The sequence below is a fragment of the Actinomycetospora rhizophila genome, from assembly GCF_042657905.1.
Taxonomy (GTDB): domain Bacteria; phylum Actinomycetota; class Actinomycetes; order Mycobacteriales; family Pseudonocardiaceae; genus Actinomycetospora; species Actinomycetospora rhizophila.
Map to the genome: position 1 here is coordinate 54321 of NZ_JBHSKG010000023.1, position 50375 is coordinate 104695.

Annotated in this window: 52 protein-coding genes and 3 tRNA genes (1 of these 55 only partly in view); 20 read left to right on the forward strand and 35 right to left on the reverse strand. The window is 71.9% G+C overall.

The window, feature by feature from the left end; all coding sequences use genetic code 11:
• The 3 genes from ACFPK1_RS29430 to ACFPK1_RS29440 form a co-directional block, all read right to left on the reverse strand.
• On the reverse strand, nucleotides 1-462 hold the beginning of the coding sequence (locus tag ACFPK1_RS29430; RefSeq protein ID WP_378024505.1) for an NAD(P)/FAD-dependent oxidoreductase. Its footprint begins 1203 nt before the window's first position; only the first 462 of its 1665 coding nucleotides appear in the window; its start codon is at nucleotides 460-462; the stop codon falls past the left edge of the window.
• A gap of 61 nt (nucleotides 463-523) precedes the next feature.
• Entirely contained in the window at nucleotides 524-1438 is a 915-nt protein-coding gene (locus tag ACFPK1_RS29435; protein WP_378024506.1) for a hypothetical protein, read from the reverse strand.
• Entirely contained in the window at nucleotides 1435-2385 is a 951-nt protein-coding gene (locus ACFPK1_RS29440) for a hypothetical protein (RefSeq protein WP_378024507.1), read from the reverse strand. Before ACFPK1_RS29440 ends, ACFPK1_RS29435 begins: the two co-directional genes overlap by 4 nt.
• Nucleotides 2386-2606: 221 nt before the next feature.
• Here ACFPK1_RS29440 and mycP point away from each other — a divergent pair, with 221 nt between their 5' ends.
• Together mycP and ACFPK1_RS29450 are read left to right on the forward strand one after the other, a co-directional pair.
• Nucleotides 2607-3965, forward strand: coding sequence for a type VII secretion-associated serine protease mycosin (gene mycP, locus ACFPK1_RS29445; protein ID WP_378024508.1), 1359 nt, complete (start codon nucleotides 2607-2609; stop codon nucleotides 3963-3965).
• Between the two features lie 55 nt (nucleotides 3966-4020).
• On the forward strand, nucleotides 4021-4878 hold the full coding sequence (locus ACFPK1_RS29450; RefSeq protein WP_274280188.1) for a nitrilase-related carbon-nitrogen hydrolase: 858 nt from the start codon (nucleotides 4021-4023) through the stop codon (nucleotides 4876-4878).
• On the opposite strand, the gene ACFPK1_RS29455 is transcribed toward ACFPK1_RS29450, so the two are convergent.
• Entirely contained in the window at nucleotides 4875-5627 is a 753-nt protein-coding gene (locus tag ACFPK1_RS29455; RefSeq protein ID WP_378024509.1) for an E3 ubiquitin ligase family protein, read from the reverse strand. The two genes, ACFPK1_RS29450 and ACFPK1_RS29455, sit on opposite strands and share 4 nt — an antisense overlap.
• A 98-nt stretch (nucleotides 5628-5725) precedes the next feature.
• The gene (locus ACFPK1_RS29460) at nucleotides 5726-6556 is read right to left on the reverse strand and encodes a PhzF family phenazine biosynthesis protein (RefSeq protein ID WP_378024510.1); all 831 of its coding nucleotides are present in this window, start codon (nucleotides 6554-6556) and stop codon (nucleotides 5726-5728) included.
• A gap of 226 nt (nucleotides 6557-6782) precedes the next feature.
• Here ACFPK1_RS29460 and ACFPK1_RS29465 point away from each other — a divergent pair, with 226 nt between their 5' ends.
• The 3 genes from ACFPK1_RS29465 (at nucleotide 6783) to ACFPK1_RS29475 (ending at nucleotide 9488) form a co-directional block, all read left to right on the forward strand.
• The gene (locus ACFPK1_RS29465) at nucleotides 6783-7799 is read left to right on the forward strand and encodes an NAD-dependent epimerase/dehydratase family protein (protein WP_378024511.1); all 1017 of its coding nucleotides are present in this window, start codon (nucleotides 6783-6785) and stop codon (nucleotides 7797-7799) included.
• A 29-nt stretch (nucleotides 7800-7828) separates the two neighbouring features.
• Nucleotides 7829-8602, forward strand: a complete 774-nt coding sequence (locus ACFPK1_RS29470; RefSeq protein WP_378024512.1) for a coniferyl-alcohol dehydrogenase — start codon at nucleotides 7829-7831, stop codon at nucleotides 8600-8602.
• Nucleotides 8603-8681: 79 nt separating this feature from the next.
• On the forward strand, nucleotides 8682-9488 hold the full coding sequence (locus ACFPK1_RS29475) for a serine protease (protein WP_378024513.1): 807 nt from the start codon (nucleotides 8682-8684) through the stop codon (nucleotides 9486-9488).
• 3 nt (nucleotides 9489-9491) lie between these two features.
• On the opposite strand, the gene ACFPK1_RS29480 is transcribed toward ACFPK1_RS29475, so the two are convergent.
• From ACFPK1_RS29480 to ACFPK1_RS29500, 5 genes are all read right to left on the reverse strand, one after another.
• Complete coding sequence (locus ACFPK1_RS29480) at nucleotides 9492-9671, reverse strand: hypothetical protein (RefSeq protein WP_378024514.1); 180 nt, start codon at nucleotides 9669-9671, stop codon at nucleotides 9492-9494.
• 148 nt (nucleotides 9672-9819) lie between these two features.
• Nucleotides 9820-10182, reverse strand: coding sequence for a hypothetical protein (locus ACFPK1_RS29485; protein ID WP_378024515.1), 363 nt, complete (start codon nucleotides 10180-10182; stop codon nucleotides 9820-9822).
• A gap of 83 nt (nucleotides 10183-10265) precedes the next feature.
• Nucleotides 10266-10454, reverse strand: coding sequence for an ANTAR domain-containing protein (locus ACFPK1_RS29490; protein ID WP_378024516.1), 189 nt, complete (start codon nucleotides 10452-10454; stop codon nucleotides 10266-10268).
• A 180-nt stretch (nucleotides 10455-10634) separates the two neighbouring features.
• Nucleotides 10635-11009, reverse strand: a complete 375-nt coding sequence (locus tag ACFPK1_RS29495; RefSeq protein ID WP_378024517.1) for a hypothetical protein — start codon at nucleotides 11007-11009, stop codon at nucleotides 10635-10637.
• Between the two features lie 493 nt (nucleotides 11010-11502).
• A complete protein-coding gene (locus ACFPK1_RS29500) occupies nucleotides 11503-11826 on the reverse strand; it encodes a hypothetical protein (RefSeq protein WP_378024518.1) in 324 nt (107 codons plus the stop codon).
• An 899-nt stretch (nucleotides 11827-12725) separates the two neighbouring features.
• Here ACFPK1_RS29500 and ACFPK1_RS29505 point away from each other — a divergent pair.
• Complete coding sequence (locus tag ACFPK1_RS29505; RefSeq protein ID WP_378024519.1) at nucleotides 12726-13841, forward strand: rolling circle replication-associated protein; 1116 nt, start codon at nucleotides 12726-12728, stop codon at nucleotides 13839-13841.
• Between the two features lie 17 nt (nucleotides 13842-13858).
• On the opposite strand, the gene ACFPK1_RS29510 is transcribed toward ACFPK1_RS29505, so the two are convergent.
• The 5 genes from ACFPK1_RS29510 to ACFPK1_RS29530 form a co-directional block, all read right to left on the reverse strand.
• Nucleotides 13859-14131: a hypothetical protein gene (locus ACFPK1_RS29510; RefSeq protein WP_378024520.1), complete on the reverse strand. Its 273-nt coding sequence runs from the start codon at nucleotides 14129-14131 to the stop codon at nucleotides 13859-13861.
• An 803-nt stretch (nucleotides 14132-14934) separates the two neighbouring features.
• Entirely contained in the window at nucleotides 14935-19713 is a 4779-nt protein-coding gene (locus tag ACFPK1_RS29515; RefSeq protein WP_378024521.1) for a DEAD/DEAH box helicase, read from the reverse strand.
• Nucleotides 19714-19886: 173 nt separating this feature from the next.
• Nucleotides 19887-20318, reverse strand: a complete 432-nt coding sequence (locus ACFPK1_RS29520) for an NUDIX hydrolase (RefSeq protein ID WP_378024522.1) — start codon at nucleotides 20316-20318, stop codon at nucleotides 19887-19889.
• Entirely contained in the window at nucleotides 20315-21118 is an 804-nt protein-coding gene (locus ACFPK1_RS29525) for a PP2C family serine/threonine-protein phosphatase (RefSeq protein ID WP_378024523.1), read from the reverse strand. The genes ACFPK1_RS29520 and ACFPK1_RS29525 overlap by 4 nt, the downstream gene beginning before the upstream one ends.
• Complete coding sequence (locus ACFPK1_RS29530) at nucleotides 21115-21912, reverse strand: GntR family transcriptional regulator (protein WP_378024524.1); 798 nt, start codon at nucleotides 21910-21912, stop codon at nucleotides 21115-21117. Before ACFPK1_RS29530 ends, ACFPK1_RS29525 begins: the two co-directional genes overlap by 4 nt.
• 160 nt (nucleotides 21913-22072) lie before the next feature.
• Between ACFPK1_RS29530 and ACFPK1_RS29535 the strand changes: the two genes are divergently transcribed.
• Genes ACFPK1_RS29535 through ACFPK1_RS29570 form a run of 8 tightly spaced genes read left to right on the forward strand, consistent with a single transcriptional unit; the run spans nucleotide 22073 to nucleotide 26380 of the window.
• Nucleotides 22073-22486 (forward strand): hypothetical protein, encoded by a 414-nt coding sequence (locus tag ACFPK1_RS29535; RefSeq protein ID WP_378024525.1) that lies wholly within the window; start codon nucleotides 22073-22075, stop codon nucleotides 22484-22486.
• 18 nt (nucleotides 22487-22504) lie between these two features.
• Nucleotides 22505-22918: a hypothetical protein gene (locus ACFPK1_RS29540; RefSeq protein WP_378024526.1), complete on the forward strand. Its 414-nt coding sequence runs from the start codon at nucleotides 22505-22507 to the stop codon at nucleotides 22916-22918.
• The gene (locus ACFPK1_RS29545; RefSeq protein ID WP_378024527.1) at nucleotides 22915-23277 is read left to right on the forward strand and encodes a WhiB family transcriptional regulator; all 363 of its coding nucleotides are present in this window, start codon (nucleotides 22915-22917) and stop codon (nucleotides 23275-23277) included. Before ACFPK1_RS29540 ends, ACFPK1_RS29545 begins: the two co-directional genes overlap by 4 nt.
• The gene (locus ACFPK1_RS29550) at nucleotides 23274-24530 is read left to right on the forward strand and encodes a hypothetical protein (protein WP_378024528.1); all 1257 of its coding nucleotides are present in this window, start codon (nucleotides 23274-23276) and stop codon (nucleotides 24528-24530) included. Before ACFPK1_RS29545 ends, ACFPK1_RS29550 begins: the two co-directional genes overlap by 4 nt.
• Nucleotides 24527-24757 (forward strand): hypothetical protein, encoded by a 231-nt coding sequence (locus ACFPK1_RS29555; protein ID WP_378024529.1) that lies wholly within the window; start codon nucleotides 24527-24529, stop codon nucleotides 24755-24757. Before ACFPK1_RS29550 ends, ACFPK1_RS29555 begins: the two co-directional genes overlap by 4 nt.
• Entirely contained in the window at nucleotides 24754-24957 is a 204-nt protein-coding gene (locus ACFPK1_RS29560; protein WP_378024530.1) for a hypothetical protein, read from the forward strand. The genes ACFPK1_RS29555 and ACFPK1_RS29560 overlap by 4 nt, the downstream gene beginning before the upstream one ends.
• A gap of 5 nt (nucleotides 24958-24962) precedes the next feature.
• A complete protein-coding gene (locus ACFPK1_RS29565; protein WP_345410713.1) occupies nucleotides 24963-25148 on the forward strand; it encodes a helix-turn-helix domain-containing protein in 186 nt (61 codons plus the stop codon).
• Nucleotides 25148-26380 (forward strand): tyrosine-type recombinase/integrase, encoded by a 1233-nt coding sequence (locus ACFPK1_RS29570; RefSeq protein ID WP_378024531.1) that lies wholly within the window; start codon nucleotides 25148-25150, stop codon nucleotides 26378-26380. Before ACFPK1_RS29565 ends, ACFPK1_RS29570 begins: the two co-directional genes overlap by 1 nt.
• Before the next feature lie 76 nt (nucleotides 26381-26456).
• Here ACFPK1_RS29570 and ACFPK1_RS29575 read toward each other — a convergent pair.
• The 9 genes from ACFPK1_RS29575 to ACFPK1_RS29615 all read right to left on the reverse strand — a co-directional run bounded on the left by ACFPK1_RS29575 (nucleotide 26457) and on the right by ACFPK1_RS29615 (nucleotide 32544).
• A tRNA-Phe gene (locus tag ACFPK1_RS29575) sits at nucleotides 26457-26533 on the reverse strand.
• 31 nt (nucleotides 26534-26564) lie between these two features.
• Nucleotides 26565-26638, reverse strand: a tRNA-Asp gene (locus tag ACFPK1_RS29580).
• Between the two features lie 21 nt (nucleotides 26639-26659).
• Nucleotides 26660-26732: transfer RNA gene (locus ACFPK1_RS29585), tRNA-Glu, on the reverse strand.
• A 106-nt stretch (nucleotides 26733-26838) separates the two neighbouring features.
• Complete coding sequence (locus tag ACFPK1_RS29590) at nucleotides 26839-27543, reverse strand: TetR family transcriptional regulator (protein ID WP_378024532.1); 705 nt, start codon at nucleotides 27541-27543, stop codon at nucleotides 26839-26841.
• A gap of 108 nt (nucleotides 27544-27651) precedes the next feature.
• On the reverse strand, nucleotides 27652-27897 hold the full coding sequence (locus ACFPK1_RS29595; protein ID WP_378024533.1) for a hypothetical protein: 246 nt from the start codon (nucleotides 27895-27897) through the stop codon (nucleotides 27652-27654).
• Nucleotides 27898-28198: 301 nt separating this feature from the next.
• Complete coding sequence (locus tag ACFPK1_RS29600; protein ID WP_378024534.1) at nucleotides 28199-29443, reverse strand: serine hydrolase domain-containing protein; 1245 nt, start codon at nucleotides 29441-29443, stop codon at nucleotides 28199-28201.
• Nucleotides 29444-29451: 8 nt separating this feature from the next.
• Nucleotides 29452-30318: an alpha/beta fold hydrolase gene (locus ACFPK1_RS29605; protein ID WP_378024535.1), complete on the reverse strand. Its 867-nt coding sequence runs from the start codon at nucleotides 30316-30318 to the stop codon at nucleotides 29452-29454.
• Between the two features lie 33 nt (nucleotides 30319-30351).
• On the reverse strand, nucleotides 30352-31620 hold the full coding sequence (locus ACFPK1_RS29610) for an FAD-dependent monooxygenase (protein WP_378024536.1): 1269 nt from the start codon (nucleotides 31618-31620) through the stop codon (nucleotides 30352-30354).
• 111 nt (nucleotides 31621-31731) lie between these two features.
• Entirely contained in the window at nucleotides 31732-32544 is an 813-nt protein-coding gene (locus tag ACFPK1_RS29615; RefSeq protein WP_378024537.1) for a phosphatase PAP2 family protein, read from the reverse strand.
• 96 nt (nucleotides 32545-32640) lie between these two features.
• Here ACFPK1_RS29615 and ACFPK1_RS29620 point away from each other — a divergent pair, with 96 nt between their 5' ends.
• A complete protein-coding gene (locus ACFPK1_RS29620; protein WP_378024538.1) occupies nucleotides 32641-33501 on the forward strand; it encodes a hypothetical protein in 861 nt (286 codons plus the stop codon).
• Between the two features lie 45 nt (nucleotides 33502-33546).
• On the opposite strand, the gene ACFPK1_RS29625 is transcribed toward ACFPK1_RS29620, so the two are convergent.
• Together ACFPK1_RS29625 and ACFPK1_RS29630 are read right to left on the reverse strand one after the other, a co-directional pair.
• Nucleotides 33547-33720: a CsbD family protein gene (locus ACFPK1_RS29625; RefSeq protein WP_378024539.1), complete on the reverse strand. Its 174-nt coding sequence runs from the start codon at nucleotides 33718-33720 to the stop codon at nucleotides 33547-33549.
• A gap of 69 nt (nucleotides 33721-33789) precedes the next feature.
• Nucleotides 33790-35529 carry an MFS transporter gene (locus tag ACFPK1_RS29630; RefSeq protein ID WP_378024540.1) on the reverse strand — a complete coding sequence of 580 codons (1740 nt, stop codon included), beginning with the start codon at nucleotides 35527-35529 and terminating at the stop codon, nucleotides 33790-33792.
• A gap of 59 nt (nucleotides 35530-35588) precedes the next feature.
• On the opposite strand from ACFPK1_RS29630, the gene ACFPK1_RS29635 reads away from it, so the two are divergent.
• The gene (locus tag ACFPK1_RS29635) at nucleotides 35589-35963 is read left to right on the forward strand and encodes a VOC family protein (protein ID WP_378024541.1); all 375 of its coding nucleotides are present in this window, start codon (nucleotides 35589-35591) and stop codon (nucleotides 35961-35963) included.
• A 28-nt stretch (nucleotides 35964-35991) separates the two neighbouring features.
• Here ACFPK1_RS29635 and ACFPK1_RS29640 read toward each other — a convergent pair whose 3' ends face one another.
• A complete protein-coding gene (locus ACFPK1_RS29640) occupies nucleotides 35992-36885 on the reverse strand; it encodes an LLM class F420-dependent oxidoreductase (protein WP_378024542.1) in 894 nt (297 codons plus the stop codon).
• Between the two features lie 11 nt (nucleotides 36886-36896).
• On the reverse strand, nucleotides 36897-37559 hold the full coding sequence (locus tag ACFPK1_RS29645; RefSeq protein WP_378024543.1) for a MerR family transcriptional regulator: 663 nt from the start codon (nucleotides 37557-37559) through the stop codon (nucleotides 36897-36899).
• A 71-nt stretch (nucleotides 37560-37630) separates the two neighbouring features.
• Between ACFPK1_RS29645 and ACFPK1_RS29650 the strand changes: the two genes are divergently transcribed.
• Entirely contained in the window at nucleotides 37631-38584 is a 954-nt protein-coding gene (locus ACFPK1_RS29650) for a hypothetical protein (RefSeq protein ID WP_378024544.1), read from the forward strand.
• Nucleotides 38581-38931 carry a DUF2834 domain-containing protein gene (locus ACFPK1_RS29655; RefSeq protein WP_378024545.1) on the forward strand — a complete coding sequence of 117 codons (351 nt, stop codon included), beginning with the start codon at nucleotides 38581-38583 and terminating at the stop codon, nucleotides 38929-38931. The genes ACFPK1_RS29650 and ACFPK1_RS29655 overlap by 4 nt, the downstream gene beginning before the upstream one ends.
• Nucleotides 38932-38943: 12 nt before the next feature.
• Here the strand turns inward: ACFPK1_RS29655 and ACFPK1_RS29660 are convergent, their stop codons facing one another.
• Genes ACFPK1_RS29660 through ACFPK1_RS29670 form a run of 3 tightly spaced genes read right to left on the reverse strand, consistent with a single transcriptional unit; the run spans nucleotide 38944 to nucleotide 43654 of the window.
• Nucleotides 38944-40092: an acyl-CoA dehydrogenase family protein gene (locus ACFPK1_RS29660; protein WP_378024546.1), complete on the reverse strand. Its 1149-nt coding sequence runs from the start codon at nucleotides 40090-40092 to the stop codon at nucleotides 38944-38946.
• Complete coding sequence (locus tag ACFPK1_RS29665) at nucleotides 40089-42083, reverse strand: acetyl/propionyl/methylcrotonyl-CoA carboxylase subunit alpha (RefSeq protein ID WP_378024547.1); 1995 nt, start codon at nucleotides 42081-42083, stop codon at nucleotides 40089-40091. Before ACFPK1_RS29665 ends, ACFPK1_RS29660 begins: the two co-directional genes overlap by 4 nt.
• 8 nt (nucleotides 42084-42091) lie before the next feature.
• The gene (locus ACFPK1_RS29670) at nucleotides 42092-43654 is read right to left on the reverse strand and encodes an acyl-CoA carboxylase subunit beta (protein WP_378024548.1); all 1563 of its coding nucleotides are present in this window, start codon (nucleotides 43652-43654) and stop codon (nucleotides 42092-42094) included.
• Between the two features lie 52 nt (nucleotides 43655-43706).
• Here ACFPK1_RS29670 and ACFPK1_RS29675 point away from each other — a divergent pair, with 52 nt between their 5' ends.
• Together ACFPK1_RS29675 and ACFPK1_RS29680 are read left to right on the forward strand one after the other, a co-directional pair.
• Nucleotides 43707-44276, forward strand: a complete 570-nt coding sequence (locus ACFPK1_RS29675) for an SACE_7040 family transcriptional regulator (protein WP_378024549.1) — start codon at nucleotides 43707-43709, stop codon at nucleotides 44274-44276.
• Between the two features lie 53 nt (nucleotides 44277-44329).
• A complete protein-coding gene (locus tag ACFPK1_RS29680; RefSeq protein WP_274280145.1) occupies nucleotides 44330-44722 on the forward strand; it encodes a YbjQ family protein in 393 nt (130 codons plus the stop codon).
• A 24-nt stretch (nucleotides 44723-44746) separates the two neighbouring features.
• Here the strand turns inward: ACFPK1_RS29680 and ACFPK1_RS29685 are convergent, their stop codons facing one another.
• The 4 genes from ACFPK1_RS29685 to gdhA all read right to left on the reverse strand — a co-directional run bounded on the left by ACFPK1_RS29685 (nucleotide 44747) and on the right by gdhA (nucleotide 50191).
• Nucleotides 44747-45175: a hypothetical protein gene (locus ACFPK1_RS29685; protein WP_378024550.1), complete on the reverse strand. Its 429-nt coding sequence runs from the start codon at nucleotides 45173-45175 to the stop codon at nucleotides 44747-44749.
• 73 nt (nucleotides 45176-45248) lie between these two features.
• A complete protein-coding gene (locus tag ACFPK1_RS29690) occupies nucleotides 45249-47195 on the reverse strand; it encodes a S9 family peptidase (protein ID WP_378024551.1) in 1947 nt (648 codons plus the stop codon).
• 66 nt (nucleotides 47196-47261) lie between these two features.
• Nucleotides 47262-48812 carry an acyl--CoA ligase family protein gene (locus ACFPK1_RS29695; RefSeq protein WP_378024552.1) on the reverse strand — a complete coding sequence of 517 codons (1551 nt, stop codon included), beginning with the start codon at nucleotides 48810-48812 and terminating at the stop codon, nucleotides 47262-47264.
• Between the two features lie 23 nt (nucleotides 48813-48835).
• A complete protein-coding gene (gdhA, locus tag ACFPK1_RS29700) occupies nucleotides 48836-50191 on the reverse strand; it encodes an NADP-specific glutamate dehydrogenase (RefSeq protein ID WP_378024553.1) in 1356 nt (451 codons plus the stop codon).
• Between the last annotated feature and the right edge of the window lie 184 nt (nucleotides 50192-50375).

The window sequence follows — 50375 nt, forward strand, 5'->3', positions numbered from 1 at the left end:
GCGCGACGACCAGCGGTTGCCGATGATGCGGATGGTCGCCGAGGGGCGGTCCGCGGACTCCCGCCACGCGGCGAGCAGGGCGTCGACCACCGGGTAGAGCTTCTCCTCCGGCGGGTCCCACGGTTTGAGCAGGTAGTGGTCGAGGTCGACGACGTTGATCGCGGTGATCGCCGCCTCGGTGTCGGCGTAGGCCGTGAGCAGCACCCGGCGGGCGCGGGGGAACAGGTCCATGGCCTGCTCGAGGAACTCGACGCCCGACATCCGAGGCATGCGCTGGTCGGCGAGGAGCACCGCGACCTGCTCGCCGCGCAGCGCGATCTCGCGCAGGGCGTCGAGGGCCGCGGGCCCCGACTCCGCGCGCACGATGCGGTGGTGCTCGCCGTACTCGCGCCGCAGGTCGCGGGCGACGGCGCGGGACACCGCGGGGTCGTCGTCGACGGTCAGGATCACCGGGCGGGCCACACCGTCCAGCCTAGGCCGTCCCGGGGCGCTTCTCGATCGATTGAGCGGACGGTGAACGTCCTCAGTCACCGCTGCTGCCGCCGCCGTCGCCGCCGCTGTCGCCGCCCGACTCCGAGGAGCTGTTGTCCCACCACGACGAGTCACCGGAGTCCGCGGCGGCGCCGCCCGTCAGGGGCGCGTCCCGGGCGGCCCGGATCTTCGCGTCGAGCTCGGCGACGAACCAGACGACGAACGCCGCGGCGGCCGGCGAGAGCCGCTCGGGCACGCGCCCCCGGGGCCGCACCCGCCCGCGCCGGGCCCGGCCGACCTCGACGAGCCAGGCCGTCCCGTCGTCGTCGACGAACGTGCGCCGCGGCACCGGGAACGAGCCGCGCACCTCGCACCGCAGCCGCAGCCCCTCGACCGCGATCTCCCAGCGCCGCTGCCCCGCGGGGCCGAACCGGCGCGCCACGAACACGGGGCCGTCGGGGCCGCTCGCGGTCATCTGCCCGGAGCGGGCGCGCAGGCGCAGGCGGCGCGCCCCGTCGTCGAGGAACGCGCCGGGGCCGCCGCGCTCGCGGCGGTCGCGGACGGCCACGGCGCCGGGCACGTGGTCGACCTCGACGAGGTAGCGAACCCGGTCCGCCTCGTCGCCCGGCTCCGTGTCGGCCGGTCGCACGGAGACGGGCTGGCCGACCCCGTACTCGCGGACGTCGTCGCGCACGCGGCGGCGCACGGCCGAGACGACCTGGTGGATCAGGCCCCAGAGCAGGAACGGCGCGAGGATGATCACCGCGGTCAGCACGTTGACGGCGCCGTCGTCGGCGATGCCCGGCTCCGGCGAGGGGTCGGAGGTGATTGCGATCGCCGCGGCGACGCCCGCGAGCACGAGGGCGCCGAGCCACCACAGGTAGCGCTGGTGGCCCAGCCGGCGCGGTGACCACCGGGACGCGGGGCCACCGTGGGCGGGGCGCGCGGGGTCGAGCGTCGCGGTCACGGGCGGGCCTCCTGCATCGGGGTCGCGGTCGTGTCGTGGCCGGTCCACGCGTCGGCGACCGGTTCGGGGGTGGCGGCGCCGTACTCGCGGCCGTAGCTGCGGACCCGGTCCTGGTGGGTCTCGAGCTCGCAGAACAGCCAGAGGCAGAACGCGACGGCGTCCGGCGCGAGGTCCTCGGGGAGCCGGCCGTGCGGGCGCAGGCGCGCCGCGCGCCCGCCGCGGAGCTGGTCGAGCAGCGAGGGCGTGCCCATCTGCACGAGCCACGCCGTGCCGTCGGGCTCGAGCAGGGTGCGCCGGGGCACCGGCTGCAGGCCGTGGACCTCGAAGGCCAGGTGGCGCCCGTCCAGCTCGAGGTCCCAGCGGGCCCGGTGGTGGCCGGGCCTGGCGCGGCGCGTGGCGCGGTGCCGGACGAGGCCGTCGGGGCCGGTGGCGAGAAGGGTGCCGCGCCCGCTGCGCAGCCGGAGGTCCTCGCGGCCGGTCTCGATCCAGCGGTGCCGGCCGTGGGGCACGGCGCGCTCGACGACCCGGGCGGCGTCGGCGACGTGGTCGACGTCGACGTGCAGGAGGACCTCCTCGGCCGGGCGCGGCCAGGGGCGCTCGCCGGGCACGGCGGCGGGCGCGGCGCCGCGGGCGGCCTGCCCGGTGCCGTAGTCCCGCACGTCGTCGCGCACGCGGCGGCGCACGGCGGTGACGAGCTCGAGGCCGGTCATCCACACGAGCACCGGGGCGAGCAGGCAGACGGCGACGAGCACGGCCAACGCGCCACCGTCGGTGAGGCCGGGGCCGGGCGAGGTGTCGAGCCCGATCGCGATGCCCACGGCGACGGCGGCGAGCACGAGCGCCCCGGCCCACCACAGGTAGCGGTGGTGCCCGAGCCGGCGCGGCGACCAGCGCGGCGCCGGGCCACCGCCCGGCGGCCGGTCGTCACACGTCGTCGTCGCGGTCATCGTCCCTCCCCTGATCAGCGTGGATGCTACGGAGAGAGACGACAAGACGGAGAACTAGACCATCAGGGTGAATGAACGGGTGCGCGTGCGTCCCTGGCGAGCACTTTCCGGTGCCAGGGCGCGCGACGCTCGGGGTCGGCGACGGTGAGGGAGCGCTCCCCGGCACCGGGACCTCCGGAAGCGCCCACCGACGGGCCGCGCACCTCCTACTCTCTCGAGACGTGCGGGAGATCCTCGGGCGGGCGCTCGTCGCGGTGATCGCCGCCGTGCTGGTCCTCGCGACGCCCGGTGTGGCCGCCGCCGACGCGCCCGTCCCGCCCCCGCCCGACCCCGCCGCGCTCGCCCGCCTCGACCCCGACCCGCGCCCGCTGCCGGGGGTCCGGTCGCGCGTGCCGTGCGTGCGCTCCGACGGCGGCGGGGCGATCGCGGGCGCGCCCTGGACCCAGCAGCGCCTGCGCTTCACCGACGCCTGGCGCTTCACCCGCGGCGCCGGCCAGACCGTCGCCGTGATCGACACCGGGGTGAGCGCCCACCCTCGCCTCGCCGGGCGCCTCGTCGACGGCGGCGACTTCGTCGGCGCCCAGGGTGGCCTGCTCGACTGCGACGGCCACGGCACGCTCGTCGCCGGGATCATCGCCGCCGCGCCCGACCCGGACACCGGGTTCGTCGGCGTCGCCCCCGATGCGCGCGTGCTGTCGATCCGCCAGTCCAGCGCCACCGTCGCCACCACCGCGCCGGACGGCTCGAGCACCGACGGCGGCGGCAACGTCGACACCCTCGCCGAGGCGGTCCTGCGCGCCACGCGCCTCGGGGCCACGGTCATCAACATCTCGGAGGCCGCCTGCGTCCCCGCCGCGGACGCGGGCCGGGGCCTCGCCGCCCTGCGCGCGGCGGTGCGCGCCGCGGTGGACGCGAACGTGGTCGTCGTGGCCGCGGCGGGCAACGCCGGGTCGGGCGCCTGCGTGCAGTCGCAGGACGGCCAGAGCCCGGGGCAGGTGGTGGCGCCGGCGTGGTTCGGCGACGACGTGCTCTCGGTGGGCTACACGCGCCGCGACGGGCTGCCCGCGCCCCAGAGCATCCGGGGCCCGTGGGTGTCGCTCGCCGCGCCCGGCTCGGAGATCGTGTCCCTGGACCCCGCCGGGCCCGGGCTCGTCGACACGATCACGCCCATCGGGGCCGGGCGCCCGATCGCCATCGAGGGCACGAGCTTCGCCGCGCCCTACGTCAGCGGGGTGGTCGCGCTCGTCCGCGCCCGCTACCCGGGTCTCGACGCGCGCCAGGTGATGGCGCGCGTGACCTCGTCGGCCGACCGCCCCGCGAGCGGGCGCGACGACGCGGTCGGCGCGGGCACCGTCGACCCGGTGGCCGCCGTCGCCGACGTCCGTCCGGACGAGTTCACCGGCCCCGGACCGGCGTCGGTCTCCCCCGCCGGGGCGGGGCGGGTCGACCTGACCGACGGCCGGGATGCACACTCCGGATCGCGCACCGTGGCGCTGGTCGGGTCGGCCGCAGCGATGGCGCTGCTGGGCGGGGCCGGCCTCATCGTCCTCGTCGCGCGACGGGCACGCCGGTCGCGCTGAGGCGGCCGGGGTGGCCCGGAGTCGTCCCGTCCCCTCGACCCCGAGGAGCCCCCGAGTGCGCATCACCCTCGCCCAGACCGACGCCGCGCTCGGCGACCTCGACGGCAACCTCAAGCGCGCGGAGCGGGTCGTGAGCGAGGCCGTCGACGCCGAGTCCGACCTCGTCGTGTTCCCCGAGCTGTCCCTGTCCGGCTACCAGATCGGCGAGGTGCCCCAGGACCTCTCGCTCGCGCCCGACGACCCGCGCCTGCTGAAGATCTCGGAGCGGGCCGGCGACGCCGGCGTGCTGCTCGGGTTCCCGGAGGCCGGCGGCCACGGGCTGCACACCTACAACAGCGCCGGCTACTACGAGGGCGGGCGCCTCGTCCACACCCACCGCAAGCTCTACCTGCCGACGTACTCGACGTTCGAGGAGCGCAAGCACTTCCTGCCCGGCCAGCACTCGCGGGCCTACGGCGTGCGGGGCGGCCGGCACCGCGCCGCGACCCTGATCTGCAACGACGCCTGGCAGCCGCAGGTGGCCTTCCTGTCGGTCCAGGACGGCGCGCACCTGCTGCTCGTGCCGGCGAACTCGGCGCAGTCGATGTCGCCGGAGCGCTACGACTCCAAGGAGTACTGGCGCAACATCACCACGTTCTACGGGCGGCTCTACCAGCTGTTCGTGGTGTTCGTGAACCGCGTCGGCGTGGAGGGCGGGCTGACGTTCTGGGGCGGCAGCCACGTCGTCGACCCGTGGGGCGAGGTCGTCGGCGAGTGCGGCGAGGGCGCGGAGGCCGAGGAGACCTGCACGATCGACATCGACCTCGCCGACGTCCGCCGGCGCCGCCGCGACATCCCGCTCGTGCGCGAGGCCCGCCTGGGCCTGCTGCGCCGGGAGATCGACCGGCTGCTCGACGAGGGCGGGGATCTCTAGACCAGCGCCACCACGACCAGCACGAGCCCCAGCACGGCGAGGCCGGTGCCGCCCCAGGCGAACCAGCGCTGGGACCCCGCGGCGGCGTCGCGCAGCTCCTGCTCGGAGCGGGTCGAGACGATGAAGGGGTCCGACGACGACTCCGGCTTGCCGATCACCAGCGGCCCGATCCGGTCGTGGACCTCGCCGAGGACGTAGAGCCGCTGGCCGGGGCGGATGACCCACTCGGTGTAGGTCATGCCCAGCGACTCGCTGCCGCGGTTCCAGAACCCGCCGCCGCCACCGCCGCCCGGCTCGAACCGCTCGTGGATCTTCTCGGGGCGGTCGGGCGCGGTCCCGTTCGGGTCGACGCCGATGATCCCGGAGTCGTCGACGAGGGCGTAGCCCTGTCGTGAGGTGTCGTCGAGCACCGTGTCGTTGCGCTCGCGCCGGTGCCAGTCGCCGTCGGAGTCGCGGTACGACTCGCTGATCTTGTGGACGACGGTCTGCCGGTACCAGACGCACTCGACGCCGCTCTGGGGCGCGCGCAGCGGGCCGTCGGGGTGCGGGTGCGCCGCGCCGACGACCTCGCAGACCTTGCGGAAGCCGCCGGTCGTCCCGAGGTCGGCCAGCGTGCGCCGGTGCTCCTCGAGCTCGGCGATCGGCAGGGTCTCCGCGGCGATCATGGCGTGGTGCCTCTTGCGGCGGTTGTGGGCGGCGACGTACCCCGCCACCCCGACCGCGATCAGCACGAGGCCGACGATCCACATGACTGGTGACTCCCGGTGTCGACCGACGAACTGACGCTACGGAGAGTAGGTGGAAATGGGACGGAACACCAGTCGATGGTCCGAACGGGTGGGTCGTTCTAGAGGCGGGTGGCCGCCGCGACGAGCTCCCCGCGACTGACGGTCACCGCGTCACCCCGCAGGTACACGCGGTCGCCGGCGAGCTCGACGCCGACCTCGCCGCCCCGCGGCGAGAGCTGGGCGCCGACGAGGCGCTCGCGCCCGAGACGCTTGGCCCAGTAGGGCGCGAGGCAGCAGTGCGCCGAGCCCGTCACCGGGTCCTCGTCGATGCCGACGGCGGGGGCGAAGAACCGCGACACGAAGTCCGGCGCGCCGGGACCGGCGTTGTCCGCCGCCCGCGCGGTGACGATCACGCCGCGCCCGCTGGCCGCCCGGAGCACCGACAGGTCCGGCTCGAGGTCGCGCACCTCCTCGGCGGAGGGGATCTCGACGAGGATGTCGTAGCGGCAGCGGGCGAGCTCGACCACCGCGGCGCCCAGGGCGTCGGCGAACTCGTCGGCCATGTGTCCGTCGGGCAGCGCCGAGACCGGCTCGTCGACCGGGAAGTCGAGCTGGATGCCGCCGCCGGGCAGCGCCTCGGCGAGCAGCACGCCGGAGGCCGTGCGGAAGGCGATCGGCGAGGTCGCGAGGCCCTGCTCGAACAGCACGTGCGCGCTCGCCAGCGTCGCGTGCCCGCAGATCTCCACCTCGACCGTCGGGGTGAACCAGCGCAGGCCCACCTCGCCCGTCACCGCGAGCGTCGAGAGGTCGACGAACGCCGTCTCGGAGACGTTGACCTCGGCCGCGACGGCCTGCATCCAGGCGGCGTCGTCGGCGTCGGTCAGACACACACCGGCCGGGTTGCCGGTGAAGGGCGAGGACGTGAAGGCGTCGACGAGGTGGAGCTGCACGACCCCATCGTGCCGTGTGCGCCATCGCGAGGGGAGCCGATGGGCCGCCCCGGGGCGCGGGCCTCACCCCACCACGCCCCGGGAGCGGGTTCCGGCCGGAATCGCTCTTGAGCACAGACGGTCACATCTTTCGCCTGCGTCAGCCAAGTATCGCCACCCCGACGGCCGAAGATCGCTACCCGCGGCCACGCAGGTGTCACGGTACGCGGGCGGGGTAGCCGCCCCGATGCGGCTCCTGGTGCTCGGTGGTGGCGGCTTCCTCGGCTTCCACGTGGCGGCCGAGGCGCAGCGCGCCGGCCACGACGTGACGGTCGCGAGCCGCTCGGGCTCCGCGCCGCTGCCCGGCGTCGAGGCCCTCGCCGTCGACCGCCACGGCGACCTCTCCGCCCTCGACGGGCGGACCTTCGACGCCGCGCTCGACACCTTCTCCGACCCGGACGCCGTACGGGTCGCGGCCGACCGGCTCCGCGGTGCCGTGGGCGCGCTGGGCTACGTGTCGGGCATGAGCGTCTACCACCCGCAGGGCCCGGCGGTGCCCGACGAGGAGGCGCCGGTGCGCCGGCCCGGCGAGGCCCCGCCGGACGATCCGCTGCAGGAGCGCTCGCTGGCCAAGCTCGCCGCCGAGGACGCCGTGCGCAGCGCCTTCGACGGGCCGCTGACCGTGCTGCGCGTCGGCGTCATGGTCGGCCCCCGCGACCCGTCCGACCGCTTCACGTGGTGGCCGGTGCGCCTCGCGCGCGCGCTGGCGGGCGAGGCGTCGCGCACGGTGCTCGCGCCCGGCGACCCGCGGCGCGCCGTGCAGTACAGCGACGCCCGTGACATCGCGGCCTTCGCGGTCCGGGCCCTCGCCGAGGGGCGCGCGGGGACGTTCGACACGGTCGGCCCGCTGCGCGCGCAACCCCTCGCCGCGGTGCTCGACGCCTGTCTCGAGGCAGCCGGCGGGCGCCCCGGCGACGTCACCTGGTCCTGGGCCGGGGAGGACGCGCTGCGCGCCGAGCTCAGCGATGTCGAGGAGGAGCAGCGGCCGCTGTGGTTCCCCGAGGACCAGATCCCGCAGGACGCGATCGACTCCTCGGCCGCGCTCGCCGCGGGACTGCGGTTCCGGCCCGCCGTCGACACCGCCCGCGACGTCCTCGCCCGGCACCGCGATCAGGGGCGCCCTGCGCTGGCCGCCGGATTCGACCCCGCGCAGGAGGCGGAGCTGGTGCGTCGCTGCGCGCGGGGGACTGCGCCGACGGGGTGACGTGGGGGCCTCGCTACTGTGGCCTCGCCATGAGCACGGTCTTCCTGGTCAGCGGAGCCTCCTCCGGGGTGGGGCGCGCGCTCGCACAGTTCCTCACACGCCACGGCGTGTCCGTCGTCGGGCTCGACCGGCGCGAGCCGCCCGACCGCGAGATCGCGCACGTCCCGTGCGACCTCGCCGACCCGGGCTCCATCGACGCCGCCGTCGACCGTCTCGACGGCCAGGTCGACGCGCTGGCCAACGTGGCGGGCGTGCCGGGCACGGCGCCGGTCGAGACCGTCCTGGCGGTCAACTTCCTCGGCATGCGCCACCTCACCGAGAGCCTCGTCGGCCGCATCCGCCGGGGCGGATCGGTGGTCAACGTGTCGTCGTCCGAGGGGCGGCACTGGGTGGCCCACCTCGCCGAGCTCCGGCCGCTGCTCGCCACGCGCACGTTCGCCGAGGGCATGCGCTGGTGCCGCGAGCAGCGCCCCGACCGCTCCGTCTACGACGTGTCGAAGGAGGCCGTCCTCGCGTACACGACGGCGTCGTCGACGCTGACCTGGGGCGACGGGGTCCGGATGAACGCGGTCGCCCCCGGCACGGTGCGGACGCCCTCGTTGCCCGAGGTCGAGCGCTCCACCGACCCGCGCCGCCTTGCCCGCCAGCGCAGTGCGGCGGGCCGCGACGCCGAGGCCTCGGAGATCGCGTCGGTGGTGGCGTTCCTCATGTCGAACGAGAGCCGCTGGGTCAACGGCCAGACCCTCGTGGCCGACGGCGGTGTCGCCGCGGCGACCACCTGGGCCGCGCTGCAGTCCCGCTGATCGCGCCGGGCCCGTCACCCGATCGTGACCTGTCCGTTGAACGAGTCGGATGTGCCCCTCGGCTCGTGGGAGTTCAGGTATGGGAGCAGGACGCACGCTGGCCGCCCTCACGACGGGCGCGGCCCTCGCGGCCGCCGCGTGGCTGGGCGGCGCGCCGGCGCTCGCCGCACCGGGCGACCCCGGTCCGACGCCGACCGCGCCCGGCGTGCACCCCGGTGTCCAGACCCGCACCGAGGGCGCGCAGTGCACCGCGAACTTCCTGTTCCGTGACGGCGAGGACGTCTTCATCGGCCAGGCCGCCCACTGCTCGGGCACCGGCGCGGCGACCGAGACCGACGGCTGCGACTCCGCGTCGCTGCCGCTGGGCACCGAGGTCGAGGTCGGCGGCGCCCGCGAGCCCGGCGAGCTCGTCTACAACTCCTGGCTCGCGATGCAGGAGGCCGGCGAGACCGACCCCGACGCCTGCGCCCACAACGACTTCGCGCTGGTGCGCCTCGCCCCGCAGGACGCGGCGGCCGCCTCGGGCACCGTCCCGTTCTTCGGCGGGCCGACCGGTGTCGACACCGACGGCGCCCGCGTCGGCGAGGTCGTGCGCAGCTACGGCAACTCGGAGCTGCGCGGCGGCGTGACGCTGCTCAGCCCGAAGATCGGGACGGTCGCCGGGGAGACCGGCAACGGCTGGAACCACGACGTCCTCACCGTCACGCCGGGCATCCCCGGCGACTCGGGCAGCGCGTTCCTCTCCGCGGACGGCCGCGCGCTCGGCGTGCTCTCGACGCTGCAGTTCGCGCCGCTGCCGGCGAGCAACGGGATCAGCGACCTCAGCCGCATGCTCGAGTACGCCCGCGACCACGGTGCCGGTGACGTCGAGCTGGTCACCGGCTGACGGTCAGGGCTGCAGGACCCGGCGCGGTCGGCCGCCGGTGGCGGTCGAGGGGTGGGCGGACGACGCCCGGCGCCGGGCCTCCGCGGCCCGGCGGTCGGCCCGGCCGGACCAGGACCTCATCGCCAGGTACAGCGGCACCCCGATCACCACGACCGAGACCACCGCGAACACCACCAACGCCACGACCCACTCCACGCCGAACCCCCAGCGTCGTGCCGACTCCTCGCGGGAAGGTCGCTCGATCGGGTGACGCCGTTACGTGCCCGGCGCCGGGTGTGACGGGTTCGCGCCGGTCGGCACGCCGGGCGGGTCCAGCGGTCGGGATCCCGCGCTATGCGGGGCTGTGGGCCGGCGCGGTCCAATCGAGCACCTGCTCGGGCGGCGGCCCCGCCGGCGGCTGCGCCAGGTCGAGCCCGAGCGTGTGCAGGAGGAAGCCGCGGAACTCGACGTCGAACGGCTCCTCCGACGTGGCGATCATCTCCAGCGCGCGGGCCGGGTCGTCGGCCTCCATCACCATGATCTCCATCGGCCCGTCCGAGGTGTGCTCGACGAACACGTCCTGCCGCGTGATGCCCTGCCGTGTCCGCGCCGCGGTGTACTCCGCCCGCCGCGGACCGCCGAACGCCTCGAGCCCCGCCCGCCAGTCCTCGTACTTCTCGGGTGGGATCAGCCTGGTCAGCACCATCATCGGCATCGGACGCTCCCGTCGTCGCGTGTCGGGACGACCGAGTGTGACAGCGGTCACGACATACCTGACCCGCTCGTCACCCGATGCGCCTAGCAGCTGCCCCAGGGGTCGAGCACGTGATGCGACCAGGCCCCGGTGAGCACCTCGCGGGCGATCTCCACCATCGTCATCGCGCGCGCCGCCGCCTCGCGGCGCAGCATCTCCGCGGCGGCCTCGAGGTCGATGGAGAGCCGCTCGGCCAGGACGCCCTCGGCGCGGTAGACGTCGGCGGGGACCATCGATCGCTCGTTCTCGGTCGGCGGCATCATGACGGCGCCTCCGGGGTCCTCGTCGAGACCTCGCTGCGGCCGTCGGGTCGACCACCGGCAGAGGTGTAGCAAGGAGTACCCGTCCGGCCACGGACTGTCCATCGGCCCGATGGCCGTACGACCTACGCCGATCCACACGAGGTCTCCGTGTCAAGCGACCCGCTGATCGGTCTGGGCGCGTGGACGCCGCGGACCGAGCTCGCCGCGGACGAGCACGATGGCGACGATCGCGAGGACGAGGAACACCGCCGACACCACGTGGGCCCCGATCGAGATGCCGGGCGCGAAGAACGAGGCGAGCGCGGCGAGCGCCGTGATGCCGATGAGCACCACCGCCACCCACATCGCGATCCGGGGCACGCGCCCCGAGGCCCACAGGCCCAGCGCGGCGAGTGTCCCCAGCCCCACGACGAGCCCGAACACCCTCTGGTCGCCCGGCACGTCGGCCAGGAACGCGTAGGCGAGCTCGAAGAGCGCGAGCACGGCGAGCAGGACCACGCCGACGGTGACGGTGCGAGCGGCCACGACAGGACCTCGATCCCTGGACATCGGGCGGGTGGTGTGCCCGGCAGCGGATCGCCCAGTGTCACGCTCGGACAGCATCCGAGCCATCGCGTTCACTCAGGAGGCCTAGTACTCGGCCCCGAGACGACGAAAGGCCCACCGCACGTGCGCGCTGGTGGGCCGGCGTGGCCAGGGGCGGGGTCGAACCGCCGACCTATCGCTTTTCAGGTGCCCGGGACGGCCTTCAGCTCGTCTCGACCAGTCGCCTGAGCAGGGGAAACGTCACCCGCGGACTCCGGCAGACGGCCTCGAATCCAAGCCCGCTGCTGAAGTACTGCTGAAGTACCCCGGAGCGCTCCGGCCCTCAGCTCCAGCCGCGTGCGACGGCCCAAAGGGAGAGCCCGCGGCCCTCACGACGGAGGGCGCGCCACGTCCTGATCGTCCGCATGGCCGCCGAGGCTGCCCGGCGCGCCTCCCCCTGTCCATCGAACAGGGGTTCGACGGCAGAGCCGATTCAGCAGACGGGCTCGCATCCGTTGCCGCCGCCGTTGTTGCCGCCTCCGTGGTGTTCGCGGGCCCGCTCGATCGCCCGTTCGATCGCCCGCTTGAGCTGCTGCTTGAACTTCTTGATCTTTTCGTACCTGGCGCTGTGACTGTTGCCGGGTCCATCGCAGAAGTTCGGGTTGGTACAGCTACCGCTGCCACCGCGACCGGCGTTGACGTGCTGACTCGATGCCGCCTCAGTAGGGGCGGATGCCATGGCAACCGGCGCCCCGCCGGCGAGGAAGACGCCGACAGCGAGGACGACCGCAGCGGTCGAACGTGCGAGCTTATTCATGATCGTTTCCCCCCAGGGATGCCGAATGGTGCAGAGGGACCCCAACCCGCCTGCACAGAAATATCCGCCAGAATCCGCACGGCGTTACCTCTCCTGCCGCGGCTCAGCTTCGGGGTCTCTCCCTCGGCGGCGCGGGGTCGCCTCGGACAGGGCGGTCGTGCCGGGGCAAGGGCCGCTTCCTCCGCACGACCGCCGGCTGTCCTGCTGACTGTGGCCCTTGCGGCGGTGCGAGCGGGCTGTCAGACCCCGGAAGCGCCGACGAGGGCGAGACCCCGTCCCGACCACCACCGCACTCCCGACCCGCTCGCCACTCGGACCCCCTCTCCTGAGGTCGGTGCCCTGGTCCAGAGCGGAGCGCCTGGTCGCCGAAGGCTCCTGCTCCCCTATCCGCTGATCCCGTTCGTCGCCGTCTCGCCGCTCTGACCCTCAGGGCCGCGAGACGGCCCTCTGACGCGCCCACCGCAGACCCCGTCGGGTCCTGTGGCGATGACGCGCGTCTGCATCCGGTCACACGCCGCGGGACGGCCTCTTCGAGAGGCCTCGCCGTGTCCCCCTCCCCCACCTCGAGCACCCGGGCCCACACGTCCTCGGCGTCGTCGTCGGCTCGGTCGTCGCGGCGCTCGCTGCCCGCCCTGCCTGATCCCTGGCGCACGTACACGCCGGCGCCCGCCTCCTCGCTGTCGTCGTGGGCGGCCGGGGCAGGAGTGGCCGGCACGCCGCAGCGGGTCGAAGACAGGAGCGACCGGCGTAAGCCGGTCGCGACGGACCCGGCCGCCGCCCCGGCGTCAGCCGAGGGCCGGCCGCCTGGGCTTGTTCTATGTGCCATATCGGGCCGCGGGCCCAGCGACAGCACCGACATCGAGTTCGACGGCCTCGACGAGACGTCGGTCCCGGACTCGGTGGCTGGGCTGTGGGCGCCGGCGTTTCCCTCGCCCGAGCTCGTCGACGCGGCCGCCATGATGCTGCCCGCGGTCCACGAGGAGCCCGGAACGCTCGCGGAGGGGCCGCGGTGGGAGCTGACCGTCGGCCCGGGCGTCTTCGCCGTGGCCTGCCGGGACTGGGCGCGGCGGGACCGGACCGAGGAACGGGCGCGGGCCGCACATGTTAAGGACATCGACGCCGCGGTGGCCGCGCACATCGCCACCGGCGAATGGCCCGAACCGCCCACTCCGCGGACCGCGATCACGTCCTGGTCGCGCAAGAGCAGGGCGAACATGGTGCGCCGGCTCTGCGAGCTGGACTACACCCCGCTCTACGCCTCCGGCCGGCTCCCGGCGATGGTCACGCTGACCTACCCCGGCGACTGGCTCACCGTCGTCCCCACCGGCGCCGACCTGAAGCGGCATCTGAAGGCGCTACGCAAGCGCTACGCCCGCGCGTGGGGCGAGGAGTGGGCGTGTGTGTGGAAGCTGGAGTTCCAACGCCGGGGCGCCCCGCACGTGCACATGCTCTGCACCCCGCCGCACGGGCGCTCGCGGACCACCGGCGAGACGTTCGCGGTGTGGCTGTCAGCGGCGTGGGCCGACGTGGTCGACCACCCCGACCCCGAGCAGCGCCGCCGCCACGAGCGCGCCGGCACCGCGCTGGACTACGCCGAAGGCCTGCGCGCCACCGATCCGCGCCGGGTCGCGGCGTACTTCACCAAGCACGGCCTCATGGCTTCGAAGGAGTACCAGCACCACGTCCCACCCGCGTGGTCCAAACCCGGCACCGGGCCCGGCCGCTTCTGGGGCGTCTGGTGCCTCCAGCGCACCGTCCGCACCGTCCACGTCTCGCCCCAGGACGGCATCCGCGCCGGCCGCATCGCCCGCCGCTGGGCCAAAGCTCAACGTCGCACGCAGCAAACATGGAAGCCGCGCGTCAATCAGGCCACCGGCCGCGTCAGCTACCGCCGCTCACGATCCCAAGTACAACTCATGAGCAACGGCAACCGCGGCTGGGTCGCCGTCAACGATGCTCCGAGTTTCGTTCGCTCCCTCGCCAGCGGGATGCCCACGGTTTCTCGGGTCGAATAGAACGAGCACGAAAGACGCTACGGCGACTCGATGATTGTCATTGGAATCTCGTCTTCGCCGAGCTCCCTCTCAACCAACTCAACTTCGTCACCGACCCGGATTCTCGTATCGTCGTCAGGACGCGACGCCACCCGGAGCGGCTCCTGCACCCATTCCGTTTCGGGCGGATTAAACAAGTTGATCTTAGTCATGGCAAGAGCGCTGTTGTCGACGAGTTGCTCGACCTGGCGGAACGTACGCGCTATACACAGCTTCTCGGCGACTTGCGCAACCTTGACCAGGACGGCCACCCTTCTAATTGTGCCGAGAGGTTCTCCGTTTGGGTCGTCAGGGTCAATGATGTCTTCAGTATGACCCGTCAAGATCTTGAAGATGTCCCCCACATGAATTCCGTAGTTAGAGCCTCGATTAATGACCACTTCGTACGGTCGATTGATGTCAGCGACTCGGCCACGTACAGCGGGGTTAGCCATTGTTGTCAGCCTTTCCTTCCTGCTGGACGGCCGATTCTTCGTCTCTATTCACGTATCGCTGCATCTCCGCCGAAACTGCCTCCGACGTCAAGTCTTCCCAGGAGCCGATTGCAGTACGAGCGCTCCGCAAGAGCTTCCGCCCGTCCTTCTCAATAACTTCGAGCAGCATCACCAGAGAATCTGGCCTGATGGAACGACCTTGCGGGCTCCGCTGGATAGCAAGCCGCTGCTCCTGGCTAAGAACAACTATATCCCGGATACCGGCAGTGTGATCTAACAACTGACGAGTGGCACCCGAAGCATGTACAGAGATGTTCGTTCGCGTCTTGTCCTTCTGGAAATATGCGCCGAGCAGAGCCCCGAACACGGCGGCAAGCACTTGCAAGGCAGTCTTGACCCATAAGGGGAAGTCTGTCAGCGCAGACACTAGCGTCGCTGCCGTTATGACAGCGATGCTTATAGCGATGACCGCCTTCTGGTTGTCGTCGGCAATCTGTGACAGCGACCTACGCCTGGCGTCGCTACGGGGCGCCTCTTGCCCGCCAGTCACTTGCTTTCCTCTCGGGACGTGCAGACGTCCTCGCAACACTCGCCTGTTCGCAGTATTCTATGCGATACCCTCATTTCGAACGCACGTCTTCGACCCTTGGTAGCAGTTCGAACGCTGGCAGCTCATCCATGAGACGCACGGTCTCCACACTAAGCGTCACGACGCGCGCCACCAGGTCGAGGATATAGCGCGGGTCTCCAACTTCCCGCGCCCAGTCGTTCGGGTCAGAGACTATGCCCGAGGCCTTATCCGTCTTCACGCGATAGCGGTCCATGAGCCACTCCACCGCCGACCGAGACCCGAGCTGGTATGAGTAGGCAGTCTCGGGGATATCGCTCAGGGTGATCCTCTCATTGAAGACGATCGTCCCCCTGTCTGCCTCGCGCTTACCAGACGGACTCCGCTTCCGACCAAATGCCATCTCGCTAAGCCGACAATAGTCAAAACCGGACTCGCCGGCCGGTACGGTCGCAGGAAGACCCGCTAGCGGGTATGGGGTTACCGACTCATATCCGACGTGGAGCTCCATCAAGTCCTTGCCGGCCTGCATGAAGGGCCACGGGTCTTTGACGAGGGGGACATGAGCCGAGCTCTTCTTCAAATCGACGAAGTATGTCTCCCGATACTGCCGGGAATGTAGGAGGCCATAGACGTAGTGGAACACGTCCAACTCGCTCAGGTCGGCGCCGTACGCCGCCCTGAACGTCGACAATGTTGCAGCCGCAATGTTGTACGACTCGCCTTCGACCTCGACGTCGAGCTGGTCGATCGTTCTCGCAGGAGCGGGCACCCGGTAAAGGGGGTAGACATCAGGGGCGTCCATGAAGAGTCCCAGATTGGGAGGCGAGTCGACGGCCATGACCGAGAAGGGCGTCCGCTCGTTTGGTCGCAAGATGCAGATGGCGACCTGATTCTCCCGGTCGAACATGCGTGGAGTCCTGCCCGCTGCCTCGACTAGAGGACCTGCACTCACAGTCCATTGGCGGAAGAAGGGGCGATAGACGCCCTTCCGAACCGGATGCTCCTCCGAGGACAGGAGCCGGCCTCGTTCATACCGTGCGCGTAGCGACCTCGACCAAGCTACCTGCGAACTCGAGAGTTCGCTCGCGTCAGCGCCTCTCGTGATTGCCTGGTCGAAGTTTGCCACCAGGGCCTGCACGCATCGCTCGACAGACTCCCGTGACGAACCAACAGTCCAAGAGTCCCGATTGGTCGAGATTCCGAGTGAGTACTCAGGGAAGATGCCATTATCACCGGCGACAGGAATGAAGCTAGCGAACTCCTCAGTCCGCTGCTCACGCCAGTCGCCAAAACTGTTAGGCGTGATATCTGCGACTGAGGTCAGCCCAGCGAACGAGCCAGCGTCCCGGACGTTTGCCAGCTTCTGCTCACGGGTCAAATATTCACCCACATCCGCGTCGTGCACGCGTGCAGGAGTCGGCCTCGCTGGATCACGGACAAAGATTGCGATAGCCACTGGCGCCCGAGAACCGCTACCAAAGATCTTTCCGCCCTCTCGGCGGGAGACCTCACCAGCCGTACGTTGGTTCCCGCGCAAGTTGAAGACATAAATGTCACTAAACTCCTCCGCGACGGACAACCGCATGCCATCGAAGGCGTTGGCGTCTACCCAACTGCCGTTCGTAACATAAGCGATGACCCCGCGGTCGCCGATCCTGAGCGACGCCCACTTAATCGCGCGAACGTACGAGTCGTAAAGATTCCGAAGAAGAGTGCCAGACGCGCGTTCCGCATAGCTGTCGCGAATCGCCGTATCGATGGTCGGGTAGCTTTCGTTTGCGTTGTCGTCATTCGCGGAACTCTGCCCAACAGAATATGGCGGATTTCCCACAACAACGGTAATCGGGAGTTCTCGTTGGCGAGAGATGCGCTCGTTGTTCTCTGGGAAGATCGCTAGGTCATCCCTGTCGCCGTCCTCGTAAGACTGGAACGTGTCCGTTAGCACCAGTCCAGGGAAAGGCTCGTACGGCATCTCGGCCTCGTCGTCGAAGCCGGCATCTCGGCGACGGACGTCCTGATAGGTGGATTCGATATTCACCGCAGCGATGTAGTACGCCAGCAAGAGAATTTCATTGGCATGAATCTCGCCTGCGTACTTCCTTGCCAGGTCGTGCGATTCGATCACGCCTAGCTGAAGCAGGCGCGTAACGAAGGTTCCCGTCCCAGTGAAACCATCTAGGATGTGCACATTCTCAGCGCTCAGGTTAGTGTCGAAGTGCGAGCGCAGCGCTTCGTCCGCCGACCGCAAGATGAAATCGACTATCTCAGTCGGCGTATAGACGATACCTAGTCGATCTACCGTCTTCTTGAAGGCGGTGCTGAAGAACTTCTCGTACAGCTCTACGATAATTCTCTGTCGACCTTCAGCGTTATCGATGCCTTCCGTCCGAGAACGGACCGACTTGTAGAAACCCTCTAGTGAACCATTCTCGGTGTCCAAACTATTTTGATCGAGCACCGCCAACATGCTCTCCATCGTCTGAGCAACAGGATTGTGTTCGGCGAACCTGTAATCAGCGAAGAGAGCTTCGAATACTGGTCTGGTGATCAAATGCTGGGCCAGCATCTCGACCGCGTCCACAGCCGAAATGCCTTCGTTGAGGTTCCCTCTCAGGCCGTCTAGGAACGATGAGAACTCTTGGGCAGCGAGCGACTCTGGCTCCGCCAAGAGGCCATTGATTCGCTCGATGTGCTGTTGGGCGATGTACGCGACGTCCTTCGCCCAACTCTCCCAGTAACGCCTCTCGCCAACTTTGCGGACGATCCTCGCATAGATCGCTTCGCGAAACTCGCCGAAGTCGAACTCGAACGCCTGCTGCGAGTCGCCGCCGCCGTCGCTACCATCGCCCGACCCGGGTTCAGGTACACCAACGACTCGAATCTTGTCTGGCTTCTTCTTGTTTAGATCAATCTGATTAACCGTGGCATTGAAGCGGTCATCGTGGGCTCGCAACGCCTGAAGGACTTGCCAAACCACGTTATAGCGATCGTTGTCTTGCAGCGCAACTTCCGGCGTGACGCCCGCCGGGACCGCAATAGGCAGGATGATGTAACCGAAGTCCTTCCCCGGCGCCTTTCTCATGACCCGGCCAACTGACTGCACTACGTCCACCTCGGACGAGCGAGGCGTAAGGAACATAACGGCATCGAGTGCCGGCACGTCGACGCCTTCGGAAAGGCAACGTGCGTTGGTCAGGACTCGACACTCGTTGTCCTCAGTCTCAGCCTGAAGCCAATCTAGACGCTTGTTTCGTTCTAGTGCGTTAAAGGTCCCGTCGACGTGTTCGCATCGGACCTTGAGCTCCTCGTGGGCGTGCCCTGACCCATTCTGCGCATCGATATGTCTGTCAACAATGGCCGAGAACGAACCGGCGATCGACTTGCTCGCCTGAATATCCCGCGCGAAAGCCACGGCCCGCCGCATCGGCGTGCTTGCTTCATCTTCTGTCGTCTCGAAATTCTTCGATAGGCCGTTCCAACACCCGACTATCTTTGCCGCGTCGCTAAGCGGAATCTCGCCGCCCGCAGCCATCTCATCCTGAAAGTTGCGGCTGACGTACTGCTGATCCACCGCCAGTACGAGCACTCGATAGTCGGTCAGCAGGTCCTTTTCCACCGCTTCCCCGAACCCTAGGCGATGGAGCTCCTCGCCGAAAATCTCCTCGTCGTCCATGGACGCTAGGAGTACTTCTGAGTCAGAAGCCTTCTTTTTCGAGTCATCTCGGTAAAGACGTGGGGTCGCGGTCATGTAGAGTCGCTTGGCGCCCTTGAGGTAACCGTCGTCGTGGACCTTCACGAAAGACGACGAGTCTTCGCTCCCAGGGAGAGTAATTCCTGTCGTTCGGTGCGCTTCGTCGCAGATGATGAGGTCGAAGGGCGGGAAGCCGGCGGCTTGTTGGGTCTCTGCGACGACCTCAATGGATTGGTATGTGGAGAAGACAACCGTCATTGCGGTGTCGTCCTCGTTAGCCCTCGCCCACCGCTGGCGGAGCTTTGTGCGGTCAGTGGTCGCCGGCAAGGCCAAGTCAACGGCCGAAATGTCTTCGTTCAACGCGTCTGAACGTTTGGTTGCCTTGACGTCGGAACAGACGGCGAGCATCCGAAGGTCGATCTCAGCCTCGGTAGCCCATTCGCGGATGGTTTGCGAAAGAAGCGAGATGGACGGAACCAGGAAGAGCACAGTTGCGCCCGCACCTGCCGCCTCCTCGCAAAGACGAAGGGAGGTGAAGGTCTTTCCGGTTCCGCAAGCCATGATTAGCTTTCCCCGCGCAGCCCCCTCGAGGCCGAGTCTTACCTTATCGACCGCCGTCCGTTGATGCGGCCTCAGGGTCTTCTTCCCTTTCGTAGGCATAACGTCTGGCGTCGCCCACGAGAACTGAGCCCAGTCGACGTTTGATGCCTCGAGGTCAGCGATTCCGATTCGTCGGACCGGGATGGCCTGCTGCTGCAGGGTCGCTTCAGCGTTCGGACCCCAATCTGCGCCCGTAGAGACGATCATCCGCTCGTTGAACTCGGTCGTCCCAGAAGCAGACATGAAGGTGTCGATGTCGCGTTTCGATACGTGGTGCTTTGAATCGTAGAATTTGCATTGAATTGCCACGTTGTTCTGAGTTAGCCGGTCGACTGCGACGATATCAATGCCCCTATCGGGGCGACCGTTCCGACCCGGCCAGTCTTGCCACATGTATACATCGCTGAACTGATCAGCGAAAGTCGGGTCAGTCTTTAGGTAGCTGACGATCAGCTGCTCAAACCGAGAGCCCTTGTCAGCTTCGGAAGTCGCTACCCGCCGGAGGTCGTCCAGGACGTCGTAGACCGTCGTCGCCATGCGCCGCATTGTGCCGTACGCCACCCGGTTCCAGCACAGTGGGCGGACCCTGAGCAAGACGGCTCTGGCAGACACCCATCTTGCGCAAGCGCGCACGCCAAGGCTTGTGATCAGCCCGCTCGTTGGAGGGCGACAGCGGGTGGGAGGGAGCGCGCGGGGAGCAGGCCCGGAGATTAGAGGAGGTGTACGCCGTCATGAATGCGACAAGGGACAGGGGGCCCTGCTTCACGCGAAGCATCAAAGACCCGCACCGCGAATGCGGGATTCATTCTATCTGTTCCAGCGTTAAGTGGAACCCAAGCGACCTCAGCGGCCTCGTCAGACGAGGTTGGCTGACCGCTGATCGGATGGCAACGAAAGACTAGCGCCACGACCCCCTTGACGAGATTCTTGTACACACCTGTGAGTCTCTCGACCTCGACTAGTACGCCGGTCTCCTCGAAGACTTCGCGCACGACGCCCTGTTGGGGAGTCTCAGCAAGTTCTAGAACTCCTCCTGGCGCTTGCCACTGGCCGTTGTCCTGTCTGCGAATGAGGAGAACCCGGCCGTCCTCGTCGAACGCGACTCCTGCGACCGACACCGAGTGGAGCGGGCTCTCAGTCACGGCAGTGCCAGCGCAATGGTCTTGTCGTCGTGCTGCTTGAATCGGGGGAGCTCGTGGGCTGCCGGGTCCTTATCCTCTTCCCACTCGTGGAGCTCCTGGAGCAAGTCCTCAAGCTCATCGCGGGTGCGCCGGACCACGTCAGCAAGTGGGACGCCGAGGTGGCCTAGCGGCCTATCGACACCGTCGGTGAGCATCACGAGCCAGGGCAGGTCCGCGGGCACGGTGCGAGTGACGGCCTGGTGCCCGGCCTCCGGCCTTGCTTCGGCGATCCAGTAGCCGCCGGGCTCGTTGAGCAGGGGCAACTGCTCGGCACGAACTGCGCGGACGAGATCGCGGTGCACCTCGTCGTAGCCGGTGCCTTGGCGCAAGCGCCCGTATGCCTTCGTCCTGCTCGGGAGGTCCAGGCGGGCGAGCTGGTCGTCGGTGAGCAGCTCGCCGTCGGGGCCGAGGTAGATGGGGCTGTCGCCCAAGACGAGGAGGTCGATCTCGTCGCCGCGTCGGCGGGCGATGCTGACCGTGGAGGACGGCGACTCCCCCGGCATGAGTCGCAGCGTGGCGACGGTCGAGCGGATGGCGTCGGCGAGCGCGTGCGGGAGCGGGATGTCCTGCTCGGCGTCCAGGACCTCGATGAGGGCGCCGGCCAAGTGATCGACGTAGTCGGCAACGGTGACCCGGGTGTCGCTGCCCGAGGCGCCGTCGAGCACCACGACCGCGTTCTTGCCGATGCGGACTCGGTCCTCGTTGGGGGCGTCGCCGGCCGGGAGCTCGGCGCTGATGACGTGCAGGCCGGCGGGGCTCAATGCTGGGCCTCCTGGTCGCCGTTGCCGTTCTCGGCGTTCCACTCGAAGTGCATGATCCACTGGTAGGTCGGGAGGACGTCTTCGCGGTACTCGACGGCGGTGCCGTCCTCGAGGTAGGCGATGTGGACGATCTCGTAGACCTGCTGGGTCTCCGACAGCGCGAAGAACCGCTCCTCGGCCGCTGTCGGGGTCCTCACTCGCACGTCCTCGGTGAACCGCACCGGCCCCTTGCCGATCTCGGCCAGCCGTGAGTACGTGCCGCCCGGGCCGGTGTCGACGTCGGTCACGCCGGCCTGCTCGGCGAGGTCCCAGGGGAAGTACGAGGTGGCGAGCAGGACCGGCTCGTCGGAGGCGAACATCTCGCGCTTGCGGATGAGCACCATCTCGCCGACCTCGAGCCCGAGGACGTCGCGCGCGGTCTCCGGGGGTGCGACCTGGCCGAGCTGGGCCAGCTTGGTCGACGGTTTCAGACCGAGGCGCCTGATCTCGAAGTCGAAGGCGCCGCGGCTGCCGTCCTCCTCGCGAGCGGTCCGCGCGTAGCGCCGGCTGCTGTTGCGCCGGATCGGTGGGATAGCCCGGACGACAGTGCCCCGCCCCCGGAGCACGCGGACCAGCCCCTCGCCGCGGAGCAGCTGCACGGCGCGGTTGATAGTCACGCGGGACACGCCGTACTCCGCGGCGAGCTCGGACTCCGCCGGCAGCGTCGAGCCCGGGGCGTAGTCCTGGCGCTCGATGCCCTCGCGCAGCAGGTCAGCGACCTGCCGGTACTGCGACTTCGCTGCCTCGAGTGCCACGCCGGCCTCCGTGCCCGTCGTTAGTTGCCATCCATCGTTGCTGCTCTTGGCAACCTTAGTGACAGGACGTCCTACGTCCTACTTGCGTTGCCTCCTGCGCGTGCTACGTTCCACACACAGGACGTCGGACGTCCGACGTCGTATGTGTAGGGAGGTCACCGTGCAGGTGGATGACGACTCCGGAGCCGGCCGCCGACTGGTGCCCCGCCCGGAAGTAGCAAGACGGACCGACCCCTTGATCGCCGCCCTCGACGACGGCGCCGAGGCGGTGCGGCTGGCCAACCACGCGGCGCGTGACGGGCTGGTCGAGGTGGTCGGTCTCTACGGAGCGCTCGGCTCCGTCGTGACGCTGGTCGACCGGCTCCCGCAGGTCGTGCTGTTCGCGCAGCGCTGCGCCATGGCCAACGGCACCGCGGGCCTCCTCGACGACACCGGGCGCGACCCCGGCGAGCGCCTCGTCGAGTTCATCGCCTGGCTCGGCGAAGGCCACGCCGGGCTGCTCGGCGCCGGACGAGCCCTCGGCCGCGGCCACGCCGCGCTCTCCCACCTCGGCCACCGACCCGTCCACACCTGACCAACCCCAGGAGAAACCATGATCCAGAACTTCGCCATCGACCAGGCCGCGACCTTCGAGTCGCTGCTGTTCCTGTCCTGCGAGCCGAAAACCGCGTTCGGGGACGCGTTCCGGCAGGAGACCACCAAGGACGGCCTGCCGAAGTGGGAGGCCCAGCTCGTCGCCCGGTTCCGCCAGTTCGGGCGGGCCACCAACGAGATCATCAAGGTCGGGCTCGTCGCCGAACGGCAGCCCGCCGAGGACCTCACCCCCGCCACGCCGGTCGAGCTGGTCGGGTTCGAGATCGGCGTGATGGACAAGAAGGACCGCGAGGGCAACGCCACCGGTGCGCAGGTCTGGTACCGCTGCCAGGAGGTCCGTCCCCTTACCTCCACTGCGCCGCGTACTCGGCGAGGCGAGGCTCCCGCGCAGACCGAGGCGGTCGCGTCATGAGCTGGCAGACCCGTGCCGCGTGCCGGGACACCGACCCGGAGCTGTTCTTCCTGGCCTCCGAGGACTACACGACCGGCGCTGCTGCCCGTGCGCTCATCGCGGCTGGGCGGGTGTGCGCCGGCTGCCCGGTGCGCCGCGAGTGCCTGGCCTACGCCGTCGAGTCCGGACAGGCCTACGGCATCTGGGCCGGCCGCTCCCCCGCCGAGCTGCGCGCGATCCGCCGTGCCCGCGCCGCCGGCACCCCGGACCCGGAAGTGGACCGGGACGCGATGTGCCCGGCGTGCTCGCTGCTGTTCGCCCTGCCCGCGGTCGACGGATCGGTGTGCTGGCTCTGCGAGGAGAAGGGACTCGCACCATGACCGCCCTTGAACGCCTCGACCACACCCACAGCGGATACCGCTCCGGCGGCGCACGCAGCCCCGGGTTCCTGTCACGGCTGCGCGAGCGGCGCGCTCAGCGCGACTACGAGGCATCGGTCATCGCCTTCGCGAACGCGCTGCGCGGGGAGTTCCGCGAGGCCTGCTCCGGGCTGGGCATCTGCCACTACGTCCAGGTGGCCGCAGGCATCACGATCCGCACCCCACGCATCGGCGAGGTCCGCCCCGGCCCGCCGCTGCGGTTCACCGTCGAGCTGCTGCCCGGCCAAGAGCCGGCTGACTTCACCAGCAAGCAGAACGGACCTCGTCTGGCGCACACCCTCGGCGGCCACGGTCTCCGGGTCGAGCCCCTCGCGGGTCGGTGGGTCCGCCTCGTCGTGCTTGGCCACGACCCGCTGGCCGACGGGTTCGGGCTGCCCGCCCTCACCGTCGCCTCCGGGGCAGAGGCGGTGATCCTTGGGCGCACCGAGGACGGCATCACCCTCGGCCACGCCGTCACCGACCCCGCGCACCTCGGGGTGCAGGGCCAGAACGGGTCAGGGAAGTCCGCGTTCTGCTACGGGCTGCTCTCCCAGCTCGCCGCCGCCCCCGACGTCCTCGTGGCCGGCTCCGACATCACCGGGCTCCTGCTCGGACGCGCCTGGGACGACACCGCCCACCGACCCCACCAAGTCGTCGGGACCGCCGACATCGCTGCGCACGCCGTGCTGCTCGAGGACCTCGTCGCCGAGATGGACCGTCGGCTGGCCACCATCCCGGCCCGTCGGGACAAGATCGAACCGTCAATGGGCACGCCGACGGTCCTCGTGGTGCTCGAGGAGTTCCCCGGCCTGCTGCGCGCCGCCGACGGGCTGCCTAAGCCCAAGCGCGGCGAGGGCGTCCCGGTCGGCGACCGCATCCGCTCCGCCGTCCTCCGGCTCTTGTCCGAGGGGCGCAAGGCCGCGTTCCGGGTCCTGATGCTGGCCCAGCGGTTCGAGGCCACCGCTGTGGGAGGCGGCTACGCCCGCGACCAGTTCGCCCTGAGGCTGAGCTTCAGGGTTCCGGCCGACTCGCTGGAGATGCTCCACGGCACCGACGCCCGCCGCTTCGGGCAGGAGCACGCCAACGCCGATCCCGGCATCGCCTACCTCTCCGGGCTCGGCCGCGACTGCGAACGCCTCCGCGTCCCCTACCTCGGCGACTACGCCGAGTACTGCGACCGCCTCGCCACCCACGGAAGGCCGGCGCACCGATGAACCTGACAGCAATGGTCATCATCGCCGCCCTCGTCACGGCGCTGCTGGTCAAGAGCCACAAAGCGGCACCCGCGCTCGTCTCCGGCGTCGTCACCCTCGTCCTGCTCTTCGCCGCCTTCCCGACCCTCGGGCCCGCGGTGAGCAGCTCAGCGGGCGAGTTCGCCCACCAGCTCGGCGGCGCCGCGGATCGCGCTGCGGACGTTCCGGACGACGGGCAACAGCCGTGAGCGGCAACGAGAACGAGGCGTTCCAGTGCCGCATCAGGGTCCTCGTCCGGCCCCTGGCCGGGCTCGACCTCACCGACACCGACCACCGCGCCCTGGTCGCCGTCGCCGAGCTCGACCACGTCACCGCTACAGCCATCGCGGGACTCCTGCGCCGAGCCCGGCAGGCACGACCCCTCCGCATCACCGACTCGAGGAGCTGACACCGATGGATGCACTGCTCTACACGGCCGAGGAAGCCGCCGAGATTCTCAAGATCAGCCGCTGCAAGGTGTACGACCTGCTCCGCAACCGTGATCTCCGCTCGGTGAAGATCGGCGGCTCCCGGCGCATCCCGCGCACCTCGCTCGAGGAGTACGTGGCCGCGCTGCTCGAGGCGGAGGCGGTCGCCTGATGGCCGGCAAGGACCGCAAACGGGGCAAGAAGGTCAACGGCGAGGGGAGCATCTACCAGCGCTCCAGCGACGGCCTCTGGATCGGCTCCGCGTACGTCTATACCTCCTCCGGCCGCATCGAGCGCAAGTACGTCTCGGCCAAGTCCTTCGACGACGTGAAGGACAAGCTGCTGCGGTTGCAGTCGAACAACGAGCAGGGCATCCCGGTGCCGGACCGCTCGATGACGGTCGCCGAGTACATGGAGCACTGGCTCTCGATCGTCAAGGTCGAGCGCCGGCTCACGACGTACCACGGCTACGAGTCGGTGGTCCGGCTTCACATCGTCCCGATCCTCGGCAAGAAGCGCCTCGACCGGCTGATGGGCGCCGACGTCCGGCAGTTCATCAACACGGTCCGAGGCAAGTGCCTGTGCTGCACCAACGGCCGCCACGCCCGCCGGAAGCCGAAGCAGCCGGCGTGCTGTCGCCCGGGCCTGCGCTGCTGCGAGCGCCGACCGACGCCGCGCCAGGTCCAGTACGTCCACGCCGTGCTGCGGAACGCGCTGGGGAACGCCGAGCGCGAGGAGCTGGTGATGCGCAACGTCGCCAAGCTCGTGAAGGTCCCGACACCGAAGTACAAGGTCGGCAAGGGGCTGACCGTGACCCAGGCCAAGAGCCTGCTCGACGCGGCGAAGGGGACGCGCTGGTACGCCCTCTACGTCACCGCGGCCACCCTCGGGCTGCGCCACGGCGAGCTCCTGGGGCTCCGCTGGCAGGACATCGACTTCGAGCGGGCCACGCTCACCGTTGCGCAGACGGTCGCCCGCGCCGCCGGCCAGCTCTACATCGGGCCGGCCAAGTCGGACGCGTCGGAGAGCACCATCCCGCTGCCCAAGGTGACGCGTCGCGTCCTCGAGGAGCACCGCCGGCGTCAGGACGACGAGCGGGCGTCAGCGAGCCGCTGGGAGGACCAGGACCTCGTGTTCCCCTCGACCATCGGCACGCCGAGGGAGCCGCGGAACCTCAACCGGCACTTCGCCGAGCTCCGGGACCGCGTCGGGATGCCTGACGTCCGGCTCCACGACCTGCGGCACACCGTGGTCAGCCTGCTGCTCGACCTCGGGACCCCGCCGCACGTGGTCCAGGCGATCGCCCGCCACGCGCACATCGACGTGACCATGGCGATCTACGCCCACACGAACCTCGACGCCATGCGCCAGGCGCTCGACGCCATCGAGTGGGAGGACCTGTGAGGGCGGTTGCTGAAGTCGTTGCTGAAGTAGGCCCGTCAACGACGAACGCCCACCGAGCGTTTCCGCTGGTGGGCGCTGGTGGCCAGGGGCGGGGTCGAACCGCCGACCTATCGCTTTTCAGGCGATCGCTCGTACCGACTGAGCTACCTGGCCGAGAGGTCGAGGAGGACCTCGACCGATGGAGCGACCCAGACGGGACTCGAACCCGCGACCTTCGCCGTGACAGGGCGACGCGCTAACCAACTGCGCCACTGGGCCTTGATCGTGCTTGTCCTACCGTACCCCCAACGGGATTCGAACCCGCGTTGCCGCCTTGAAAGGGCGGAGTCCTAGGCCGCTGAACGATGGGGGCGCGACCCTCTGGCTGAGGACCTTACCCGCCAACGGCGTACCCGTTGGGAGCGGACCAAGCATAGGTGACCGGTCCCGGCCGCCCGGCACCCACCCCCCGCGTCCGGTCACCGTCGACCGAGGTGCGGCCCGAGGACAGCACCCATGCCACCGGTCGCGCGCCAGCCCTCCAGCCACGCGGGGTCGGCGGCGGCGCCGAGCAGCAGCTCCCAGTTCTCGCAGACACGCTGCGCGAGGTCGGTGAGCTCGGTGGTGGCCAGCGAGGCGACGAACGCGCCGGCGGAGACGTCGACGATCGTCCGGGCGAACGACGACGGGTCGACCGCCGGCACGAACAGGCCCGCCGCGTCGGCGCGCAGGAACAGGTCGGTGAAGACCTCCTGCCAGAACGCGAACGGCCAGCCGGGCCGCTGCGGGCCGGCGAGGCCCTCTCCGCAGAGGCGCTGGCCCGCCCTCAGCTCCGGCCCGTCGAGGGCGTCCTGCATCTCGCGGGCGATCTGGGCGGCGGTCCGCAACGGGTCGAGGCCGAGCGCGGCACAGCGCTCGACCATGCCGCGGCACAGCCGCTCCATCTCGTCGACCACGGCGAGCGCGATGCTCTCCTTGGAGACGAAGTGGAAGTACAGGGCGCCCTTGGTGACACCGCTGCGTTCGAGGATCCGCGACAGCGAGGCCTCGTGGTAGGAGCGCGCGGCGAACTCCTCCGCCGCCGCGGCGAGGATGGCGCCACGCGTCGCCACCGCGCGCGCCTGGCGCGGCGGCTCGCCGGTCGCCCCCTCGGGGTGGCGCGGCGGATCAACGGTGTCGGACATCGGCGGCCACGGTAGCGGGATGTCCTTTCACCCACAGGCGCCCACACCGCAGATCGTCCACCGTCGGACGATCGGCGTCGGGCGGGCGCCGGGGCGGGACGACCGTGATCAGCGCCGAACGGGTGGCGGGTCGCCTCCCTCACCGATCAGGCCGAGCATGTCGAGCAGCTCGCGGCAGTCGTCGGAGTCGAGCGAGTTGCGGGCGACGGCGATGCGCGCGCGGTGCACCTGCTCGTCGCTGACCCCGTAGACGTCCGCCGCCGTGCGCTGCGCGGGGACCGACGGCTCGTCGGCCGTCGTCCGCTCGGGGTGGGGTCCGTTCGGTCGTCGTCGCGGTCCTGACGTCGCATTCATGCTGGCTCCCGGTGGCCGCCTGGTCCCGACCCGCTGCCACAGCTCGCGCGGCGGGATCACTCGTCACGGGGACGCCGCCGGTCACGCACCGTGCCCGGCCGCGTCCCTCGTCCGAGTCGCGACGACGCTACCCACACGATCGCGACGATGCAGCCCCCTTCCCGAGTGACGGTCGCACCGGATCCGGACCGCCCGCTTCGTCTCCGACCGGTCACGGAGCGCGACAATGATCGCCCGGGACGGTCGCGACGGGCCGGGTCCGGGCGCCCTCGTCCGGATCGCCGGACACGGAGCGAACGGCTCAGTCCACGAGCGCCTGGTAGACGAGCCCGCGCAGCTGGGTGCGGATGGGGTGGGCGCTGGACGGCACGAGCTGGGTGAAGAACATCGCCGTGATGCGCTCGACGGGGTCGACCCAGAACGCGGTGCTCGCGGCTCCGCCCCACGACATCTCGCCGACGCTGGTCGGGGTGCGGTAGCGCACCGGGTCGGTCACGACGGCGACGCCGAGCCCGAAGCCGACCCCGTTGAACGGCATCTCCGCGAACAGCGGCCGCCCGACCTGCTCGAGGTCGAGACCGCCGGGCAGGTGGTTGCGGCCCATGTAGTCGACGGTGCGGGAGCCGAGCAGTCGCACACCGTCCACCTCGCCGCGACCGAGCAGCATCCGGGTGAAGCGGTGGTAGTCCGCGGCCGTCGAGACGAGACCGCCCCCGCCGCCGAGCCACGTCGGCTCCAGGACCTCGCGGGCCAGCGCGCCCATGCCGGCGGCCTCCGCGGTCAGGAAGCCACCCGTGGCCGGGTTCTGGACGTAGAGCTGAGCCAGGCGCTCGGCGTCGTCGACGACGAACCCGGTGGACGTCATCCCGAGGGGCTCGAGGATCTCCTCGGCGAGGAACGTGTCGAGCGACTTCCCGGACACGACCTCGACGAGCCGCCCGAGCACGTCGGTGGCGTGGCTGTAGTTCCACTCCGAGCCCGGCTGGAACACCAGCGGCAGGCCCGCCCAGGTCTCGACCATGCCGGCGAGGTCGCGATCCCGCGGCGCGGACCACTCGAAGCCGGCCGCCCGGTACATCGCGTCGATCGGGTGCGCGTGGTGGAAGCCGTAGGTCAGCCCGGCGGTGTGGGTCAGCAGGTGCCACACGCGGATGGGCTCGGTGGCGGGCTCGGTCAGCGGCTTGCCTGCCGAGCCCTTGACGTACACGCGCGGGGCGGCGAACTCGGGGAGCCAGCGGCTGATCGGGTCGGTGAGCTCGAAGGCGCCACGCTCCCAGAGCATGAGCGCCGCCACCGAGGTGATCGGCTTGGTCATCGAGTACAGGCGCCAGCGCGTGTCGTCGGTGACGGGGAGATCCGCCTCGGCGTCGCGGCGGCCCGCGGTCGACGAGTGCACGACCTTCCCGTCGCGGGCCACCACCACGTGCCACCCGGCGAGGCGGCCGTCGTCCACGTAGCGGGCGAAGTGGTCGTCGATGCGGGCCAGTCGGGCCGGGTCGAAGCCCAGCTCCTCGGGATCGGACTCGACCTTCAGCGGGCTGCTCACTTCCGCCACTATGCCTCCGCGAGGAAGGTGCGCAACTCGTCGAGCACCTCGTCGGGCCGCTCCTCGGGGACGAAGTGCGCGCACCGCTCGATCGCCCGGCCGCGGACGTCGTCGGCGTACTCCCGCCACAGGTCGAGCATCGGCAGCGTCTGCCCCATGACCCCCTCGGCGCCCCACAGCGCGAGCAGCGGCTGGGTGACGCGCCGGCCCGCGGAGAAGTCGGCCTCGTCGTGCTCGGCGTCCACCGGGTCGGCGCGGTAGTCGTCGAACCCGCAGCGCAGCGCGCCGGGCTGGGAGAACGCGCGGACGTACTCCGCGACCGCCGCGGGCTCCAGGCCCTCGCGGGCGTAGGTCCACTTCTCGAGGAAGTAGCGCAGATAGCCCTCGACGTCGGCGCCGGCGAGCCGCTCGGGCAGGTCGGGCTGGAGGTGGAACAGCCAGTGCCAGTACTTCGCCCCGAGCGCGGCGTCCATGCGCTGCCAGGTGGCCCGGGTCGGCGCGATGTCCAGGACCGCGAAGCGCGTGACCTCCTCGGGCCGGTCGAGCGCCCAGCGGTGCGCGACCCGCCCGCCGCGGTCGTGCCCGACCACCGCGACCCGCTCGTGCCCGAGGCCCCGGACCAGCGCGGAGACGTCGGCGGCCATCGTGCGCTTGTCCATGCCGCCGGTGGGCTTGTCGCTGGCGCCGTAGCCGCGCAGGTCCGGGACGATCACGGTGTGGTCGGCCGCGAGCGGGCCGGCGACATGGCGCCAGCAGTGCCCCGTCTGCGGCCAGCCGTGCAGCAGCACCACCGGCGGACCGGAGCCCCCGTGGCGGAAGTGCAGCCGCACCCCGTTGGCGACGACGGTGTCGGGGGTGAGATCAGGAACGGTCACGCGGCCGCATCCTGCCCGCGGGGCGAGGGGCTGTCAGCCGGCGATGGGCCCGGCGGGCCCCGGCGGGCCCGGGGGCGTGCGCCCGGGAGCCGACCGGACGACGGGCTCGATGAGGCCGGGGCGGTGACCGTCGGCGGACGTCCCCGGCGGGCCGCCGGGCGCCGGGCCCCGGGCGGCGTCGACGATCGCCGCGGTCGCGTCGACCGCGGTGGTGCGCCAGAGCCGGTCGCGCATCCGGCGCACGAGCCCGTCGGCGTGGCAGAGGGCCGCGAAGTCGTGGGCGCGGCGGGCGACGGCGGCCCGGGGATGCGCGCGGACGTACGCGTACTCCTCGAGCGCGGGCACGATCCGCCCGTCGGCGTGGTCGAAGGCCCGCCCGAGCGTCGCGGCGTCGAGGAGCTCCAGCGCCACCGCCTGCGCGGTGTGCGGCAGCATCGGCTGGGCCGCGCCGCCGACGACGGTCAGCCGGTGCCGGGCGCCGCGCTCCAGCGGGGCGTGGTGGCGGTGCACCCGGGAGGGCGCCAGCACGACGGCCTCGCCGACCGCCGCGCGGACCTCGGGCGCGGCGTGCGCCAGCAGCCGGCCGGCGACGGCGGCGACGCCGTCGCGGTGCATGTCCTCGAGGGCGTCGACGCGCACGGTCATCGAGATCTCCCCGCCGCCTCCCGCCACCGCCGACTGCGTGACGTGCAGCGTCGGCGACGACCACAGCCGCAGCACGTCGTCGACCGGCGCCGGACCGGGCCCGCGGTGCACGAGGTACGGGCTGGACAGCGCGTGGCCACCGCCGAGGTGGGCGCGCACCCGGCTGCCCGGCCCGTCGGCACCGATCACCGCCTCGGCCCGGTAGCGCCCGCCCTCGTCGTCGGTGACCAGCACCGCGTCGCCGAGGTCCTCGACCGCGGTGGCGCTGCGCCCGTAGATGACGGTGACCATCTCGTCGGCCGCGCACGCCGCCACCAGCAGCGCCCGCAGCACGGCGTGCGGGGCGAGCAGGTAGGGCCGGCCGTACCGGGCGCGCACGACCGGGCCCAGGTCGGCGACGCGCAGGACCGCGCCGCTGTCCGCGTCGGCGTGCGCCAGGCGGCGCGGCTCCCACGCCTGCGCCGCGAGGGGGTCGGCGAGCCCGAGCGCGGCGAGCTCCCGCAGCGCGGCCGGGGTCAGGACGGCGAGGCCCCGGTCGACGTCCTCGGGCCGGTCGCGGTCGATGACGTGGACGGGGAAGCCCTGGTGGGCGAGGAAGAGCGCGGTGGCGAGGCCGCCGAACCGGGCGCCCAGCACGAGCAGCGGTACGGCAACCACGGCTCACCTCGTTCACCCGCGCGGACGAGACAAGCGTAGGCAGATCATCTCGGACGGAGCAATCGGGCGCTCATTTGTATTCGAGAAGTGCCTTGGCCACCCGAAAGGGGGTCACTCCGTCGACTGAGTCGCGTCCGGACGATTCTCCGCCGGTTCCGGAGCGGTGTCGGGGGAATCGCCGAGGCGGGCGCGGGCGTCGAGCACCCGGGCGAGCGTGATGCACATGGTGGCCAGCGCGGCCCCGAGGAACCAGCCGGCGAGCACGTCGGTGGTCCAGTGGACGCCCAGGTAGACGCGGCTCGCGCCGACGAGCAGGGCGCCGAGCGCCGCGAGCACGACGACGACCCCGCGCACCGGGCGGGCGTGGGGCGTGCCGACGGTCAGGGCGATCACCGCGGCCGCGGTCAGTGTCAGCCCCAGCGCGGCCATCAGCGCGTGCCCCGAGGGCAGCGACGCCGTCGTCTCCTCGGCGAGCCGCAGCGCCTCGGGCGGGCGCGGGCGCTCGACGGCCACCTTGACCAGGCGGATCGCCAGCGCACCGACCAGCACGCCGAGCACCCAGATCAGCGCCGTCCGCCGGTGCCCGCGGGCGAACAGCACGACCGCCGCCACGACCGCGAGCCCGCCGGTGCCGACCGTCCCGCCGACGAGCGAGACGGCCTCGGCGGCGTCGGTCAGGCCCGGGGAGCGGATCCCGAGGACCCACCCCAGCACCGGGGCGTCCGCGTCGGCGAGGGCCTCGTCGGTGGCCACCAGGGCGAACACCGCGCCCGCGGCGAGGACGAGCACCGCGACGATCCCGGTGTCGCGCAGCGCGCCCGGCACGGCCGCCAGCGCCCCGCCGGCCACGCGGTCGGCGAGCACCGCGATCCCGATCAGGGCCCCGAGGACCAGCAACGTCACGGCAGTGGCGTCGAGGGCCACGGATTCCTCCTGTGATGGACGCTGTGATGGACGAGAGACGGCGACGCGCCGGGTTCCGCGACACCTGTCCCGATCATCCCGGGGCAGACTGGGCGGGTGCTCCTCCTGGGGCTGCTCGCCGCGCTGGCCGCGGCGGGCGCCAACGCCGGTGCCGCGCTCCTCGAGGCGAGTGCGGCCCGCCGCGCCACCCGCGCGGTGACGGTCGTGCTGCACCCGATGTACCTCGGCGGGCTCGCGCTCGACATCGGCGGCTGGGTGCTCACCGTGCTCGCGCTGCGGTACATGCCGATCGTGGCGGTGCAGGCGATCGTGGCCGGCCAGGTCGGGATCACGGTGGTGGCGTCGCACTGGGTGTTCGACACCCCGCTGCGCCGCATCGACCTCGCCGCGGCCGCCGCGAACGTCGTCGGGCTGGCGCTGATCGTGGCGAGCGCGAGCGTCGAGGACACGACGCTCACCCCGTCGACCGCGGGGATCGTCGCGCTCTGCGTCACGTTCGGCGTCCTGCTCGTGGTGTCGGTGCCGGTGGCCTTCCGGAGCCACCGCGCGATGCTGCTGTCGTTCCTCGCCGGCCTGGCGTTCGGGGGCACGGCGGTCGCGGTGCGGATGGTCGACCTGGAGGGGTCGCTGGGCGAGATGGCCCGGGCGGCCGTGACCGACCCGGTGGTGTGGGCGCTGCTGGGCTTCGCCGTCCTGGGCCTCGCGATGTACACGGTGGCGCTGGGGCGGGGCGCGGTCGGCCCGGTGGTGGCGGTGCTCGCGGTCACCGAGACCCTGGTGCCGGGCCTGATCGGGCTCATCGCGCTGGGCGACGGCGTGCGCCAGGGCGGGGTGCCGTGGTTCGTGGTGGGGCTGGTGCTCGCGCTGGGCGGGGTCGTCGTGCTGGCGCGCTCGCCCGCGCAGGCGTCGCTCTCGGGTGACGACGGCGTCGCGCCGCCGCCGCTCAAGAGGCTCTGATCCGAGCGGCTCCGAGCGGGCGGCGGCGCGCCGGTCCGGGGCAGGTCAGTCGCGGAAGGCGTCCTTGACCTTCTCGCCGGCGTTCTTGAGGCTGCCGACGGTCTGGTCCTTCTTGCCCTCGGCCTCGAGGCTCTCGTTGCCGACGGCCTTGCCGACCGACTCCTTGACCTTGCCCTTGGCCTCCTGGATCTTGTTGTCGGTCTTCTTCTCGCTCGACATGACTGCCTCCTCCCGGCGCACCGGTGCTGGGCGCCTCGCGCAGGGCCAGATACCCGGGCTACTCGGGGGTCAACCCGCCGACGATCGGGCGACCGCCTCGAGCACCACGTCGCGCACGGCCTGCGCGTCGCCCGGGACGTCGACCCACGCGACGGCCGGGCGGTGGCCGTCCGCGCGCGTGACCAGCTGGAACCGGCCCGCCGCGGGCGGGGTGAGCCGGAAGGCGCCGCCCGCGTCGGCGGTCGCCGTCGCGGCCTCGTGACCGTCGGGGTCGACGAGCGTGAGCGTGGCGCCGTCGACCGCGGCACCCGAGCCGTCGGTGACGTGCCCCCGCAGCCCCTCGCCGTGCTCGGCCACCGCCGTCGCGGGCGCCTCCGCGACCGGCGTGCCGGCGGGGGCCCGGCGGCGGCGCCCGAGCAGCAGGTCGATCAGCCCGAGGACCAGCGCGAGCACGACGAACGCGACCGCGCCGACGAGGCCGCGGCTGATCGCCAGCGCCCAGTCGCCGCCGGTGCTGGTGAGCTGGCCGAAGAACACGGCGCCGACCGCGGAGATCCCCACGGCCGACCCGACGCGCTGGCCGGTCTGCAGCACGCCGGCCGCGGTGCCGCCCTCGCGGGGCGGGACCTCCTCGAGCGCCAGCGTCTGGTTCGGGGCGATGACGAAGCCGCTGCCGACGCCGGCGAGCAGCAGGGGGGCGGCGATCGCCCAGCCGACCTGCTCGGGATCGAGGCGCAGCACGACGTCCACGGCGATCAGGCCCAGGGCGACGAGGACCAGCCCGCCGACCACCAGCGGTTTGCCCAGCCGGGACACGAGCCGCCCGCCGATCGCCGAGGACACCGCCGAGCCCAGCGCGAACGGGGTCAGGGCGAGCCCGGCCTCGAGCGGGGTGTAGCCGCGCCCGTTCTGCAGGAAGAGCGTGACCACGAAGAAGATCGCGGTGAAGCCGGCGAAGTACAGCAGGCCCAGCGAGGTGCCCAGCGCGTAGCTGCGGGTGCGCAGCAGGGCGAAGTTCACCAGCGGGTGCCCGTGGGTGCGGCGCGCGCGGCGCTCCCAGAGCACGAAGACGATGAGCAGGACCACGGCGACGGCCAGGAGCCACCAGGGCGCGCTCGCCGGGTCCCGCTCGGAGAGCACCAGCGGGACCATGACCGCGACGACGGCGCCGCCGAGCAGCACCGCGCCGATCGCGTCGAGCGGGCGCTTCTCGGTGGCGGTGGCCGTGTCGCGGGGGAGCAGCCGGGCGCCGAGGACGAGCGCGGCGACGCCGATCGGCACGTTGACGTAGAAGACCCAGCGCCAGCCGTCGGTCTGGCCGCCCCACTCGAGCAGCAGGCCGCCGAGCAGCGGGCCGATGGCCGTGGAGATGCCGATCGCGGCGCCGAACAGCCCGAACGCGCGGCCCCGCTCGCGCCCGGTGAACAGCTGCTGGATGAAGCCGATGACCTGCGGGTTCAGCATCCCGCCCGCGGCGCCCTGCAGCAGGCGGAACACCACGAGCGACGTGGCGTTCGGCGCGAGCCCGGCCGCGACGCTGGTCAGCGTGAACAGCGCCAGCGAGATCATGAACATCTTCTTGCGGCCGCGGTCGTCGCCGAGCCGGCCCGAGGCGACGAGCACGAGCCCGAACGTCAGCGCGTAGCCCGACACGACCCAGGACAGCTCCGCCGCGGACGCGCCGATCCCCCGCTGCATGGAGGGGAGGGCGACGTTGACGATGCTGACGTCGAGCAGCGTCATGAACCCGGCGATGAGGCACACCGCGAGGGCGTGCCAGCGCCGGGGATCCGGCTCGGGGGAACTCACCTCGTCGAGTTTCCCCGAGTCCGGCCGCCGAACCGTGACGCGTGACGGAGGGAACGAGCGTGGAGATCCTGTCGAGCCGCATCCTCGTGCGTCCCCGCGACTGGGAGGTCTCGCGGCGGTTCTACGCCGAGACGCTCGGGCTCGCGGTCGCCCGCGAGTTCCCCGGCGGCGTGGTGTTCTTCCTGGGCACGGGCTACCTGGAGCTCTCGAAGGCCGGCGCGGTGGCGGTCGGCGACGACGCCCTGTGGCTGCAGGTGCGCTCGCTGCCCTCCTCGGTGGAGGAGCTCCGGGAGCGGGGCGTGACGATCACCCGCGAGCCGCGCCGCGAGCCGTGGGGCCTCGACGAGTGCTGGATCGCCGACCCCGACGGCCGCGCGATCGTCCTCGTCGAGATCCCCCCGGGCCATCCGATCCGCACCGACCTCCGTGAGTGAACTTCGGGGCTATAGCCCCGAAGTTCGCTCACATACCCAGGGCGGCGGCCAGCTCGCGCAGGTGCTCGCGGGGGTCGGCCATCGGGTTCTCGCCGAGGGCCTGGACCAGGACGTGGTCGGCGCCGGCGTCGAGGTGCGCGGTCACCGACGCGGCGATCGTGTCGATGTCACCCATCCCGACCAGCGCCTTCTTCAGGCGGTCCGAGCCGCCGCGGGGCATGTCGGACTCCTCGAAGCCCTGGCGCAGCCACGAGTTCCGGTAGTTCGGCAGGCCCGAGTAGATCTCGAGGTGGGTGTGCGCCCGGCGCATCGCGTCGTCGGCGTCGCCCCCGACGGCCACCGCCTGCTCGGACACCACCCACTTGTCGGCGCCGAGGGCCTCGCGCGTCACCCGGGTCTGCTCCGGGGTGACGAGGTAGGGGTGCACGCCGTCGGTCTCGGCGCCCGCGAGCTCGATCATCTTCGGCCCGAGGGCCGCGACGAGGCGGGCCGGGCGGCCGACGCCGGGCTCGATCTGCTCGGGCACCGCGGCCATGCGCTGCAGGTAGTCGCGCATGGTCGCCAGCGGCTTCGCGTACGTGCCGCCCCGGCCGCGCTCGACCAGCGGGGCGTGGCTCACGCCCAGCCCCAGGACGAACCGGCCCGGGTACTGCGCGGTGAGCGTGCGCCCGCCGCTCTCGGCGGCGATCGGGTCGCGGGCGTGGATGTTGGCGATGCCCGTGCCGACGACGAGGCGGTCGGTGGCGGCGAGGAACGCGCCCGCCTGGGTCAGCGTCTCCTTGCCGTAGGCCTCGCCGTAGAACAGCGAGCCGTAGCCCATCGCCTCGATGTCGCGGGCGGCCTGCTGCGCGTCGCGGATCGACCAGGTGTCGCTGGTCCACCAGACGCCGATGCGGGAGGGGAAGTCGATCCGTGCGGCCATGGCCGCGGACGCTAGCCCGACTCCTCCGGAGCCGCCGGGTCGGGCGGCGGCGGCCCGAACCGGCGCGCCGACACCGACTGCTCGGCCATCCCGCGCAGCGCCGCGATCAGGGCACCGCCGAGCACGATGCCGGTGACCATGCGCTCGACCGACCGCTCGCGCTCCCCGGCGTCGATGACCGCCGAGACCTCGTGCGGCGCGACGGCCTCCAGCGCCTCGGCGTAGACGTCGAGCAGGCCGGCGACCCGCTCACCACCGAGGCGTTCGAGGGTCGCGAGGACGTCCACGGCGGTCCGCCACCCCGGGTTGCGCTCCGAGGTGATCCACCCCCGCCGCTCGACCATCTCCGCGAGGGCCTTCTCCGCCCGCTCGGTGGCGTCGTCCTCGACGGCGTCGGTGCGCGTCATCACCGCGGCCTGGGCCCGCCCCAGCGCGTCGTACAGCGACACCGTCTCGTCGTCGACCGCGGCCAGCACATCCCGGGCACCCGCGATCGACAGGCCCCCGACGTCGATGAGCGCCCGGATCAGGCGCAGGCGCCGCACGTGCGCCGCCCCGTACCGCGCCTGGTTCGGGCTGGTCAGCTCGCCGGCCGGCAGCAGCCCCTCCCGCAGGTAGTACTTGATCGACGCGACGCTCACGCCCGTCTCCCGGCTCAGCTCCCCGATCCGCATCGCTCTCCTCTCTGGACACCATCGATGGATAGTTCTACTCTCCACTCATGGACAGCGTCACTATCCGATCGATGACGAGGGAGTCACGCGCCCTCGCCGTGTTCTGCGCCGCCATGGCCGCGCTCGCGGTCGTGTGTCTCGCCGGGCTGCTCCTCGACCCCCGCCTGCTCGGCGGCCAGCCCATCTGGGCCAAGCCCCTCAAGTTCTCCGTCAGCTTCGTCCTGTACTCCGCCACCCTGGCCTGGATGATCTCGCTGGTCACGGTGCCGCGGACGCGCCGCTGGGCCCGCCGGGCCGGTGTCGTCGTCGCGGCGGCGGGCACGATCGAGATGATCGCGATCGTCGGTCAGGTCGTGCGTGGACGGCCGAGCCACTTCAACGTCGCCACGTCCCTCGACGCGGCCGTCTGGAGCGTCATGGGCACGACGATCGTGGTGCTGTGGCTGGCGACGGCCGGCCTCGGCGTCCTGCTGCTGCGCGAGCGCGGCCTCGCCGTCGACACCGCGTGGGCCGTGCGCCTCGGCCTCGTCGTCACCCTGATCGGCATGGCCGTCGCGTTCCTCATGACCGGCCCCACCGGCGCCCAGGTGGCGGCGGCGCAGGCGACCGGGGCGATGCCGACCATCGGCGCCCACGCCGTCGCCGTCCCCGACGGCGGGCCGGGCCTGCCGCTGGTCGGGTGGAGCACCACGGGCGGCGACCTGCGCATCGCCCACTTCGTCGGACTGCACGCCCTGCAGGGGCTGCCGCTGCTCGCGCTCGGGCTGGGGCTGCTCGCCACCCGCCGCCCGCTGCTGCGCGACGCCCGGGTGCGCGCCCACCTCGTCGGCGTCGCCGGCGCGGCGTGGACCGGCCTGACGGTGCTGCTCACGTGGCAGGCCCTCCGTGGCCAGCCCCTGCTCGCCCCCGACGGCACGACCCTCGCGACCGCGGCGGTCCTCGTCGCCGGCACCGCCGCCGCCACCGTGCTCGCCCTGCGCGGCGGCACCCGCACCACACCCGAGCACACCCTGGAGACCCGATGACCACCGTCGCCCCCACCCGTTCCGGCAGCCCCGTCCTCGTCGCCGTCTACGCGACGCTCTCGGTGATCGGCCTGATCGGGACCTGGTACTTCAACCTCGCGTTCTTCGCGACGGGCGGCACCGACTATGTCGGCGGCTGGTTCGCCAACCCCGCGAGCAGCTCGGCGGCCGTCGACATCATCGTCATGGCGATCGCGGCGTGCGTCGTCATGGTCGTCGAGGGCCGCCGGTTGGGCCTGCGCCCGCTCGTGATCGGGCTGCTCGTGGTGCTCAGCTTCGTCGTCGCCGTGGCCTTCACGTTCCCGCTGTTCCTGGCGCTGCGGGAGAGGCGCCTCCGGCGCACGTGAGTGATGAAGCCATCACAGCCCCAGGTGCCGCGCGATGAGGATCTTCTGCACCTCGCTGGTGCCCTCGCCGATCTCGAGGATCTTGGAGTCGCGGTAGTGCCGGGCCACCGGGTACTCGTTCATGAAGCCGTAGCCACCGAAGATCTGGGTGGCGTCGCGGGCGTTGTCCATCGCCGCGTTGGAGCTCACGAGCTTCGCGACCGCCGCCTCCTTCTTGAACGGCAGCCCGGCGGCCATCTTCTCGGCCGCGTCGTGCCAGGCCAGGCGGGCGCAGACGGTGCGCGCCTCCATCTCGGCGATCTTGAACTGGATACCCTGGTAGGTCCCGATCGCGTGGCCGAACGCCTCGCGCTCGCGGGCGTAGCGCAGCGACTCGTCGACGCAGCCCTGCGCGGCGCCGGTCGAGAGCGCGGCGATGGCGACCCGGCCCTCGTCGAGGATCGACAGGAACTGGGCGTAGCCCCGGCCCCGCTGCCCGACGAGGTTCTCCTCGGGCACGCGGCAGTCGTCGAACGAGAGCTCGTGGGTGTCCGAGGCGTTCCAGCCGACCTTGGAGTAGCTGGGCGCGACGGTGAAGCCCGGGGTCCCGGAGGGGACGAGGATCGCCGAGATCTCCTTCTTCCCGTCCTCGCCGCGGTCGGTGACGGCGGTGACGGTGACCAGCGAGGTGATGTCGGTGCCGGAGTTGGTGATGAACGCCTTCGTCCCGTTGATCACCCAGCCGTCGCCGTCGAGCTTCGCGGTGGTGCGCGTGGCCCCGGCGTCGGACCCGCCGCCGGCCTCGGTGAGCCCGAACCCGCCGAGGTGGCGACCGGTGGCGAGGTCGGGCAGGTACTGGCGCTTCTGCTCGTCGGACCCGAAGCGCAGCAGCGGCATGATCCCCAGCGACACGCCCGCCTCGAGCGTGATGGCCACCGACTGGTCGACGCGCCCGAGCTCCTCGAGGGCCACGCACAGCGCGACGTAGTCGCCGCCCATGCCGTCGTACTCCTCGGGGACGGGCAGCCCGAACAGCCCCATCTCGCCCATCTGCGCGACGAGGTCGTACGGGAACTTCTCCTTGATGTAGTACTCGCCGATGACCGGCGCGACCTCCTTCTGCGCGAACTCCTCGACCGTGGCGCGCAGGGCCTCGTGCTCGTCCGACAGCTGCATGATCATTCTCCTGAGTCGGGCACGACGGTGACCAGCGGCGCGTCGAGGGCGACGGCGGCCCCGGCCTTCGCGGCCAGGTCCTTCACGACGCCGTCGACGGGCGCCGACACCACGTGCTCCATCTTCATGGCCTCGACGACGACCAGTCGCTGGCCTGCGGTGACGTGGTCGCCCTCGGCGACCTCCACGGCGGTGACCGTGCCGGGCATCGGCGCGGTGAGCGGGCCGTCCGCGCCGGCCCCGGCGGCGGTCCGGGCGGCGCGCAGGCGTTCCTGCTCGCGCAGCGCCCAGACCCCGCCCTCGCGGCCGAGCCAGCGGACGCCGTCGGCTCCCCCGGTCGTCGCGGTGCGGAAGCGGCGGGTGGCGCCGTCGAGGGTCAGCACGACGTCGGCGCCGTCGCGGCGCCCCTGCGCCGGGCGCGGGAGGCCCTCGGCGCCGATGGTGACGACGGCGTCCTCGGGCGGTCCGGCGACGGCGACGTCCACCGGATCGCCGGTCGCGCCGGCGGCGGGCACGACGCGCCAGCGCGCGGGGGCGGGGTCGGCTCCGAGGCGCCAGCCGCCGATGCGGTCGAAGGGGTCGTCGCCGGTCGTCCTGTCCGCCAGGTCCAGCAGCCCCGCGAGCGCCGCGGCGGCGAGGACGTCGTCGGGGAGGTCCTCGGCGGGCACGGGCAGGCGCGCGATCAGCCCGGTGTCGAGGCGCCCGGCGCGCACGTCGTCGTCGGCGATCAGGGTGCGCAGCCACGCGAGGTTGGTGCGCACGCCGAGCACGGTGGTGCCCGCGAGCGCGGCGTCGAGGCGGTCGAGGGCGCTCGCCCGGTCAGGGCCCCACGTGATGATCTTCGCGAGCATCGGGTCGTAGCGGGACCCGACCTCGGTGCCGGTGGCGACGCCGGCGTCCACGCGGGCGTTCGCCGGCCACACCAGGTCGAGGATCCGGCCGCCGGTGGGCAGGAAGCCGCGCGACGGGTCCTCGGCGTAGAGGCGGACCTCGACGGCGTGGCCCTCGAGCGCGATGTCGCCCTGGTCGTAGCCCAGCTCCTCGCCGGCGGCGATGCGCAGCTGCTCGGCGACGAGGTCGAGCCGCCCGCCGCGCACCCGGACGACCTCCTCGGTGACCGGGTGCTCGACCTGCAGGCGGGTGTTCATCTCGAGGAAGAAGAACTCGCTCGCGTCGGCGTTCGTCACGAACTCGACGGTCCCGGCGCCGACGTAGCCGCAGGCGCGGGCGGCCTCGACCGCGGCCTCGCCCATCGCGTGGCGCTGCGTCGCGTCGAGCACCGCGGACGGCGCCTCCTCGACGACCTTCTGGTGGCGGCGCTGCAGCGAGCACTCGCGCTCGCCGAGGTGCACGACGGTGCCGTGGGCGTCGGCGAGCACCTGGATCTCGACGTGGCGGGGGTCGGTGACGTAGCGCTCGACGAGCAGCGTGTCGTCGCCGAAGCTCCCCCGCGCCTCGCGCCGCGCCGCGGTGATGGCCTGCTCGAGGTCCTCGGAGCGCTCGACCACGTGCATGCCCTTGCCGCCGCCGCCGGCGCTGGGCTTGAGCAGCACGGGGAAGCCGATCTCGCGCGCGGCCGCGGCGACCTGCGCGTCGTCGAGCCCCGACCCGTCGGAGCCGGGCACCAGCGGCACCCCCGCCGGGCCCACCGTGGCCTTGGCGCGGATCTTGTCGCCCATCGCCTCGATGGCCGCCGGCGGCGGGCCGATCCACGTCAGCCCCGCGTCGGCGACCTGCCGGGCGAACCCGGCGTTCTCGGCGAGGAAGCCGTAGCCCGGGTGCACGGCATGCGCACCGACCGCGCGTCCGGCCTCGAGGATCGCGGCGCCGTCGAGGTAGTCGGGCACGCGGACGGCGACGTCGGCGGCCGCGACGTGCGGGGCGCCCGCATCGGGGTCGGTGTACACGGCGACGGCGCGCAGGCCCCGCGCGTGCAGGGTCCGCGTGATCCGCACGGCGATCTCGCCGCGGTTGGCGATGAGCACACTGCTGAACACGGTGTCCCTCACATCCGGAAGACGCCGAAGTGCGGCGCGTCGAGGGGGGCGTTGGCGCAGGCGGAGAGCGCGAGACCGAGGACGGTGCGGGTGTCGGCCGGGTCGATGACGCCGTCGTCCCACAGGCGCGCGGTGGAGTAGTACGGGTGGCCCTGGTGCTCGTACTGCTCCCGGACACCCTCGGCGTCGGACGACCCGACCGTGCCCAGCACCGTCGCCGCCTGCTCGGCGCCCATGACGCTGATCCGCGCGTTGGGCCACATCCACAGGAAGCGCGGCGAGTAGGCCCGCCCGCTCATCGCGTAGTTACCGGCACCGTAGGAGCCGCCGATGACGACGGTCAGCTTGGGCACGCGGGTGGTCGCGACGGCGGTGACCATCTTGGCGCCGTCCTTGGCGATGCCGCCGGCCTCGTACTCGCGGCCGACCATGAACCCGGTGATGTTCTGCAGGAACACCAGCGGGATGCCGCGCTGGTCGCACAGCTCGACGAAGTGCGCGCCCTTGAGCGCCGACTCGCGGAAGAGCACGCCGTTGTTGGCGACGATGCCGACGGGGTGGCCGTGCAGGCGGGCGAAGCCGGTGACCAGCGTCGTGCCGTAGTCGGGCTTGAACGGGGTGAAGCTGCTGCCGTCGACGAGGCGGGTGATCACCTCGTGGACGTCGTAGGCGGTGCGCCCGTCGACCGGGACGACGTCGTAGAGCTCTTCGGGGTCGTGGTCGGGTTCGACGGTGGGGCGGCGCTCCCACGGCATCGGGGCGCGGGGGCCGAAGGTGTCGACGATGTCGCGCACCATCGACAGGGCGTGCGCGTCGTCGTCGGCGAGGTGGTCGACGACTCCGGAGGTGCGGGCGTGCAGGACGCCGCCGCCGAGCTCCTCGGCGGTGACCTCCTCGCCGGTCGCGGCCTTCACCAGCGGCGGGCCGCCGAGGAAGATCGTGCCCTGGTCGCGGACGATGATCGCCTCGTCGCTCATGGCCGGGACGTAGGCGCCGCCCGCGGTGCACGAGCCCAGGACCGCGGCGATCTGCGGGATGCCGAGCCCGGACATCGTCGCCTGGTTGTAGAAGATGCGCCCGAAGTGCTCGCGGTCGGGGAAGACCTGGTCCTGCTCGGGCAGGAACGCGCCGCCGGAGTCGACGAGGTAGATGCACGGCAGCCGGTTGTGCAGCGCGACCTCCTGGGCGCGCAGGTGCTTCTTCACCGTCATCGGGTAGTAGGTGCCGCCCTTGACGGTGGCGTCGTTGGCGACGACGACGCACTCGCGCCCGGCGATGCGCCCGACGCCGGTGATGATCCCGGCGCCCGGGGCGGCGTCGCCGTACATCCCGGTGGCGGCGAGCGGGGAGAGCTCGAGGAACGGGCTCGACGGGTCGAGCAGGGCGTCGACGCGGTCGCGCGGGAGCAGCTTGCCGCGCTCGACGTGGCGCTGCCGGGAGCGCTCCGGCCCGCCGAGCCGCGCCGTCGCGAGCCGCTCGCGCAGGTCGGCGACGAGCTCCCGGTGCCCGGTCGCTACATCGGTGGTGGGCGCGGCCACGCTCGACCTCCTTCTGGTCACGTTAACGCTCATTCACGTTAGCGTCCGTTCACAACGCCTGGCAAGAGGCGTTAGTGTGCCGAGGGTGCCGGTCACCACGTCCCGCCGCGAGCAGATCCTCAGCGAGGCCGCGCGCCTGTTCGCCCGCCACGGGTTCCACGGCGTGTCCATCGACGGGATCGGCGCCGCGGTCGGGGTCAGCGGGCCGGCCCTCTACCGGCACTTCCCGTCCAAGGAGGGGCTGCTCGCCGAGATGCTGGTCGGCATCAGCGAGCACCTGCTCGCGGGCGGGCAGGAGCGCGCCGCGCAGCACACCGACCCCGTCGACCTGCTCGACGCGCTCATCGCCTTCCACACCGACTTCGCGCTGCGCCAGCCCGAGCTGATCACCGTGCAGGACCGCGACCTCGCCAACCTGCCCGACGACGCGCGCCGGCGGGTGCGCGGCCTGCAGCGGGCCTACGTCGAGATCTGGGTCGGCGCGCTGGTCCGGGCCGGGCTCGCCGCGAGCGACGTGGCCGCCCGCGTCGCGGCGCACGCGGCGTTCGGGCTGATGAACTCGACCCCGCGCAGCGCCACGCACACCGGCGCCGACGTCGCCGCCGGCATCCTGATCACCATGACCCGCGCCGCACTGCACGCGCACCCTGTCTGACCGGCGACAACGGGCACGACAGGCCGGCGGCTGCGCCGCTACGCTCCGCGCCTGTGAACCAGCCGCAGCAGCAGCACGGCCAGCACCCGGGACAGTTCCAGGGCCAGCGCTACCCGATCCTGCTCTCGACCATGAACGACCTCCCGGGCTACGAGGTCGTCCGCGTGTTCGGCGAGGTCTTCGGGCTCACCGTCCGCAGCCGCAACATGTTCTCGACCATGGGCGCGGGCTTCAAGGCGATGGCCGGCGGCGAGCTCAAGGGCCTGTCGAAGCTGCTGTCCGACTCGCGCCACGAGGCGCTCGGGCGGCTCTCGGAGGAGGCGATGGCGTTCGGCGCCAACGCCGTGCTCGCGCTGCGCTTCGACTGCAACGAGATCGCCCAGACCGCCAGCGAGATCGCCGCGTACGGCACCGCCGTCTACGTCGTCCCGCACACCCAGCGCTGATCCGCCGGCGTTGATCCGACGGCGCTAGACCCCGCGCGCGGCGTACTCCTCCTCGACCCCGAGCAGGCGGTTGCGCCGCATCGTCGCCTCCTCGAGGCGGGCGCGCACCGACCGCTGGCGCGAGAGCAGCTCGCGGACGTAGTCGGTCCGCCCCGCCTCGGTGGCCTGGTGGATCTGCTCGCTCAGCTTGGCGTCGAAGCGCTCGAACACCCCGACGTGCTGGTCGGCGTCGCGCCGGCGCCGCACGGCCTCCTCGTACTGCGCGCGCGTCACGACCCCGGCGGGCGCGGGCGGCGGGGGCGTGCCGTAGCCGGCGATGCCGTGGCCCGGCGCGCCCGGGGGCGGGTCGTAGGGGCGCGGCGCACCGACGCCGGTGTACGCGGGCGGCGCGGTCTCGACCGCCTGCGCGTCGCGGCCGCGCCCGAAGAAGCGGCCCAGTCGTGAGGTCGCCATGGCGCTCTCCCCTCACTCGGAGTGACGCCCCTCACTCTGCCCGGCACGCGCCCGGGACGGAAGCACGCACCGGTCATCCGCGCTCGATCGGTACGGGCTCGATGCCTTCCTCGGCCGGCAGCGCGAAGCCGAACATCTCGGCGAAGAACGCGAGCTCGGCGTCGAGGGCGCGGCGGATGTTCTCGGCCTTGCGGAACCCGTGCTGCTCGCCGGGGAACAGCAGGTACGCGACGGGCACGCGCCGGCGCCGCAGCGCCTCCACGATCATCTCCGACTGGTTGGGCGGGACGATCGCGTCCTCGTCGCCCTGCAGCACGATCAACGGCGTGGCGAACCGCTCGACGTGCGTGATCGGCGAGCGCTCCACGTAGACCTCGCGCGCCGCCGGGTACGGGCCCACGAGACCGTCGAGGTAGCGCGACTCGAACTTGTGGGTGTCGTGGGCCAGCGCCTCGAGATCGGCGACACCGAAGTGGTCGGCGCCCGCCGAGAACGGGGTGTCGTCGCGGGCCAGCGCGGCGAGCGTCGTGAACCCGCCCGCCGAGCCGCCCCGGATGGCCAGCCGGTGCGGGTCGACGCGCCCGGCGTCGGCGAGCGCGCGGGCCGCGGCGAGGCAGTCGGCGACGTCGACGATCCCCCAGGCGCCCTGCAGCTGCTCGCGGTAGGCGCGCCCGTAGCCGGTGGAGCCGCCGTAGTCGACGTCGACCACCCCGAAGCCCCGGCTCGTCCAGTACTGCAGGCCCAGGGCGAGCACCGGGCTGGCCTGCCCGGTCGGGCCGCCGTGGATGACGACGAGCAGCGGCGGGAGCTCGCCCGCGGGCGCGCTGTGCGTCCGGGCCGGCGGGTAGTACAGCGCGTGCGCGTCGCGCGGGCGCCCCGCCCCGTCGACCGACGCGAACGTCATCGGCTCCGGCACCGAGATCGTCGCGGGGTCGAGCCCCAGGTCGCGGGGCGCGCGCAGCGTGGTGACGGTGCCGTCGACCGAGACGCGGTGCACCCCGGCCTCGGCGGTCGGCGAGCCGGCGACGCACACGACGGCGTCGGGACCGTCCGCCCGCACCGACCGGATCGCCGTGAACCCGGTGTCGAGCTCGGTCACCGTGCCCTCGGGGGCGCGCACGCACAGGGCGTCGAAGCCCTGCGACGAGCGCGCGAACACGACCCGGTCGCCGACGCTCGCGTGGCGGGCGCCGGCGAGCTGCCAGGCGGGCAGGCCGATCTCGGCGTCGATCACCACGAGCGGGGTCACGCCGGCGTCGGCGGACCAGCGGTAGAGGTTCCACCACCCCGTGCGGTCGGACAGGAAGTGCAGCGAGCTGTCGGCCTGCCAGACCGGCTCGACGACCGACTCGCCGGGCCCGCCCGCGACGACGGTGTCCGCGCCGGTCGCGAGGTCCCGCACGGTGAGCACGGTGTCGTCCCACGGCATCGACGGGTGGTCCCAGGAGATCCACGCCAGCCGGGCCGCGTCGGGCGACAGGCGCGGGGCGGCGACGAAGTCGGGACCGCTGACCAGCACCTGCGGCTCGCCCGCCGCCCGGGCGTCGAGGCGCACGATCTCGTTGACGACCTCGGTGGCCGGGGCGCCCTCGCGCGGGTGGTGCTCGCGGACGCAGACCAGCCAGGAGCCGTCCGGGGCGACGTCGCCGTCGGCGTAGCGGTCGCCCCGCGGCGTGGCGGGCTCCGGGGTCAGCGTCGTGACCACGCCGTCGTCGAGGCGGCGCAGCCGCTGGTCGGCCCAGTCGACGAAGAACACCGCGTCGCCGTGGAGCCACCACGCGCCGCCGCCGTACTCGTGGACCGCGGTGCGGGCGTTGGCGCCGTCGGGCAGCAGGTCGGTGACCGTGCCCGCGGCGTCGCGGCGCACGAGCTGGATGCGGCCGCCCTCGGCCGCCCGCCCCTCGCCCCACACGACGCCGCCGCGCCCGTCGGGGCGGACGTCGTCGAGCCGGACCGCGGCGGCGACGAGGCGCTCCGACGTGATCGGGGTCGGCCAGGAACCGTGGGGGAGCGTGGTCACGCCGCCATGATCCACGGAAGAATACGGACGCTCAGTGTCAGCGACGCGCCGCCGCTGACACCGGCGTTACTCCGCCTGCTCCCGCAGCACGTTCTTCTGGATCTTCCCGGTCGAGGTCTTCGGCAGGTCCGTGAAGATGATCCGCTTCGGTGCCTTGAACCGGGCGAGGTTCGCGCGGACGTGCTCGATGAGCACCTCGGCCTCGACGTCCTGCGACACCGTCACGAACGCGATCGGGATCTCGCCCCACCGCTCGTCGGGCGCGCCGACGACCGCGGACTCGATCACCGCCGGGTGGCTGTCGAGGACCCGCTCGACCTCGACGGACGCGATGTTCTCGCCGCCGGAGATGATGACGTCCTTGCTCCGGTCGCGGATCTCGATGTAGCCGTCGGGGTGGATGACGCCGAGGTCGCCGGTGCGGAACCACCCGTCGGCATCGACCTCCGCGGTGGCCTCGGGGTCGCGGTAGTAGCCGAGCATGACGTCGTTGCCGCGCAGCACGAGCTCGCCGAGCGACTCGCCGTCCCAGGGCACGTCGCCCTCGTCGGCGTCCTCGCCGGCGAGCACCCGCAGCCGCTGCGCGACGACGTTGCCGACGCCCTGGCGCGCCTTGAGCCGCGCCTGCTCGTCGGCGTCGAGGGCGTCCCACTCGGGGTGCCAGTCGTTGACCGCCGCCGGCCCGTAGGTCTCGGTGAGCCCGTACAGGTGGGTGACCGACATCCCGAGCTCGTCCATCCGCGCGAGCAGCGTCGGCGAGGGCGGCGCGCCGCCGGTGGCGACCGTGACCCGCTCGGGTGCCGGCCCGTCCGTCGCCGCCTCGGCGTGCGCGATCATCGTCAGCACCGTCGGGGCCGCGCAGTAGTGCGTGACGCCCTCGGTGCGGATCAGCCGCCAGATCTCCTCGGGGTCGATCGCGCGCAGGCAGACGTGCAGCCCGCCCGCGGCGGTGACCGCCCAGGGGAAGCACCAGCCGTCGCAGTGGAACATCGGCAGGGTCCAGAGGTAGCGCGACGCCGGCTGCAGGCGCATGTGGAAGGCCATCGCCAGCGCCTGGAGGTTGGCGCCGCGGTGGTGGTACATCACGCCCTTGGGACGCCCGGTCGTCCCCGACGTGTAGTTGATCGCGAGCAGGCCGCGCTCGTCGGCGACCGGGACGACGCGCTCCGGGGCGTCGGCGACGAGGCCCTCGTAGCGCTCCCCCTCCTCGACGAGCGCGACCCCGGTGCGCTCCGCCACGGCCCGGGCGTTCTCCACCAGCTCGCGGGTCGCGATCAGCAGCTTCGCCCCGGAGTGCTCGACGATGTGGACGATCTCGTCGACCGAGAGCCGGGTGTTCAGCGGCACGAGCACCGCGCCGGCGTAGGGCACGCCGTGGTGGCACTCGAGCATGACGTGGCTGTTGGTCGCCAGCGCCGCGACGCGGTCGCCGGGCTCGATCCCGAGCCCGTGCAGCGCCCCCGCGAGCCGCCGCGACCGCGCGCCGAACTCGGCGTAGGTGAACCGGGCGTCCCCGTCGACGACCGCGTCGCGGCCGGCGAACACGTGGGCCGCGCGGTCCAGGAACGCCGTGGGGGTGAGCTCGGCGAAGCTGAAGGGAGCCGGGGTGACGGACATGCCCGGAGGTCTACCCGATCGCCCTACACCACGCCCAGGCTCGTCATCGCCTCCGCGACGCGCAGGAAGCCCGCGGCGTTGGCGCCGTTCTCGAGGTCGGTCGGGTCGCCGTGGTAGCGCTCGGCGGCGTCGCGGACCCGGTCGTAGGCGTCGGACATGATCGCCTGGAGGCGCTCGTCGACGTCCTCGCCGCGCCACCGCTCGCGCCCGGCGTTCTGCTGCATCTCCAGCGCCGACACCGCGACGCCCCCGGAGTTCGCGGCCTTCCCGGGCCCGAAGCCGATGCCGGCCTCGCGCAGGATCTCGCGTGCCTTCGGGGTGACCGGGCCGTTCGCACCCTCGGCCACCGCCCAGCACCCGTGGTCGACCAGCGCGCGGGCCTCGTCCGGGCCGATCTCGTTCTGGGTCGCGCAGGGCAGTGCGACGTCGCACTCCAGGGTGAACGGCGAGCCGTCGGAGGCCTCGGCGCCCGAGCGCTTCTCGGCGTAGTCGGCCACCGAGCCGCGCTGGCCCTTGACCTCGCGCAGCAGGTCGACGTCGATGCCCTCGGGCTCGGACACCGAGCCCCGCGAGTCCGAGCAGCCGACGACCGTGCCGCCCGAGGCGACCACCTTGTCCATCGCGAAGAGCGCGACGTTGCCGCTGCCGGAGACGACGACGCGGGCACCGTCGAGGTCGCGGCCCTGCTCGGCGAGCATCCGCCGGGTGAAGTAGACGGTGCCGAAGCCCGTCGCCTCGGGGCGCAGCGCCGAGCCGCCCAGCACGGCCGGCTTGCCGGTGAACGCGCCGGGCTCGTGGTAGCCGATGAGGCGCTGGTACTGCCCGTAGATCCAGCCGATCTCGCGGGACCCGACGCCCATGTCGCCGGCGGGGACGTCCACCGCGGCGCCGACGTGGCTGGCCAGCTCGGTGGCGAACGACTGGCAGAACCGCATGAGCTCGCCGGTCGACAGCTCCTTCGGGTCGACGTCCGCGCCGCCCTTGCCGCCGCCGATGTCCTGGCCGGTCAGGGCGTTCTTGAACACCTGCTCGAAGCCGAGGAACTTGATGACGTCGAGGTCGACCGACGGCGCGAACCGCAGGCCGCCCTTGTAGGGGCCGAGGGCGGAGTTGAACTGCACGCGGAACCCGCGGTTCACCCGCACCCGTCCCCCGTCGTCGACCCACGGCACCCGGAACACGATGACCCGCTCGGGCTCGCAGAGCCGCCCGACGACGTCGGCGTACTCCGGGTGCTCGAGGAGCACGGGCCCGATGCTGCGCAGCACGCCGCGCACGTCGGCGTGGAAGAACTCCTGGTGGGGGTCCCGGCGCAGGACGTCGCGCCAGACCTCCCGCAGTGCCGCGTCCTCGGGCTCGTCGCTGCCGTCGTGGGTCATCGCCGTCCTTCCGAAACGTCGCTGTTCCGGTCGGCGTGGTACCCCACGCTGATCGGTCTCAGGCATCCCATGGGCTCCAGGGTCAAGCTGCAGATGCCTGACGGTGGGCCCATGCGGTGGTCTCGTCGTAGGGAGTTCGGGTCTTGAGGCAGCCGTGCAGTATGCCCACGAGGCGGTTGCCGAG

What these genes read in the sequence shown, in the direction of transcription:
- ACFPK1_RS29440 (WP_378024507.1), bottom strand. Translation starts at nt 2,385, where the DNA reads ATGACCGCGACGACGACGTGTGACGACCGGCCGCCGGGCGGTGGCCCG.
- ACFPK1_RS29455 (WP_378024509.1), bottom strand. Translation starts at nt 5,627, where the DNA reads ATGTGGATCGTCGGCCTCGTGCTGATCGCGGTCGGGGTGGCGGGGTAC.
- ACFPK1_RS29465 (WP_378024511.1), top strand. Translation starts at nt 6,783, where the DNA reads ATGCGGCTCCTGGTGCTCGGTGGTGGCGGCTTCCTCGGCTTCCACGTG.
- ACFPK1_RS29470 (WP_378024512.1), top strand. Translation starts at nt 7,829, where the DNA reads ATGAGCACGGTCTTCCTGGTCAGCGGAGCCTCCTCCGGGGTGGGGCGC.
- ACFPK1_RS29475 (WP_378024513.1), top strand. Translation starts at nt 8,682, where the DNA reads ATGGGAGCAGGACGCACGCTGGCCGCCCTCACGACGGGCGCGGCCCTC.
- ACFPK1_RS29485 (WP_378024515.1), bottom strand. Translation starts at nt 10,182, where the DNA reads ATGCCGATGATGGTGCTGACCAGGCTGATCCCACCCGAGAAGTACGAG.
- ACFPK1_RS29490 (WP_378024516.1), bottom strand. Translation starts at nt 10,454, where the DNA reads ATGGTCCCCGCCGACGTCTACCGCGCCGAGGGCGTCCTGGCCGAGCGG.
- ACFPK1_RS29500 (WP_378024518.1), bottom strand. Translation starts at nt 11,826, where the DNA reads ATGAATAAGCTCGCACGTTCGACCGCTGCGGTCGTCCTCGCTGTCGGC.
- ACFPK1_RS29515 (WP_378024521.1), bottom strand. Translation starts at nt 19,713, where the DNA reads ATGGCGACGACGGTCTACGACGTCCTGGACGACCTCCGGCGGGTAGCG.
- ACFPK1_RS29540 (WP_378024526.1), top strand. Translation starts at nt 22,505, where the DNA reads ATGATCCAGAACTTCGCCATCGACCAGGCCGCGACCTTCGAGTCGCTG.
- ACFPK1_RS29545 (WP_378024527.1), top strand. Translation starts at nt 22,915, where the DNA reads ATGAGCTGGCAGACCCGTGCCGCGTGCCGGGACACCGACCCGGAGCTG.
- ACFPK1_RS29550 (WP_378024528.1), top strand. Translation starts at nt 23,274, where the DNA reads ATGACCGCCCTTGAACGCCTCGACCACACCCACAGCGGATACCGCTCC.
- ACFPK1_RS29555 (WP_378024529.1), top strand. Translation starts at nt 24,527, where the DNA reads ATGAACCTGACAGCAATGGTCATCATCGCCGCCCTCGTCACGGCGCTG.
- ACFPK1_RS29565 (WP_345410713.1), top strand. Translation starts at nt 24,963, where the DNA reads ATGGATGCACTGCTCTACACGGCCGAGGAAGCCGCCGAGATTCTCAAG.
- ACFPK1_RS29570 (WP_378024531.1), top strand. Translation starts at nt 25,148, where the DNA reads ATGGCCGGCAAGGACCGCAAACGGGGCAAGAAGGTCAACGGCGAGGGG.
- ACFPK1_RS29590 (WP_378024532.1), bottom strand. Translation starts at nt 27,543, where the DNA reads ATGTCCGACACCGTTGATCCGCCGCGCCACCCCGAGGGGGCGACCGGC.
- ACFPK1_RS29595 (WP_378024533.1), bottom strand. Translation starts at nt 27,897, where the DNA reads ATGAATGCGACGTCAGGACCGCGACGACGACCGAACGGACCCCACCCC.
- ACFPK1_RS29625 (WP_378024539.1), bottom strand. Translation starts at nt 33,720, where the DNA reads ATGTCGAGCGAGAAGAAGACCGACAACAAGATCCAGGAGGCCAAGGGC.
- ACFPK1_RS29640 (WP_378024542.1), bottom strand. Translation starts at nt 36,885, where the DNA reads ATGGCCGCACGGATCGACTTCCCCTCCCGCATCGGCGTCTGGTGGACC.
- ACFPK1_RS29645 (WP_378024543.1), bottom strand. Translation starts at nt 37,559, where the DNA reads ATGCGGATCGGGGAGCTGAGCCGGGAGACGGGCGTGAGCGTCGCGTCG.
- ACFPK1_RS29650 (WP_378024544.1), top strand. Translation starts at nt 37,631, where the DNA reads ATGACGAGGGAGTCACGCGCCCTCGCCGTGTTCTGCGCCGCCATGGCC.
- ACFPK1_RS29655 (WP_378024545.1), top strand. Translation starts at nt 38,581, where the DNA reads ATGACCACCGTCGCCCCCACCCGTTCCGGCAGCCCCGTCCTCGTCGCC.
- ACFPK1_RS29660 (WP_378024546.1), bottom strand. Translation starts at nt 40,092, where the DNA reads ATGATCATGCAGCTGTCGGACGAGCACGAGGCCCTGCGCGCCACGGTC.
- ACFPK1_RS29670 (WP_378024548.1), bottom strand. Translation starts at nt 43,654, where the DNA reads ATGAGCGTTAACGTGACCAGAAGGAGGTCGAGCGTGGCCGCGCCCACC.
- ACFPK1_RS29685 (WP_378024550.1), bottom strand. Translation starts at nt 45,175, where the DNA reads ATGGCGACCTCACGACTGGGCCGCTTCTTCGGGCGCGGCCGCGACGCG.
- ACFPK1_RS29695 (WP_378024552.1), bottom strand. Translation starts at nt 48,812, where the DNA reads ATGTCCGTCACCCCGGCTCCCTTCAGCTTCGCCGAGCTCACCCCCACG.
- gdhA (WP_378024553.1), bottom strand. Translation starts at nt 50,191, where the DNA reads ATGACCCACGACGGCAGCGACGAGCCCGAGGACGCGGCACTGCGGGAG.